This window comes from Trichocoleus sp. FACHB-591 (assembly GCF_014695845.1).
In the GTDB taxonomy this organism is placed as follows: Bacteria; Cyanobacteriota; Cyanobacteriia; order FACHB-46; family FACHB-46; genus Trichocoleus.
Genome location: NZ_JACJPA010000119.1, coordinates 1 through 57,671, shown reverse-complemented (window position 1 = coordinate 57,671; position 57,671 = coordinate 1). Strand labels below are relative to the sequence as shown.

The following is a 57,671-nucleotide window of genomic DNA, read 5'->3' as shown; positions in this document are numbered from 1 at the left end:
GAGAATGTCTTGATCTCAGCCGCTTGTATGTTGATGTCGGGACCCATGCTGACGGGCTACACCCAAACCATCAACGATTTTTATGATCGAGATCTGGATGCGATCAACGAACCCTACCGCCCCATTCCTTCGGGAGCCATTTCTCTACCTCAAGTCAAGGTCCAAATTTGGGCCTTGCTGCTGGGTGGGATTGGTATTGCCTACGCCCTAGATCAATGGGCAGGGCATACATTTCCCACGCTGACGGCTTTGGCGGCAGGGGGTTCGTTGGTGTCTTATATCTACTCGGCTCCACCGCTGAAGCTGAAGCAGAATGGCTGGTTGGGTAACTACGCGCTTGGGGCTAGCTATATTGCTTTGCCTTGGTGGGCAGGACATGCGCTGTTTGGGGATCTCAATCCTACAATTGTCGTTTTAACGTTGTTCTATAGCTTTGCGGGCTTAGGCATTGCGATCGTGAACGACTTCAAGAGTGTGGAGGGCGATCGCCAGCTAGGTTTAAAGTCGCTACCAGTCATGTTTGGTGTCACCACTGCTGCTTGGATCTGCGTCCTGATGATTGATGTGTTTCAAACCGGGGTCGCGGCTTATCTGGTCAGTATTCACCAGAATTTGTATGCAGTCATTTTGTTACTGCTCGTAATTCCCCAAATCACCTTCCAGGATATGTACTTCCTGCGTGATCCTCTCAAGAATGACGTGAAGTACCAAGCGAGCGCCCAACCGTTTTTAGTGTTGGGCATGCTAGTCGCGGCTCTAGCGCTAGGCCATGCGGGTGTTTAAGCCGGTTTTAGCTAATTTTTTTGCCTAAAAAGGTTATGAACACTTGACTTTTAGACTGAGGTTACGATAGGACGATTTCGATCATTGGGGTGCATATTGGGATACCAAGCCCTAAAATTAAGAGCGAAGAGCAGCTTGGTGTGTGGTGGCGAGTGAGGAGCTACAGTGGCAAAGTTTATCTCAAGGCTCAGGGGTTTTTCGGCCAAGTTCAATAATGCTGAGTCAGCAGAACCTGGACCAATCGCCTCCAATGATCAATCGCAACCTAAGAAGCGGCGCAAGAAAGTGCCCAAATCACCAGGGAAGCGGCTAAAGTCGAACGTTAAGCAATTATCGACTCAAGCCGTTACTCGCGTTGAAAGATCACGACTCGCTCCCATTCTGCGACCATTCCGAGGCCCAAAACCGCTTCACCAGAATCGCTTATTTTGGTTGGGGCTTGGTTTGACTAGTGGTATCTGTGCCTTGGGAATTGGTTGGTGGTCTCTGGAGAGCACTCTACCGGATACCGGAAGTATTTTTACCTTTGTCCGAGACGGCACGCTCACGATTAAAGCCGCTGACGGAACTATCCTACAGCAGTCGGGGCCTGCTACAAGAGAAAAGTTAACCATCCGTCAATTTCCCAAAAACACGGTCGAAGCTTTTATTGCAGCGGAAGATCGTCGTTTCTATAAGCACAAGGGCGTAGATTACCAAGGGATTGTCCGTGCAGCCCTCTCCAATGTTGTCTCAGGGGATTTGGTGCAAGGCGGCAGCACGATCACGCAACAGGTAGCCCGCATTGTATTTCTGAACCAAGAGCGTAGCATTACGCGCAAATTGAAAGAAGCCATGCTAGCTCGAGAGCTAGAGCGGCAGATGCCGAAAGAGCAAATTCTAGAGCGCTACTTGAATTTGGTTTATTTGGGTTCTGGGGCTTATGGTGTCGCTGATGCGGCTTGGGTTTACTTCAGTAAGCCAGTGGACAAGCTGACTTTGCCAGAAACCGCAATGATTGCTGGGTTGCCTCCTGCTCCTAGTGTTTACTCACCTTTGGTCAATCCTGACTCTGCCGTCAAGCGGCGCAACGTTGTGTTGCAGCGGATGTTTGATACTGGCTACATCAGCAAGGCTGAGATGGAAACGGCGATCGCGGCTCCTCTGCAACTCAAACCCAGCACTCCAAAGCGCTTGGTGATCGAAGCGCCCTATTTTACCTCCTACGTCCAGCAGGAGCTACCCAAGTATGTTTCTCCCGAAGCGCTAGAACTGGGTGGCTTAACGGTTGAAACCACCTTAAATCGCCAGTGGCAGAAGACAGCAGAAAAAGCAATTAAAGATGCAGTAGAGCTAGATGGCTCGGCGGAAGGTTTTAGCCAAGCCGCTTTAGTGTCGCTCGACCCCCGCAACGGTGAGGTAAAGGCGTTGGTAGGAGGTAATGGTTATGGCAAGAGCCAGTTTAACCGAGCGACCCAAGCCCAGCGGCAACCGGGTTCTACCTTCAAAACCTTGGTTTACACGAGCGCGATCGCGGCTGGGTTCTCGCCCACCGATGGCTATCTAGATGCTCAGTACACGGTTGATGGTTACAAGCCCCAGAACTACGGTAAGACCTATCGGGGATGGGTCTCGATGCGAGACGCCTTAACCTATTCTGTTAACGTGGTTGCGGTTAAGGTCTTGATTGATGTCGGGTTCGATCCGGTGGTCAAGATGGCGAAAGACATGGGCATTCGGTCTAAGTTAATGCCGACTTATTCCCTAGCCTTAGGCGCGTCGGAAGTTAACTTGTTAGAGCTGACTAGTGCTTATGGGACATTAGCCGCTCAAGGGAATGCAGTTACACCTCACGGCATTACTCGGATTCTCAATCGACAGGGACAAGTTCTTTACAGCGCCGACTTTAAACCCAAACGAGTGGTTGATAAAGGTACTGCCTCCATCCTCACTTGGATGCTAGAGGGTGTGGTGCAGTCTGGCACAGGTCGGCCAGCGCAGGTAGGGCGGCCTGTTGCTGGAAAAACAGGCACTTCTGAGGAAGCTCGTGACTTGTGGTTTATCGGCTATATTCCTCAGGTTGTGACTGGGGTGTGGTTGGGCAACGACAACAACGACCCTACTTGGGGGACGAGTGGTACGGCTGCTCACACTTGGCGTGAATTCATGACTAAAGTTGTGCAAGGCATGCCAGTCCAGAAGTTTCCTGAGCTACCAAGTTTTGAGGGGCGCAAAGGCAGCATCAAAGCTAAGCCTGTCACGCCTAAACGTGAGCTTTCAGGCAGTACTGCGCCTGAAACTGGGGCTGCGAATAGCGAGAGCTCTGGTGGTGGATACGATTCTGGAAGTAGCTACGATTCCGGTGGTGGCTATGATTCTGGCGGCGGCTATGACTCCGGCGGCTATGAAGATGCCGCTCCCAGTGAACCTGCACCTGAACCTGCAGCAGAAGAAGCGCCACCCAGCGACTATGCACCCGTAGAGGAAGCGCCTGCGGAAGAAGCTCCCGTAGAGGAAGCGCCTGCGGAAGAAGCTCCCGTAGAGGAAGCCCCTGCGGAACCTGAACCACCTGCTGATTCTGAGCCTGCGCCACCCGCATTCTGAAGAACTGTCTTAGGAAGGGGGATCGAATCCAACTCTGGGGAGAGCCAGCCTCTGAGCAAGCTCTGCTACTGTTGTTGTACTGTAAATTAGTATTTCAAGTCGTAGAGAGGTTATTAAGATGTCTTTATTAATTGCGGCAGCGGCAACAGCAGAAGTTGCTACAAATACTCCTCATTTCCCTATCTCTGCCACCCTGGTTTATATCGTTGGGTTTATTGCAGCTGCATCAATTGGTTCGGTCGCTTGGTACAACTCTAAGCGTCCTGTAGGTTGGGAAGATAAGGATCGCCCTGACATTGTGCCTGAAGTTGAGAAAGAAGAAACTCCTGGCATTGGTCAGCCTCGCTAAGCTTTTTATAAAATTGATTGAAGTGGTCTCTGTGTGGGAACTCCAGTGCGTTAGCTGGAGTTATTTTTTGTCGTCTAACCACTGAGCATAAAGCTTGCGAATTGCTCTCTTCACTCGCAACATTGCCATCCTTAAAGATGAGAGCCGCGATCGCTTGAGCTAACTGGTGGCAGCCTGGCGAACTGCACGCTTAAGGCGAACCATGAAGAAGCCATCCATCTGTTGACGATGGGGCCAAACTTTCACCCAGCCTTGAGGGGTGGCAAAGGCCGCAGCCGGGGAGTTGGGTGCGGGTGGCTCGATCTGCCAATCGGGATGCTGAGCGAGAAAAGCCTCAATGACTTGCTCATTTTCTTGAGGATGCAGCGTACAGGTAGCGTAAACCAGCACGCCATCGTGTTTGAGCCAAGTGGCGGCTGCGACTAAGAGTTCCTGTTGCAGCGTTGCCAACTCTTGCACACGATCGGGAGTTTGTCGCCAGCGAGCATCGGCGTGACGGTTGAGTGTACCAAGGCCAGAACAAGGCGCATCGAGGAGAACGCGATCGCCCTTGCCGACAAATTGCGGTTGGTTGCGGCTGTCTCCAATGCTAGTCTTGGTGGAGTCGATGCCCAATCGTTCGGCGTTTTCCTTGAGTTTTTTCAGGCGAGATGCAGTGCGATCGCAAGCCCAAATCGTCCCTTGATCTTGCATGAGTTCTGCGAGATGCAAAGCTTTACCACCCGGAGCCGCACAAGCATCAATCACAAAGTCACCAGGTTGCGGATCAACCAGATAGCTGACCAACTGAGCGCTAGCATCTTGCACCATCCACCAGCCTGCCTGAAACCCTGGCAATTTCTGAATTGCACCCGCAGGCTCCAGTAACCGCAAGGCTTGGGGCAAATGGGGCAAACGTTGCACTGCTACTCCTGCGGCTTGCATCGCTGTCTCCACTTCGTCGAGGGAAGTGCGGAGAGGATTGATTCGCAGGTCAATGTGCGGTGGGCGATTCATCCACTCGCACAATTGCTTGGTTTCGGCTAAATCTAATTGGTCGAGCCAAACTCGAATGATCCAGTCAGGATAACTGTGCAGCGTTCCTAATCGTTGCACTGGATCGGACGGAAGTTGCAAGGGATCGCCAGCCGTCTCCACCAAGCGGATGTATTGGCGCATGAAGCCGTTGACAAACCCAGTCAACCCTGAAAAGCCATTTTGTTTGGCTAGCTCAACGGTGGTATTGACGGCGGCTGAAGCAGGGATTTGATTCAAGTAGCGCAGTTGGTACAAGCCCAAGTGCAGAATAGTTCGCAGATCAGGGGGTTGTTGATGAGCTTTCTTTTTGCCCAACTGATCGATCAGCGCATCTAAAGTGCGTTGCCGTCTGACGCTGCCATACACTAGCTCAGTCACCAGCCGTCGATCTTGGCTACTGAGTTCAGCATCTTGCAGGACGCGATCGAGCGCCACATCCGCAAAGGCATCTCGTTGGATCGATCGTAGGGCGAGAAAGGCAAGTTGGCGAGGGTTGGGCACGGGCAAAATTAGGCAGCAATGCGCTTGTCGTATTCCAGCTTGCCATAATCCAGCTTCACAATGCGGTCAGCAAGGTGGAAATAGTGGTCGTCGTGGCTAATCACTAAGACAGCTTTGCCTCTCTGCTTCAGCTCTGGCAAAAGTTGCGTGTAGAAAATCTCTTTGAAGATCGGGTCTTGGTCGGAAGCCCATTCATCGAATAGATAAATGGGGCGATCTTCTAAGTAGGCCGTGAGCAGCGCCAATCGTTTGCGTTGCCCCTGAGAAAGCGTGGTGGTCGATAGGGTGCCGCCTTCAACTCGCACCTTGTGGTCGAGGTGGAGCTGAATTAGGTACTCTTTGGCTTGCGGATCGAGATCAGCGCGATCGCCCAAACCCAACAAGCGATCGAACAGGTAAAAGTCAGCAAAAACCACCGAGAAGTGCTGCCGATACCATTCCCGATTCGCATCGGTGATCGGTTGACCATCGAGTTTTAACTCACCCGCTTCGGGGCTGTAGAGTCCTGTAATCAGCTTGGCGAGGGTTGATTTGCCGCTACCGTTACCCCCTACCAGAAACACCACCTCTCCCAGTTGAAAGCTTAAAGTTAGCGGTCCTAGTGAGAACCCGTCTTCTTCCCGTTCGCCTCGGTAAGCATGAGTCACCTCTACCAGATCAAGCCGTTGCCAAGCTGGATTGGGTGGAGGAGGGGCGATCGCTGTTGCTTCAGTAGCGTGTTCTGCCAAAGCTAACCCCAAGGCTTGAATCGCGTCTAGGGCTACGGTGGCTCGACTCAAAACGGGAATCACCCCCAAGATTCCTTGGAAGGGCAGCATTAAATAGAGTGCAACGAGGGCATAACCAGACAGAATTTCGGGGCTGGTGCTGATAAAGCGAGGCAAGGCGAATAGCAACAAACCGATGATCAAGAAGGTGGCGAGAAGTCCATAGCCTCCAGCGATCGCAAAGGTGGTCATGCCTGCGATGTTGTGGTCACGAGCAGCTGTGGCAGTCACATAAAGATCTTCGGTCAGGAAGCTTTGTCGCCGCTGATAATGCAGCTTTAGCTCCTTAATGCCTGCGATGATTGCCTGGAAGTGATGTAATAGGTTGTCTTGTTCTTTTCGAGCCAGAGATAGAGCTTTTCTAGCCCTACTAATAATTACTTGCAGGCTAGCAATCACGATTGCCAGCACTAGCATCATTAACCCAAATACAGACAGTGAAAGCCACGCGAGGTAGGTGAGGCAACTGACCAGAATGGCAATATCAATGCAGAGCACTGGAAACGAGAAGAGGGCATTGGCAACCGATTGAATGTCATCTGTGAGGGTAGCCAGAAGCCGAGATGCGCCTAGTGCTTCTAGTTGACGCAGGGGGGAAGCCAGTATTTGACGACTTAACAACAGCCGCAACTCAAAAATTGAGCCTTGGGCCAGTCGAGCTAACAAAATCTGCGAGGCGATCGTGGTGAGCAACAGCACTATGCCCAGACCTGCAAAATTGCGCATCAAGGCAGCAGTGGGCGGATTCTGGCTGGTTAAGCTGGTGTTGGTCAGGGCAATGAGTCCGGTACTACTCGCACCGCCCAGCAGCCCAGTTAGCATCGCCAGTAGAACACTCACCCAAGAGGTTTTGAGTAGCAGATAAACCAAGTTCACAGGAGTTTAGCCTCGCAACTGGATGGTTAAGCAATCTCTCAAAACCAGAACTTCACCTTCTAAGTTAGTATTTCCGCCTATTAGTTTCTAGAAGTAGACTGGAAAAAACTGCGGAGTACCGGAAATTGCCGCTTCAGTTCGAAGAAGTGTACTGAATGCTATATATTCTCTAGTCGCTGCTACTCATCCGTGACAGGAATGCCTTGGCTGTAAAGCAGTAGCACAAAATTGCCCCCGACAGAATTAGTAACAAAGCTTGCATGCTAGTCAATCGGATCGTCATCGGTTCAGCCGCTTTCGGCCTTAGCTTTGGCTTGAGTTTTCTCGCTGAGCGCAACTTGCAGCGATCGCTCCTCACCGGGTTAATTGCGCCGGGTGCCTATGCAGGTGCCGTTGCTATTGACGATCGCCAGAAGCAGCAAGCCCGATTAAAGGGACAGGCGATCGCGGGACAGTTGCAGGCTTACGAGCAACGGCAAGCCGAAATCCAGCAAGCCCTTCTGAGTGCAACCGCAGAAAGGCAACAAGCCGAAACCAGTTTGAGCTTTTTGCAAGCTGACCTTGAAAAGCTTCAAACTCGAATTGCTGAACAACAACAGCAAGATTGGGAATTAGGTCAAGCAATCGCTACTTTGGAAGGTCGCAAGCAGCAACTGGAAGCTAGTTTTCAGCAGTGGCAGGAACGGCTACAGGATTTGGCAACGCAGGAAGGCGAAATCCAGCAAGCGATCGCCACTACGAACGAGGCGCGGCAAACTTTAGCGGTTGATGTGGGCCAGCTCCAGCAAGAACTGACGCAACTCAAGGCTCAAGCTGCTGAGTTTACGACTCAGAAACTCCAACTCCACGGCGAAGTTGCTGCACTGCAAACGAGCAAGCAGTTATTAGCCGCAGAAACCCAAGATTTGCAAGCGCAAATTCAAACGCTAGAGCGATCGCGGCAAACCCTAAACGAGTCTCTGGCAGAACTAGCAGCGATCGATGTGCACCCCCTAAAGTCAGAGATTCAAGCCATCATTTCTGCCGTTGATGTACAACCACTGAAGTCAGAAATCCAAGGATTAGTTGCAACGATCGACATTGAGCCACTAAGAGCCGAGATTCAAGAGCTAGCGGCAGCTATCAATGTGCCGTTGTTGAAAGCGGAGATTCAAGAATTAGTCACTGCGATCGATCTGCAACCGCTGAAGTCGGAGATTCAAGAATTAGTCACTGCGATCGATGTTCAAAAGTTGAGATCAAAGATTGAAGCATTAATTTCAACCATTGATGCACAGTCATTGAAGTCGGAAATCCAAACCATCATTTCCGCGATCGATGTGGAACCACTGAAATCGGAAATCCAGAAGATTGATTTACAACCTCTGAAGTCAGAAATTGCAGAACTAGTTGCCGCGATCGATCTGCAACCGCTGAAATCAGAAATTCAAGACCTAGTTACGGCGATCGATACACAGCCGTTAAGAGCGGAAGTTCCAAGCATTGATTTGCAACTGCTGAAATCGGAAATTGCAGAATTAGTTACAACGATCGATCTACAACCGCTGAAATCGGAAATTGCGGGGTTAGTTGCAGGGATTGATCTCCAACCCTTGAAGTCAGAAATTCAATCGTTATTTGCGGCGATCGCCACTCAAAGGCGCGAGCTAGAGACATCTCTGGAAACTCTGCTAGCACAGGTTTCGAGTCGAGAATCTCTTCCTGGCAGACTTATAACAGTTGAATCCGTACTTCCAGCGATCGCGCCGCCGTCTGAACTGCCTGTTCCTACATCTAATCCAGATGCAGATCAAAGACCTTTTTTACCTCCTGAGTGGCACGAGCTGATTAATCAACTTTCCGACTCTGAATATTGGGCATTAGAAGCGATTCTGCGACAAGATGCTGAAGAACTGCGACAGATTGCTGATGCGGTGCCCACCATGCCGCAAATGCTGGTGGATGCAATTAACGAGAAAGCGGATGCCATCATTGATGACCTGATTTTTGAGCCTGGAACCTCCTCGCTGATTCCACAAATTTATGAGGACTATGAGGAGTATTTGCAGCGAGCGATTGCGGTTGTGGGTCGGGAAAGTTTCCCGGTCACGACCATTGATGTTGAGGTGGCGGATGTGCCAGCTGCGATCGCGGCGCTACCCTCCAAACTGGGCACCTGGAAATGTCGGGTGATCTTTGAGAGTGGAGCCAATGCTTTAGTAGTCACCCCGGATAGCCAAACCTTAATTAGTGGTGGTAGTGACAACAAGCTGCAAGTTTGGGCCTTAGAAGGTAAATGGGTGCAAACCCTCCCTCACCCAGAAAACTCTGGCTCGATTTATGCCCTAGCTCTACATCCCGGCGGCAAGCTGTTGTTTAGCAGTGGCAGCAGCAACACGATTAAAGTTTGGAACCTCAAGGCAGGGAAGTTATTACGAACCCTCACCGGACATACAACCGCCGTAAATGCGATCGCAGTTAGCCCAGATGGACAATTGCTCGCCAGTGGCAGTGCCGATCGTAGCATTAAGGTATGGGACATCAGAAGTGGGAAGTTAATTCAAACCATCAACGGTTATGGCTTCATCACCTCAGTGGTTTTCAGCCCTCGTCCTGACAGAGACATTCTGGCCAGTGGTGATCAAAATGGCACCATTCACCTCTGGAATTTGGACACCAAAACAAGTTTCAACTCGCTGCCTGCTCATGGCAGTAAAGTTTGCTCAATGGCATTTAGCCCCGATGGCAAAACCTTGGTCAGTGGTGGTGCAGATGGCACCATCAAGCTTTGGGATTTAGGCCCAGACGTTAGTTCTAGCCTCGCGTTGCATAAAGGTCAAGTATCGGCAGTTGCCATTAGCCCCAATGGTCAGTTCTTAGCCAGTGGCGGTGAAGATGGCACACTGAAAGTTTGGAATTTAGAGTCGAAAGAATTACTAACCACTTTGAGCGACCATACGGCTAAGATTTGTGCGATCGCCTTTGCGCCAGATAGCAATACATTGGTTAGCAGTAGCGCCGACCAGACCATCAGAGTTTGGCGGTACAGTTAACAGACACTCGTACCAATCCACATCAGCCACTACAAGACCGAGCAAAGACACATGGCAAAGCAGAAACTTTCTAAGCGCGTATCCACAGCCTTGATCAATGCCTTGGGTGCGGGGGTTGTGCCCAGAATTGGTCTAGAGCAAATTGCCGTGGGTCGTGAAACGGAAGCCAAAGCCCTGGTGCAAGACCTGGAAAATACGGCTGAGGGTGGTGCAGCCTTCCGGTTTGTCGTCGGTCGCTACGGATCTGGTAAGAGCTTCATTCTGCAACTGATCCGCAATCAGGCGATGGAGCAAGGTTTTGTGGTCGCTGATGCTGATTTATCTCCCGAACGCCGCTTAGCAGGAGCCAGTGGACAAAGTATCGCCACGTATCGAGAGTTGATGCAAAACATCGCCACAAAAACGAATCCAGATGGTGGTGCGATCGCCCTAGTTCTGGAACGTTGGATTAGCAGCGTCTTAACTCAAGTGGCTCAAGAAAGCGGCAAACGGCCTAAAGATGAAGGCTTTGATGATTTGGTAGAAGTCAAAATCCGGGAAGTGGCCCAAACCCTAGAAGGATTAGTTCACGGCTTCGACTTTGCCAGTGTGATCATCGCTTACTGGCGGGGCTACCGCACCGACGACGACACGCTAAAAGATTCCGCTCTACGTTGGCTACGGGGAGAATTCTCGACCAAATCTGATGCCAAAGCTGCCTTGGGTGTAAAGGTGATCATTGATGATGAAACTTGGTACGACTACATCAAACTGTTTGCCAAATTTGTCTCTGGAATTGGCTACAAAGGCTTGCTGGTGCTGCTAGATGAGGCGGTGCATCTCTACAAAATCACCCATGCAGGTTCCCGCCAGAACAATTACGACAAGTTGCTGGCAATGTTTAATGACACCGTGCAAGGTCGAGTCGGACATCTCGACATCATCATCGGTGGCACGCCACAATTTCTCGAAGATTCCCGCCGAGGACTCTACAGCGACCCCGCTTGGCAACGCCGCACCGCTCAAAGCCGCTTTGCTCAACCAGGTCTGCAAGATACCTCTGGCCCCGTAATTCGCCTAGAACCCCTCACTCAAGCCGAAATTCTCCAATTGCTGCAACGCTTGGCAGAAGTTCATGCCGCTCACTACGCTTACCAAGCTTCACTGAATAATCGTGACCTACAAGCCTTCCTCAAAGAAATCACCAACCGCTTAGGAGCCGAAGCGCTGCTCACCCCCGGCGAGATTGTCCGCGACTTTATCAGCGCCCTCAACCTGCTCCACCAAAACCCCAAACTCTCCATCACCCAACTTCTCGGCGGCCCCAATTTCCAACCTTCCCGCTCAGGCAAAGACGCCAAAGTAGACGAAACGGGAGAATTCGCAGAATTTACACTCTAAACGCAGACAGATTGATGAGCGATCGCTTTCACTATTGATTAAATTGCAGAGAGCGATCGCTCTATGACACTACAAGGAGTTGTGAATATTGCGTTACACAGATCCTCCCCTGTGGTAAAGATGTTTGTACTTGTAAACGGTAGTTGTATGGCAATTTACCTGGCTCCGGCCACACGTCAGAATATAGAGGTTTCAATAGAAAAAAATGTACCTCTTCAAATCTTAGAAAAATATTTAGACAACCATTTAATAAAAGAAATATCCGAAAGAGGGAAGGGTATTTATCACTGCTGGGCTATGACACGAGCTAAGAAAAGAGATTTTATGAGTATGGCTCTTGGTGATACTGTTCTTTTATCAGAAAGCGGAACCAAGAAGTTTAACTATGGTGCTCATGTAATTTGCAAAATTCAAAGCCCTGCTTTAGGCAATAGCTTATGGCCTTTTGTTGGCAAAAATCCATGGGAGTTTATTTACTTTTTAACCGACGTAATTTCCCTGAATATTCTCAAAAGAGATTTACTTAATAAGCTGAACTACAGCACAAGTTTTGATTTACCTGGTCCGCTCAGAGTGTCTGATGACCGTATGAAGTATTTTCAATTAGAAAATGGAGATTTATTTACTTGGTTAAACATGCCAAAGCCTCAGGGTTTGCTGTTACAAGAGCCAAGCAGTGATACAAAATCTAAAAAGCATGATTTTCTCGAAGAGGTCTCTCCTCCTCAACCAAAAGCATTTAGAGAAAAATTTCTTGCAAGCACCAGTTCAAACAGAACTACTTATTTTTGGGATGACAAAAACAACGAAAAAAGAGAAATTGGTCTTGCTGGCGAGAAACTTGTTCTGATGTATGAAAAACAATCCCTGATTAATAACGGAAGAGGGGACTTGGCTGAAAAGGTCTGTCATTCATCTGTTGTTGATGGAGATGGTTTAGGCTACGACATTAGGTCTTATACGCTTAAAGGAGAAGTCAAATATATCGAAGTGAAAACAACATCAGGTTCTATAAGAAATCCATTTTTCATAACAGCAAATGAGGTTGATTTCGCTCGGAATCATAGCGAAGAATATTATTTATTCAGAGTGTTTGAATTTAAAAAGGAGAGAAATTTAGGCAAGCTGTATATCATTGAAAATGATATTGATAACTGGCTAACTCTGGAGCCTACAGAGTACAAGGCTTTTATTTAGCATAAAGTAAAAGCTTTATTGGAAAACTACGCTGCTTGAATAAGGTCTTGAGCCAAGATCCCTCTGATTATTGATCCTTCATATTAAATAGGTAATTCTGTAATTACTTAAGTTGTCAAGTCTTATCGCATTCCATCCAATTTTCTAATAATTATTGAATTAAGACGGTAAGGATTCACAAAAGATTTTATTGCAGAGAGTTTTAGGAATTGGGCGATCGCTTTCACTATTGCTTAACTTAGAGAGAGCGATAACCTATCTTTTTTGACTTCCTGCTAATGGCTGAGTTGAGACAATGAGAGTTGCAAAAATTCTATTGCAGAGGTTTAGGAATTAGGCGATCGCAGAGTGAAGCTCACTCTTAGCAATCACACAATACTTGCCCAAAGACATGTTCAATTTACGTAACTCTCTCTTCTCTTGTTTAGCGATCGCCACCCTCGCTGGAGTTAGCCTCTACGACAACGGCCCTACAAATGCCCAATCTGCTGGAAATGCCGCAACAACAACCGTTGCTGCTACAACCAGCACCAAGCCAGTCAAAGTGTTTTTCCCCACCAGCCGCAGCCAACAAGATTTCTCTTACGTGGCTCCCGTAGTACGACGCACCCAAACTCAAGGGGTGGCTCAGTTTGCCATTGAGCAATTAATCGCAGGCCCAACCAGTCAAGAAAGACAACAAGGTTTTAGAGCCCCGATCAATTTTCAAGGTAGCTCTAACTGTGGTCGAGACTTTAAGCTTGCTGTGTCTACAGGCGTTGCCAAGTTACAGTTCTGCAAGCAAGTAGTATCCGGCGGCATTGGTGATGATGCGCGGATTAAAAGCTCTATCAGTGCCACATTAAAGCAATTCCCTAGCATTAGTTCAGTGGTACTTCTCGATCGCAATGGCAACTGCTTAAACGACCAAAGCGGCGAAAATCGCTGCTTACGATAGAGCTACAGAATGTCATCGCTTCAAGTTGAGTGATGAGTAAAGCGGTCGCTTTTAACTTAATTGATAAAGGGCGATCGCTTTGACAAAACAGAAATAGAAAACCAGATTCTTATTATTCTAAAAATACTCTGAAATTTTCTATTTGTTTGCCCGACTTGAAATACTATACGGCAAACTTCTGCTTATACATTAATTTGGGGTGAGTATAGAAGTCACTTATCTATTTACTTCGCCTCAAAATAATATGAACTGAGTTTGCTAAATCTACCTCTCTGTTCTCTGCAAGGATCACCTATGAATATAACTTTTTCACGTCTAGAACTTCAGGAAGTTGCTAAGTACCATAGGTTACTTTTATGGTCTATTCTGGCCGCTATAGCTGTTAACCTATCTCGTGTTTCTTTAGAAGAGCCATCCATAGGTTTGTTTGTATATGTGGCTGCATCAGTACTTCAGATATTTGCGTTGTACAAGCTTGGCAAGTCTCTCAAACTTTCCGTCACATCGATGGTATTGCTTATGATTGGTCTACTCGTACCAATTTTGGGCCTATTAATACTACTTTTTATGCACGATAAAGCAATGAAAGTGATGAAATCTGCTGGTGTAAAGGTAGGCTTTATGGGTGCCGCTCCAAATTCTATCTAACAAGGCTAATAAGAGCGATCGCCCTACTCACTCCTAACTCGCTATTAACCGCTGAACTGAAACGGGGAATAGCAAGAAAACAATTTCAACGACAATAGCCAGATCGTGTAGGGTGGGGTACTAGCCCAGCAACACGAATCCGTATGAGCGATCGCGCCTATCACCGCTTAGCCCCGTTTATTCAAGAATATATTTATAGCCACGGCTGGACTGATTTGCGGCAAGTGCAGGCGGAAGCTTGTCGGGTGATTTTTGAGACCGATGCTCATCTGTTGATTGCAGCGGGGACGGCGGCGGGCAAAACTGAGGCGGCGTTTCTGCCAGTGTTGACCTTACTCCACGAGGCACCCGCCAAAACGATTGGCGCGATGTATATCGGCCCGATTAAAGCGCTGATTAATGACCAGTTCGATCGCCTGAACGACTTATTAAAAGAAGCAGATATTCCCGTGTGGGCTTGGCATGGGGATGTGGCGCAGAGCCAGAAACAAAAGCTGCTAAAACATCCCAGAGGTGTATTGCAAATTACACCCGAATCATTGGAAAGCTTGTTGATTAACCAGAGCAAAAACCTCGATCGCTTGTTCGGCGAGCTGCGGTTTGTCGTGATTGATGAGATTCATGCGTTTATTGGTTCGGAACGGGGTTGTCAAATTCTCTGCCAACTAGCGCGACTGGCAAAGCTGACACAAAATCATCCTCGTCGCATTGGTTTATCCGCCACGCTAGGAGATTACGGGTTAGCCGAAGATTGGTTGCGATCAGGCACGCAGCAATCGGTGATCACGCCAGAAGTGAAAATTGGGCAACGTACCCTGCATTTATCTCTAGAGCATTTCTACCGCTCAGAGCCAATCCGCGCCAAAGGAGACAATCGGGATGCAGCGTTTAGCCCATACCAGAATTACTTGTTCAGCCAAACTCAGTCGCGCAAGTGCCTGATTTTTGCCAACAATCGCACCGCTGCTGAAGAAGCGATCGCTACTCTGCGCCAATTCGCCACCGCTAAAGGCTTGCCCGATATTTACCATGTGCATCATGGCAGTATCTCCGCCACTTTACGAGCAGCAGCGGAAGATGCGATGCGGGCTCCCACTCCTGCCGTGACCGCAGCAACCGTTACCTTTGAAATGGGGATTGATATTGGGCAACTGGAGCGAGTGATTCAGCTAGAGTCGCCTCCTTCAGTCGCCAGTTTTCTGCAAAGGCTAGGGCGATCGGGCCGACGGGGAACGCCTGCGGATATGCGCTTTGTCTGTGTGGAAGATCCGATCGTAGACCCAGAATTTTTGCCCGATCACGTTCCCTGGCAACTCCTACAAACGATCGCCATCCTTCAGCTTTATCTAGAAGAACGCTGGATCGAGCCGATTCAACCGTTGCAGTATCCCTTGAGCCTGCTCTATCACCAGACGATGAGTACGCTGGTCGCTTTGGGAGAGTTGTCCCCTGCTGCCTTGGCTCAGCAAGTGCTAACACTGCCAACTTTTCGAGCGATCGCTCCAGAAGAATTTCGCCAACTTCTGCGCCACCTGATTGAGATTGACCATATCCAGAAAACAGCAGAAGGCACGCTAATCGTTGGGCTGGCAGGTGAGCGGATTGTGCGGAGCTTTAAGTTCTACGCCACTTTCCCAGACAGTGAAGAATACACAGTGCAAGAAGGCACAACAGCGATTGGCAGTATTGCGCTGCCTCCGGATGTGGGCGATCGCGTCGCTCTAGCAGGGCGAGCGTGGCAGGTGCTAGAAATTGACGACAAAACCAAAACAGTATTTGTGCAACCCAGCGCTGGGGCCGCCAGTAGCGCTTGGCAAGGGGGCAGTGGCACGCTGCATACCAAAGTGCTACAACGCATGCGCCGAGTGCTATTTGAGGATACCGAGTATCGCTACTTGCAAACAGGAGCGAAGGAACGACTGCAAACAGTGCGGCAGTGGGCCAGACGGGTAGAACTCGATCGCCACCATTTACTGCAACTAGATGACCGAAGCTGTTGCATTTTTCCCTGGCTGGGCACCACCGCTTATCGCACCTTAGAGCGATACCTGAAGCTCTGCTGCCGAGACTCCCTAAAAATCAAGGGAATTGGGGGGCGATCACCTTACTTCTTTACAGTACAGTTAGGCAAAGCCAAGCTCGAAAACTTGCTGTGCGAAATTGTGGCGATCGCGGATGGCAAGCTGGCGGCTGAAGAACTACTGGGTCCGGATGAGGTACCGAGACTACAGAAATATGACGAATATGTCCCCCCAGAACTTTTGCGGAAAGCCTTTATCCTGGATCATCTAAATACCCTAGAACTAGGGAGTGTGGTGCGGCAATGGTCTTAAGACATTTGTCTTGATCCACGGAGGCTGAAAGTTACAGAGAGTATCGCTCAAGCGTCTCACCGACGGGGTTACCCGGAAAACCGTAAGCTGGCGTTGTGGTTTATGTTCTCAGTACTAAAACAAATAACCTATATCAGTGATGGGGCGATCGCGATCGTCTCGCTACACTGACTTTATCCTGAGTGACTTTGATCACGCCTGCCCGTATGATTCGTCACACTGATTACCTCAGTAAAGTCACTAGTATCCTGTGCGCGTCATCAGCCAAAAATATGAGCAGCTTCACCGCATCTACCAGGGTTGAATCACGAGGTTGCCTCCGGGCAAACCATAAGATTTGGAGCAACAGCCGCATCCGGGAGTCAGTTACTAGCTTGGATGCAGGTTGGCTGGCAAAAGTTCCCCAGTTGGTCTGTGCGACCTACTCCAAACTCTCCTTCCCTGTTGACTCCTTATGTTAATTCAAGAACCTGCGGTCGAGCGTTATCACCCTGAGCCTCATTTTCAGCACTTCACGAAGGGAATTGAACACGCTCAGGAAACAATCTATGAGTTCTTGATTCATACAGTCAAGCAATGCTCCCCAGAGGTTGCTTTAACCGAGTTTGAAAGCTTGTTTGTTCACTCAGTGAACATGACCAGCTCGGAGGTAAACCAAGCACTGTATCAAATCATTGTTGCCAATGATGAGCAAGAGTTTCGTAATACTCTTAAACGCTCTTGCTACATTTTAATTAACAACTGGAATACCAGTAAAAAATATCAGATAATCCAACAGCTAGTTGGCTTATTTCCTAAGATTAAGTTCAATCGCAAAACAGCTTCTCTTATTCTAACCCGTCTCAATAGTTGGCTAGAGAAGTTTGTCGGCAGCAGCGATTATCAAGAGCTAGAGTTATTTGTTTCTGCTTGCACATTTCAACCAGAAAGACCTTGGAGCCATCGCTATACGTCTTATTTGTTAGTTTCTCAGTTTGTGAATACCACAAATTCGGTAGAGCAGCGGGAAACAGCTAGAGTTCTATCAAAACAGTTAAAGGAGCAGTACAAACGAGATCTAGCTTTATATGTAGCTCGATCTCAGTCTAATGTTGTGCAGACTGTGCCTCTGAAGAACCCAACTCTGTTAGGAGATGAAGTACTGCTCTTAATTAAGAGATTAGTCGCTAAGAAATGTGTATTTAGCTATACTAACTTGGCTAACATTTTCTTGAAGCAAACCCATGAGTTAACTTATTGCCAGTTTAAGGACAGTCTCAAAAAGTACTTGATTTACTCTATGAGTAATCAAGATTTAGCAGAATCAGTGAAAAAATCATTGTTTGGTAGTTTGGAATCCCTGTACGAAATTCATGATGAGCGGGATTTAGATGATGCTTTGTTACTTAGAACTTGTAATCGAGTCATTGAATGTTTAACCACTGAGAATCGTAAAGAACCAAGTTCTTTATTCGCATTATTTGTCATGCAGAAGAGTCCAATTACATTGGTGATTCTGCTACTCAAATTAATTTTAATTTCTAAAAACTCTCGGACTCATCTAGAGTCTTGTATTGCAGATTTGATTCGGCACTATGAGAATTTGCAAGAAGCGGACTGTCAGTGGGTGATTCACTTTTTGGAGATCTTCAGTGTCATCTTCACCGTTTATGCAGAAGATGTAGAGTACAACTTGGTTAAAGTAGACCCAGAAAACGTCAACGGTTATCAGAAGCAGAATTTAGCGGCTTACCAGGTCTTCTCACAGTTTCGTGGCAATGTGGAAATACCTGCTCAGCTCTAAGGCTGAGGTTGCGATCGCCTTGACTGAATAGCCTAAGTTAAAAATCAACACCGCGCTTCAAATCCACTCCCTTCTCGGCATAGTGTTTGTGGCAAATCATTTCAGAATGCACACTAGCGAGATCAAAATAGGCTGGAGGATTATTGCAACGCCCGGTGATGATAATTTCCGTGTCGCGCGGTTTCCGCAGCAGCGCTTGCACAATTGGTTCTTCGGGGAGCAACTCTAGATCCACCGTCGGATTCAGTTCATCTAAAATAATGGTTTTGTATAGTCCAGAAGCGATCGCGGCTCTGGCGAGTTCCCAGCCTCGTTCAGCTTCCACATAGTCGAGTTCCTGTTGCTGGCCCCGCCACACAATCGCATCTCGGCCACAGCGTTGGTGATCGACTAAGTTAGGGTAGCTTTGCTGCAAGGCGGCAATCGCAGCATCTTCGGTATAGCCAGAGCCACCCTTCAACCATTGAATAATCAAAACACGGTGAGATTTATCTTGGCTAATGCCTTTGCCGATCGCTTGCAACGCTTTTCCTAGCGCGCTGGTGGATTTGCCTTTGCCAGCCCCGGTGTAAATCTCAATGCCATCAATCCCTTGCTCTGCGGCAGTGGGATGGTGGTGGGGTTTCATTTCTGAGTGTAGGTTGGCAATGTCAATCAAAGCTGGAGGAGCTGCCCGCCCGGTGGCAATAATCTCCATGTGCTCTGGCTTGTGCTTCAGTGTTTTGACCACTTCATCGACTGGCAACAAACCTAAGTCGAGCACTGGGTTGAGTTCATCCAATACCACGACCGAGTACAGACCAGAGGCGATCGCACCTTTAGCTACATCCCAGCCTCGTTGGGCTTCTAAGCGATCGAAGCGAGTGATGTCATCTAAACCAAAATGTTCGGCTCGCCCGGTACGTACTTGGTCAATCAGGTGGGGAAAGCCTCGCTGTAGAGCTTCGATCGCTGCATCTTCCTCATACATGCGACCTGGCCCCTTGAGAAAACGTAGGAGCAAGACGCGAGTTTGGACAGAACTGTTGATGCCTAAACCAATCGAGCGCAGCACCACACCCAGTGCTGCTTGGGACTTGCCTTTGCCCGCTCCATCGTAGACATGAATTTGCCCCTCTAGCCGCTCAGAACGTGCTTGAGCGGTTCGAATGCCAACGCCAGTTCTTACCATAGCTCTCAGTTTTCTCGTGCAGTTTCATCTTAGCGGAGGTGCTGTCAGCTTTACTTGAAATAAAATTCAGAGATTATGGGCTGGAAAAGTGGCTGAAAAAGCTAGCTTATGAAAACGCCTGTTGAGGAGGTAGACCCGTGTTTTCGTTTGTTTTGCCATTGCGGGCTATCTTATTTCAGCTACTCTTTTTGTTCATCGCGATCGCGATCGAGTCAGTAGTATTACAAGAGCGATTAAAGTTGAGCCGTAGAATTAGCCTGGAATATTCTGCTTCGATCAATCTCTTATCTACTGCTATTGGTTGGCTATTTTTCTTTACGCTGGAACCTGCTTTGCCGCTGGATTGGAAAGGCCCATTAATGAGCTATATCCTTTTTAATGCTCGTTCCACAAATACAAATACTCTGTTGATTATGGTTGGTTTATTTACCTTTTTTGGTACTTTTATTGTTGAGTTGCAAGGATTAGAACTGTTAGAAATATTGCTGCAAAGAAACAAGAAAGAAGAAGTAAGCACTCAAAAAATCCTTCGTTCTCGTGATAAGCTGCAACGTCGGGAGCTGAGCCTGGCTGCTACTAACCGAGCGACTACAATTTTATTAGCGAATGCTTGTAGCTACAGTGTTATTTTGTTGATCTTATTAGCGCGTGCATTCGACCTGAGCTTTAAAGCGAATGGACAAAGTTAAAGAAATTTTTGAGACGCTACAAAAGTTACTACTGCCGCCAAAAGCTTTTTCTTGGCAAACTTTGATTTTGCTAAGCATTTTTTCTTGTCTGATGGCAGCCTTGGCGGGTGATTTAGTTCGAGATTTGCTAGCCACTTGCGGCTGGATTTTTTTAATTTTTGGGGTAGGTTGGTTCACCACTGAGAACCCGATCCAGATCGGAGGTCTGTCCTTAGGGCCTTGGATTACAGGCATCTTAGTGAGTATTTTTTTGTTTGGTGAATGGCTAGATGAACGTCCTTCGCTATTGTTTATTAGTTGGCCCTTGATTTCAGCCGCGATCGCCTCTTTGGGGGAGTTTATCCAATCAGGCCCTCGGTTTAGGGCTCCCACACCAGCAGGACGTCAAAGACTCGTCATTCTTTTTCTAAGCAATTTAATTATTAGCTGTTGGTTTCAACTTTACTTTGTGATTCAAGGTTGGTTAGAAATCTACCCCAGCTTGTTAGCGAATGATTTTAATCAAAGTAATTTTGTCGTGCGTCTGGGGGTGCAAACAACCCAAGCTCCAACAGGTGTGATCATCCTAAATCAGGCAGAGGCTACGCTAAAAGCAGAACTGGAACCGCGTTCTTGGTCAGAGGTAGAGCGGTGGCTCTTAACGCTCAAGCAACAGCCAACCGAGTTTGAAAATGCTGTAATGCAACAACTGCCTGCCTCGGAAGAAAATGCTTTATGGCAATTGCAAGCGCAAATCTTGCCCGATCAACCAGATTACACCTTGCAGTTGCTCGCTCTCTGGCAAGGACCGAGTTCTGATCTCGCCAGTCACTATCTCACCAAAACCTGCCGCATCACTCAAGGAGAGAACCCACCTGCCACTGCTTCGCCCGCTCCTGAAACTGCTGTCTCTGCCTCGCCTAGCCCTGAAGCTGGTGTCTCTGCCCAGCCTGCCCCTTCAGCTTCAACGCCGGACAACGGTTCCCTAGCGCCCAGCAATGAGCAAAATTCTGTCAGTCCAGTTGCACCTATCTCTCCTACACCTGTGGCTCCTGAAGCGATACCGCAAACGACAAGCACTAGTAAGATTGAATGCGGATCTATTAGTCGGCCTACTTTAGTTCAACCAGGCCCAACTTTGCAATCCTAGGGTCTGCTTTGCAGGAATTGCTGAAGGAGTGAGAAGGTGAATCTCGGCAGAATCTTTACGATCGCCACCAATGTCTTTTGGGAAGTCATCCGCGATCGCATCCTATATTTGATCGGCTTCTTTGCCTTGCTGCTGATTATGGCGCTGCGATTGCTGCCAGAAGTTGCGGCAGGCACAGAAAACAAAATCTTGCTAGATGTTGGGTTGGCGGGGATTACAGCCCTGAGTTTGATCATTGCTGTGTTTGTGGGCACTGGCTTGGTTAACAAAGAAATTGAAAAACGCACTGTCTTGGTGCTAATTGCCAAGCCGATGAGTCGCGCTGAATTCATCATTGGCAAACACTTAGGCTTGTCCGCAGTTTTGGCTGTACTCCTGTCGCTCATGACTGCAATTTATCTGGGGGTGCTAACTTGGGCGCAGATTCAGTATCCGCTGGTCAGCATCTTGGTGGCGGTGCTTTATTTGTTTCTAGAGTTGTCTCTAATCACGGCAGCGGCAATTTTGTTCGGGGTGTTTACCAGTTCGCTGTTAGCCACCTTACTCACCTTCGCCGTTTACTTAGTAGGACATTTCAGCCGCGACTTGGTGACGCTAGGCAACTTAGCTTCTAGTCCCGATTTGCGCCGTCTCACCAAAGGCATCTACTTATTTCTACCTGATCTAGCTCGGCTCGACCTCAAGAACGAAGCAGTTTATGGAGTCTTGGCTGCTCCCAGAGAATTGTTGCTGAATGCAGGATACGGGCTGGTTTACACAGTGCTGCTGCTAGCGATCGCGATTTTGATTTTTACTCGACGGCAATTCTAACGCTCAGTCTAGAAACTGGAGTTACGACTACAGGAACGCAACCGAGTCAGGGTGAGCACAATCTCATCAATGGTTTGCCGTAGGGTTGAGGCAGGTTGATTCGAGTGATTGACAATAATGCTAAACACGAGTGGCGGATAATGAGGCGGATTGAGGTAGCCAGACAAAGCCGCAATGCCCGACAGTGTGCCCGTTTTCGCTTGGAGTCGTCCTTGGGCTGGGGTGTCTCGAAAGCGGCTTTGTAAGGTGCCACTCACGCCTGCCACTGGTAGTGAGGCGCGATAAATATTCGCTTCTGGTAACTGGGCGATCGCTTGTAAGGTTTGCACTAAAGCAGCGGGACTGGCTAAGTTATGGCGAGACAATCCTGAGCCATCCGCCAAAACATAGCTATCCGGTTCCACTCCAAGTTTAGTTAAAGTTTGCTGGACGACTGCTAAACCTTGCTCCGCCGTTGATAAATTAGCTGCTTGCTTTAAAGAAGCTCCAGCATGTGCTCCTAAGGACCGTAGAATTGCCTCGGCGTAGAGATTGTTGCTCTCTCGATTGGTTTCAATCAGCAGGGTTGATAACGGGGGAGAGGCGGTCGCCGCAATTTCTGTGCCTGTTGTGGTAGCAGGTGTGTGGGTGACTAAAGTTTGCCCAACGCGAATTTGTTGAGCTGCTAAAGTCCGCTGGAATCGGCGCAAAAAATTCTGACTGGGGTCTGCGATCGCTACTGCTACAGGTTCCGGTGGTCCACCTACCCGCAGTTGTCCTTGTACTTGTAGCAATGGCTGGCTCAAATCCCGCCCTACCTCTACAAACTCATCTTCTGTGTCTCCGACGGTTACTGATTGGTTGTCGATGCGCCAACGTCTCGCCTCTGCTGGATCATCCCACCGCACTCGCAACGGCTGACCCACTGCTTGCGGCCACAACTGGAGCCCGACTGCGTTTTGATTTAGGATTAAGCTGTTGACGGGTGCGCCGTACCCCGCTTGGATGTCGCCCCATTCCCATTCCGGGTTAGGCACGGGACCACGAAAATAGGATTCGTCCCCAAGCAACTGATCAACCGCTTGAATGCCTTGACGACGTAATTGCTGCGCCAGAATACTGAGTTCCTGGTCTGTCAAACTAGGATCGCCGCGTCCAACAATGCGTAGATTTACCTTCCCTTGGCTCTTAACCTGGTATACCAAGGTGCGAATGCGGAACTGTGGCCTTAATTGATGCAGAGCAGCCGCAGTGGTCAACAACTTGGCATTAGAAGCAGGCAAAAAGTAGCGATCGCTGTCCTGGGCATACAAAGTTTTCCCTGGAGCGCTCGCCGAGGCCAAGGTTTGAACCAGGATGCCCCAGCGGGCGCGCGCAAAGGCGGAACGATTTGTAGAGGAAACGCTTTGGAGGATTTGGGCGATCGCGGAGTCTAATTGAGTAGGGCAAATTGGCGCAGGTGTAGCATTACCTGGAGTTGCTAATCCAGCTTTTGGTTGTACTCCCACCCCCACCGTTCCTAGTGCAAAAAAACATAGCAATGAGGCGATCGACTTACGGAGAGTGATAGGCATATTGCCAGCTTGACTAGGAGAAGTAAGTTTTAAGTGGAGATGAAGAGAGTATAAAAGGATTGACAAGATTCGGAGGGACCGCAAGAGGAGATCACGGAATGAATAGCTTTCCCTTACAATAGCCTCATCTTGATCCGAACTCAGTACACGCAAATCTCATTGTAATACAAGGCTATCTCAGTAATGCTACTTATGAAAACCCGTGGCCGAGAAAGTGAAAAACCACTTGTGCGCTCAGATGCTCAGCGGCAAAGCTCCACCGGCAGTTCGTCATCCAAGTTGGCGCTCCTCTTCTCTTTACTAGCATTAGCATTGAGCGGTTTTGCTGCCTATCAAGTGTGGCAACTCCAGCAAGCAGCTAAGCCTGCCGATACCACTCAGACCCAGACAAAGCCTGAAGCTGCAAAGGATAAGTCACCAACTGCAACTGCTAGTTCACCCAGCGCTGTGCCAACCGAGGCAGGCAAATTGGTTCAGCCAGGACTCGACAACAAAGCCGAAGTGACTTTGCTATCAGCGGAACGCATTCAAGATCCAGATACTGGCAATTCTGATGTTGTCAATGTCAAATTACGGATTCGTCGTCTTGCTGAGAACGTCAGCGCCTACGACTTCATCAATGTAGGAGGTGCTACTGCTCAAGATTCAGGTAGTGATATCGCCACCTATGAACCTGTGGATGCCATCAGAAAGTCAACAGGGCCAATTTCTTTAGAGGGGATTCGCAAAGGCGCATCGGTGGATGCTTATGTCTGGCTGCGCGTACCAGAAGCAGTTAAGACCTTAAATATCCGCGTACCGGAAACTGAACTGTTTCAAGCAGTCAAAGTTGCGAAATAACGCCTTCGGTAGATGACCCGCAGTAGAAGGGTGCAGCAGTAATAGGTTGTGTACTCAATTGAGTACAGCCAACCTCTCAAATAGTTCCGATGCAAATCAGTCTACGAATCAAGACGCTCTATCAAGTAATTCGGTGCCTGGGCCAGGAAATGCAGCATCTACAACCCTTGCCTCTGGAACTGCCGCTCCCGCTAATTCAGTCGCATTTTCCACGTCTAGTCCCAATCCTCAAATCCAACCGGGACAATTTGTCCAACCTGCCTTAGATACCAAGGCCAAGGTAGAGTTGTTGACAGTTAAGTGCATTAAAGATCCAGAAACAGGCAATCGAGATGTCGTGAATGTGCAGATGCGCGTTCGGAGAGCGACATCAGGGGATGTTAAGGGCAGTGATGTCATCTCTGTAAATGGCCCGAATGCCCGGAATCCAGATACCAGTGAGACTTATGAAGCGGTGAGTCTCGATCGCTCGACTGGCAGTATTTCGTTATTTCAATTGCGTCCCTCTGCGTCAGTCGATGCTTATGTTTGGCTCCGCATTCCTGAAGGAGGCAACGCGATCGATGTTTTCATTCCTGAAACGGCAGCTTTTGAAGATGTGCCGATCGCGAATTAACCATTGAATATAAAGGGACAGGCACAGAAAAAGGGCAGGTATTGTGCCTGCCCCTTACCAGTTATAATTGTTCTGCTGAGTTACAGCTTGGTGCCACACTCTGGGCAGAAGTTGTTGGTAGAGATGTTTTTCGCACCGCAGCTATTACAGTAAATCAGCTCTGCTGCCTTTTCTAGCTTGTCACGCTCTGGCAAACCAATCATCTGGGCATTGCTCTTGCCAGGAGCCACCATTGGGTAGCAGTTCTCATCTCGCTTCACCCGAGCTTCTACGAGTACGGGACCGTCATGGGCTAGCATTTCGGCGATCGCATCTTGCAGCTCCTCGCGGGAATGGATCACCATGCCTTTAATACCAAAGGCATCTGCTAGCTTCACAAAATCAGGCATGCCAACTTCCATGTTGGAGGAAGAGTAGCGTTCGCCGTAGAAAGCTTCCTGCCATTGCCGCACCATGCCCTGCCAACCATTGTTGAGGATGACAGTTTTGACGTTGATGCCGTATTGAGCCAAGGTGGCTAGCTCTTGGAGATTCATTTGGAAGCTAGCGTCACCGCTGATACAAATCACCTGTTCATCTGGTAAAGCAACTTTAGCCCCCATTGCCGCAGGCAAGCCAAAGCCCATAGTTCCTAGGCCAGCGCTGGAAATCCAACGACGGGGGCCGTTCTTGAGAAACTGGGCTGACCACATTTGGTGTTGGCCTACATCAGTGGTGTAGTAAGCAGCAGGCGCTTGACGGCTGAGTTCTACAATGACTTCCTGTGGAGCTAAGCTGCCCGGATACTGAGGCACTACGAGTGGATAATCTTCTCGCCAGCGGTTAATCCGCTCTAGCCAAGCTTGGGTTTGAGTGGAGTAGCGGCTATCTCCGTCTTCGGTGCTGCGTTGTAATAAGTCCGTCAACACTTGTCGAACATCACCCACAATGGGAACTTGAGGCGCTCGGTTCTTGCCGACTTCAGCAGGGTCGATGTCAATGTGAATGACTTTAGCGTGGGAGGCAAATTCGTCTAGTTTGCCAGTCACACGGTCATCAAATCTAGCCCCAACTGCAATCAGCAAATCACACTCGGTGACAGAAAAGTTGGCGTAGGCTGTCCCATGCATACCCAACATGCCGAGGGCCAAGGGGTGAGTCTCTTCAAATGAGCCCTTGCCCATTAAGGTTGTGGTGACGGGAATTTGGAAGCGCTCTGCTAGCTCACGAACTTCCCTATGCGCTCCAGCCGCGATCGCGCCGCCTCCGATGTAAAGCAGGGGTTGCCGAGATTCTCGAATTAGCTTGAGTGCTTGTACAACCTGGCGCGGGTTGCCTCTAACTGTGGGGCGATAGCCCGCTAGCTTAACGCTGCTAGGGTCAACGGGTACATAGTCAAATTCTTCTAAGGCTACATCCTTAGGTACGTCAATCAAGACAGGACCAGGACGACCAGAACTGGCAATGTAAAACGCTTCAGCCGTAATCCGAGCCATGTCTCTAGGATCGCGCACTACATAGGAGTGCTTGACGATGGGTAGCGTAATGCCCCAAATATCGGTTTCTTGGAAAGCATCACTGCCGATCGCAGCTCGTGCGACTTGCCCAGTCACCACAACTAAGGGAATGGAATCCATGTGAGCCGTGGCAATGCCAGTCACTAGATTGGTGGCACCGGGGCCAGATGTGGCGAAGCAAACGCCAACTTCACCTGTAGCCCGCGCATAACCGTCAGCCGCATGAGCTGCTCCCTGTTCATGCCTGACCAGAATGTGGTGAATGCCGCCAGCCGCCTCAGCGCGGTACAGCTCATCATAAATTGGCAGAATCGCGCCACCGGGATAACCAAAAATGTGTTTAACGCCGTGACGTTTCAAACTATCAATTAATGCGAAAGCACCAGACGCACGCTTGACCGCTACACTCTGCAACTGCACAGGAAGACCTCTCGACCGCTATAGGTTAAGGTGGATGACTTTTGTATCTAATGATGCATTCAAGACTAAGACTTCAGTTTAGATCCCAATCCTGATCCCTGTCGATAGATAAGTCTCAACAGTTTCTAGATTGGCTGAACATAGATCAAACCTACACCTGATAAAGGGTAGAGGTGTAGCTGCTGTCAGGAACTGATGACAGTCCTAGTCCGATGCGATTAGATCACATCTTGCAGAACTCGGCGGGTGTTTTGCCAAGCCCAAATTCCTACCATACTAACTAAAATGCTCATGCCTAGGAGCACCGCTCGCAAACCAATTGCATCGGTGAGCGGCCCCGCGATCGCGAGTGGTAGGCTCAACGCGATGTTAACGACATTATTTTGAAAGCCAAACACTTTGCCCCGCATGGACTCTGGCGTTTGTTGATGAATTAGAGTTTGCATGGGTACGCCAATCATCGAAGCACCCACGCCCAAGAAGGCACTTAAACTCAAACCGATCCATAGGTTAGTGGTAAAGGTAAACATACTCAGGGCAAAAGCCATACACAAGAACCCAATCAGGGGTAGGGGTTTGTGATGGAAGCGATCGCCCCAATGACCTAGCACTCCTGCCCCAAAGACCATACCAATCCCTGCTGCGGCTAGCAGAAAACCAAATTGATTGGGTTTGAGGCCAATATCTTCTACCAAGTTAATGGCGAGAACCGTTAGGGCAGCAAAGACAGAATACAAAATAGTGAGTTGGAGCAAAGCATTACTCACCAGTCGCTCTTTCTTGAGGTAACGCAGCCCTGCTTTGAAGTCATGCCAAGGATGAACCGCTACCAAGTGATCGCTGACATGCTTTTCTCGAATTGGGATGAGCCACAAGACGGCTCCCGCAATCAGATAAAGCCCCCCCACCAAAATCTCCTGGCCGAAGTCACCCCCAACTCTCGCCAAGCTCAACAACGGTTCACCCACGGCAAATCCAATAATTAATGACCCCAGCATCGTCGTTGTAAACAATGCATTGGCGGTCATTAATCCTTCTTTTTCCACCAAGAGCGGAATGGCTGCCTGTTCTGCGGGCGCAAAAAACTGAGTCAGCACTGATTCGGCGAAGGTGATGATCAGGAGAATCAGAAACGCCTTGGGCAAGAGCGGGATAAGCAAGGTGAGCAGGCCACGGCTGACATTGCAGATAGTAAGAATGTGCTTTTTAGGAAAGCGATCGACAAAGATGCCAGCCGCAGAACCAAACAGAATGGCAGGCAACGTGAAGGCGACCATCAGCACTGATCGCATCGAGTTTTCTAGCCCTGGTATGGGTTTGTAATCTACCAGTAAGGTAATCAGCAGCACGAAAAAAACTTTATCCGCGACTTGCGAGAGTAATTGCCCCATCCACAACGCCAAAAATGCTCGATTTTTGATCAAGCTGCGAAATCCACTCTCAAGAGGGGGCGGGCTGACTGGAAGCATAAAGCGAAGTTGTAAAGTCCAGGGATTCTACCTCCACTAGTGTGCGCTTTGCTAGCTCTAAGTGACCAGTTGCTGAGCAACTTTTTCGCTTGAGGCTATTGGGCGAGTGCTAGAGGAAAAAACAAAGAAAAAGAATTAGCAAGCTAATGACTGAGAGCCTAACTTAACGGCGGTTTTCAGGAGCAAGGTTTTTAGCTGGTTATGTTTAGCTTACAAAGAGACCTGATTCTCCATAGCGCTGTAGTAGGACAGTTAGAAAAATGGCTGCGGTAGTTGCAGTTGGTGATTGCTGAGTTGCATTTTCTACAGGCACCCACCATCCCTGAACGGTTTGCGGCGATCGCCAAAGCTCTAAATGATCAATGGCTGGCTCGGCATAAAAACTATCTGCTCCAGCACCCAACAAAGCAGAACTCCAATGGGTAAAGTAATCGTGACTGACTCGGTGAATGGGAAAGTCTCCGTATAAGGGTACACCCCAACCATCCAAGGCGATCAAGGCTTTTACTTGACCCCCCAACTGTTGCCAAGCCCAAGCTGCACCCATAGCCCCTGCCACACCTGCACTAAAACTCAGAAACACCAAGCCCGTTTGAGCAGAGCTTAGCTGATGCTGACGAAATGTTTCTTGGAGAAACTGCACGATATGAAATGCAGAATAGGCTGGATAACATTGTGCCGGAAAAATGAATAAATTTTCCGATTGATTTGTGTAATCAGCGGCCAATAAGTTTGGTGTAGAACGCAATGGCAACCCCTGGAGAAAACTTTGAGTCAGCTCTAAGTTGTGTACACCAGGACAAATAAGAATGCTCATAAATTTAGACTCACTAACAGCTAACTCTGCTATTTCAAGGTTGTCTCAGCGCATTTTGGTTGCCACCTCAAGCTGTGCGATCGCCCGTTAATTCCCGGCCCTAATCGCCTCCTCATCAGTCTCTGATGACCTAGTGACTCTCAGGGGAATATTAGAGGCAAATGTAGATCAGGCATAGATTCAGGCCAGCGAAGGCAAAGCTGGGCCAGAGCACCAGTCTGCTAACTAACCACTAGGGCAAAGAAATGGCTTTGATTCTTATCGTCGAAGATGCGTGGTTTACCCGCAGACTCATTAGTAAAACTTTGCAGGCCGCAGGTCACACCACAGTAGAAGCTAGCTGTGGTCGAGAAGGACTGGAGAAAGCTCTCACTCATGCTCCTGACTGTATTTTGCTAGATCTGTTGATGCCTGACCTAGATGGTCGTGAAGTGCTGCAAAAGCTGCGAGACCAGGAAAGCCGGATGCCTGCGATTGTCCTGACTGCGGATATTCAGTCGAGTTCTCGGCAGCAATGCTTAGATTTAGGAGCGATCGCTGTCCTGGGCAAGCCCCCCAACCCCCAAGAGTTAGCCGCCGCCATTGACCAAGCGATCGCCGCCAAGGTAGGAGGAATCACTCCATGATGCCAACGGTCTATGAGCTAGACGCTTTGCAAGAGCTAGTCAATATTGGTGTCGGACGCGCCGCTAGCATTCTGAATGAAATGGTTGGCTCCCATGTCCATCTGCAAATCCCCTATACAAAGTTAATCTCATCTACCGAAGTCCAACGAGATTTGGAACAACAGCTAGGCGTAGCACCGATCTCAGCGGTACGGTTAGGCTTCAATGGTTCCTTTGCAGGTGTGGCTCAGCTCGTGTTTCCAACCGATAGTGCCTCCAAACTAGTTGCAGTTTTAACTCGCGAGGAATTTGACTTATACGACTTGGATGCTGTCAAGATTGGCACTTTAAGCGAAGTCGGCAACATTGTAATCAATGGAGTGATGGGGTCGATTAGCAATGTCCTCCAGCAACATCTCAACTACTCGCTACCCATTTATTTAGAAGATACAGTTGGCAATCTCTTAACTTCCCACGACTTCGAGATTGCCAGCGCTACCGTTCTGATTGCCAAAGCTCGCTTCACTATCGAACAACTCCTAATTGCTGGAGACATCATCTTAATTTTCAAGTTGGGCGCTCTCGACACACTGCTCACAGCTCTAAATCTTGGCTTGGAAGAATCAGCATGAATGAAGCCCAACTGATTGCAGAAAAGTTTGGTTTACTAGACCAGATTCCGATGGGGGTCTGTGTGTTGCAGCAAGACTTCAGCGTAGTCTTCTGGAACAGCTGCTTAGAAAACTGGACCAAATTATCTAGAAATCAGTTACGAGGTCAAAACCTAACTGAGGTGTTTCCGCACCTACAGGCGTCGCAGTATGTGAGCCGTTTGCAACAAGTTTTTGAGAATGGCACTCCTACCGTCTTTTCGGCCCAGCTTCATCAATTTTTAATTCCATCTTGCTTACCCAGTGGCCAATGTCGAGTGCAGCATACTGTTGTGACGGCGATTCCTGCGGTTGATGGCAATGGCTTTTATGCCCTGCTCTCAATTCAAGACGTCACAGACCTTAATTCCCAAATTCAAAATTATAGGCAAGCGCAACAACTAGCGCAGCAAGAGATTCAGGAACGTCAACGAGCAGAGGCCGCCTTGCAAGAAGCGCATGACGTTCTAGAGCAGCGGGTACAGCAGCGTACGGCGTCCCTCTTACAGGCAAACATGCAACTGCAGCGCGAAATTCAGGAGCGGCACCGAGCGGAAGCGGACCTGAGGCGCAGTGAGGAGCGCTATCGTTCCTTGGTAGTTGCCACGGCTCAGGTCGTGTGGACCACAGACGCCGCTGGCCAAGCCACGGCAGATTCTCCTCTGTGGCGGGCTCTTACCGGACAAAATGAGACAGAATTCAAAGGATTAGGATGGCTGGAAGTCGTGCATCCTGAAGACCAAGAGCGCATCAAACGAATTTGGCTGGAGGCAGTTCGGACGAATTCACCTTATGCCGCTGAATATCGGGTCCGCGACAGAGAGGGTTGCTACCGTCACTTTGCGCTGCGGGGAGTTCCCGTCCTAAAGAGAAATGGCACGGTCCGAGAATGGATTGGCACTTGTACAGATATCGACGAACGTGTGCGGGCTGAAAACGATCGCAGCCAAGCAGAAGCTGCTTTGCAACAGGCCCACGACGAGTTGGAGCAGCGAGTAGCCGCACGGACGGCTGAACTAGCTCAAGCCAATACAGAACTGCTCATTGAGATTGTTGAGCGCAAGCAAGTAGAAGCCGCTCTACAAAAAGAGCAAACGTTTCTCAAGATTCTGCTGGACAACGTGGAATCAGGGATTGTGGCTTGTGATGCAGCGGGAAGCTTAACCCTGTTTAACCGGGCGGTGCAAAGCTTTCATTGTTTAGACGTGCAGTTAATGCCGCTAGAGGACTGGGCGGCTTACTACGGGTTACATCGGCCTGACGGAAAAACTTTGATGCCGATCGAGGAAGTCCCCCTCTTCCGAGCTTTGCAAAACGAAAAGGTCCGCAATGTAGAAATGGTGATTGTGCCTCCAGGAGGGCAACGCCGCACCGTGTTAGCGAGCGGACAGGCGATCGCCGATCCTCAGGGCAAAAAGCTGGGGGCTGTGGTCGTTTTACACGACATTACCGAGCAAAAGCAAGCCGAGCAAGAACTAGCGCGATCGCTCTCTCTGCTGCAAGCCACCTTGGAATCTACCGCAGATGGCATTTTGGTCGTAGACCGAGACGAGAATATGGTGATTTGGAATGGCAAGTTTGCCGAAATGTGGCACGCTCCTGACCCCATTCTGTCTGCCCGGAGCGATCGCCAGTTTGTCGCCTACGCTCAGACTCGCGTTAAAGATCCAACCAACTTCCTAGCTCAGGTGTACAACTCTTACGAGTATCCAGATACAGCTAGCTGCCATGTGATTGAGCTAAACGATGGCAGAAGCTTTGAGCGTTATGCACAGCCGCAAAAGATTGCTGGTGAAACGGTCGGTACAGTTATTAACTACCGAGACATCACTCAACGCCAGCAAGCAGAATCAGCATTGCAACAGCAAATCTATCGAGCTGATCTGCTCAAACAAATTACTCAAGAAATTCGCCAAAGCTTAAACTCACAAGATATTTTTCGGACCACAGCCACTCAGGTAGGCCAAGCTTTTGGGGCAAATCGCTGTGTGATTCGTGCTTACTTAGCAGGGGCAACTCCCCAACTGCCTTGCGTCGCTGAATATTTAGAACCAGGCTATGCCTCGACCCAAATCGTCAAAGTGCCTCTGGTCAGCCAAGCTTATGCGGAAAAGCTGCTAGCTCAAGACCAAGCGATCGCTGTACCGAATGTTTATGTCAGCCATCTCTTTCAAGCGGCTGTTGCTAACTGTGCTCAGGTCAATCTCCAGTCGATTTTAGCTATTCGCACTTCTTATCAAGGAGCCCCCAACGGCACCATTGCGCTCCATCAATGTGATCAGTTTCGCCAGTGGGCACCCGATGAAATTGAACTCCTAGAAGCCGTAGCCACCCAAGTCGGGATTGCCTTAGCGCAAGCTGCCTTACTGGAGCAAGAAACTCTGCAACGAGAACGGCTAACTCAACAAAACTTGGCTCTAGAACAAGCGCGGCGGGCTGCCGAAGCTGCCAACCAAGCTAAGAGTGAGTTTTTGGCCACCATGAGCCACGAAATTCGCACGCCCATGAATGCTGTGATTGGCATGACTGAGTTGTTGTTAGACACACCGCTAAATTCTCAGCAGCGGGACTTTGCGACCACGATTTGTAGCAGTAGTGAAACCTTGCTCACGCTGATCAACGACATCTTAGACTTTTCCAAAATTGAGTCAGGCAAGCTGGAACTAGAGCAACACCCGTTTGAGTTGCAAGCTTGCGTAGAGGAATCGTTGGATCTTTTGGCATCTCAGGCTGTGGAGAAGGGCTTGGAGTTGACTTATCTGATTCAGCCAGAAACACCAAGCCAAATTATGGGAGATGTGACTCGCGTGCGTCAGATTTTGGTGAATCTGCTGAGCAACGCCATCAAATTTACTCAAACGGGGACGATCGAGTTATTAGTCACGGCTCGAAAGATGCAGAGGCAGGCAGGCAATAAATTTCTGATCTCTGGCGATCGCTTAGAGGCAAGAAGAGAGAGCAGAAATTTATTGCCTGAACTCGCCTCCAACTCATTTTACGAAGTGCAATTCTCGGTCAAGGATACAGGCATCGGCATTCCAGCGCAGCGGATGCACCGTTTGTTTCAGGCTTTTAGTCAAATCGATTCCTCCACTACCCGCCAATATGGTGGCACTGGTTTAGGTCTAGCCATTAGCGATCGCCTCAGCCAAATGATGGGAGGCTGCATGTGGGTGGAGAGCCAAGGCCAGGTGGCAGGTAATCCCTCTCCTTCTTGGCTGTCTGTTCACGCATCTAAGGCGGGTTCAGGCTCTACCTTTTACTTCACCATCCTGGCGCAAGTCGTTGCTTTCACAGCAGCGCTGAACGAGCCTGATTCTACATCTCCATTAGCGAGCCGATTCGCTGGGAAACGGCTGTTAATTGTGGATGATCACGTGGTTAACTGCGCTTTGGTCGTGGGGCAAGCTCAAGCTTGGGGGATGACAGTACGAACTGCAGCATCAGGGGACGCAGCGCTCACACGGCTACATCAAGGTGAGCAGTTTGATCTGGTGCTACTAGATGTTCAGTTGCCAGAGATGCAAAATTTAGCCTTGTTTAAGGCAATTCGGCAGCAGCCCGGATGTCGGCAGTTGCCGATCGCCTTCCTCGCACCAATGGGATGGTCCATAGCTAGCCCGGAAGTAAATGCTGCACCTTCGACCGTGTTGCTGTCCAAACCAATCAAACAAGCCCAGCTGTATGAAGTAGTCACCAAACTTCTAAGCGAACCAGTGCTGCCTCAAACCGTTGCTTCCATGAATCTAGCTACTTCGGATATCTCACCAGAATTACCTCAATTGCGGATTTTGCTCGCGGAGGACCACACCGTGAATCAGAAGGTGGCCTTGCTGCTGCTGAAGCGCTTAGGCTACACAGCCGACATCGCCGCAAATGGTTTGGAGGTGCTAGAGGCATTGCGTCGTCAGGCTTATGATGTGATCCTAATGGATATCCAAATGCCTCAGATGGATGGGTTGGAGACAACTCGTTGCATTTGTCAGGAATGGTTGCCTCATCAACGTCCTCGGATCATTGCAGTGACTGCCAATGCGATACAGGGCGATCGCGAGATGTGCTTAGAGGTAGGAATGGACGACTACATCAGCAAGCCAATCAAAGTTGAGGAATTGTCTACTGCTTTGCTGAGATGTGAGCTGAAGATGAGTCCCAGCGATCGCCCGCCCCAGATAAACCAAGTAGAACATAATTCTGCGGCTGTTGATGCTCAAGTCATGCAGTCTTTCCGCAAGATGGTAGGTGAGGATGCAGGGGGCATCTTGGTGGAACTTATTGGTAGCTATCTCCAAGAAACTCCCAAGCTGATCCAAAGCATGCAGCTAGCAAGCGTCCAGGGTGATCTAGCGTTGTTGCGTTTACTGACTCACACTCTAAAATCAAGTAGCGCTACCCTAGGAGCTATCAGGCTTGCTGCCTTGTGTAAAGAGCTGGAAAGCAACTGTCAGGAGATGGCATCGATGAATTGGGTCGCCCAGGTCGCTTTAGTAGAGAAGGAGTTCACCGAGGTTAAAGCAGCCCTAGAACTGGAGCGGCAACGGTGTCTGATATAAGCACGATCTTGGATCAGCGAGACTCTCCATTGGTGCTAGTCGTGGATGACGATGTCTTCATGCGGCTACAGTTACGTCGAGCGATGGAGCAAGAAGGCTACCAGGTCGTAGAAGCCCCAAACGGAGAGCAAGGGCTAGAAGACTACAAACATCTGCATCCTGATATCGTCCTCTTGGATGCACTCATGCCGATCATGGACGGTTTTACCTTTTGCGCCAAGCTGCAAGCTCTTCCTAGCGGCGATCGCACTCCGATTTTGATGATTACCGGATTAGAAGATGAAGAATCAGTCGCCCAAGCTTTTGCCGCCGGAGCTACTGACTACGTCACCAAGCCGATCCATTGGGCCGTGTTGCGTCAAAGGGTGAAGCGCTTAATTCAACAAAGCCAACTGCATCGCCAGCTAGAATCAGCCAATCAGGTACTACAGCGTCTGGCCTTAGTAGATGGGCTAACTCAACTAGCGAACCGTCGCTGCTTCGATCAGCACCTCTATCAATCCTGGCAACGTCTGGCTAGAGAGCGGGTGGCCCTCACCTTGATTTTGTGTGACATTGACTGCTTCAAAGCCTACAACGATACCTATGGCCATCAAGCGGGAGATGACTGCTTGCAGCAAATTGCTAAAACCATTAGTAGTTGTGCCAGGCGTCCTGCTGACCTCGCAGCTCGCTATGGCGGCGAAGAATTTGCTTTGATTTTGCCTTCTACGGAATCTAGGGGCGGGGTTAAAGTCGCCCAGGATATTCAATACAAAGTCAAAGTGCTCCAACTTCCCCACAATAGTTCTCAAGCCAGTCATTGCGTGACGCTCAGCTTAGGCATTGCAACAGTTGTGCCCCAATTTGATTCAAATCCCTCAGCCTTAGTTACCCTGGCCGATAAAGCGCTGTATCAAGCGAAGGCCGCAGGACGAAATCAATACTGCACTTTCCAAACAAGCCTCTACTAAGCTTGAGGTGACTACTATTGGTGATGAACCATTTGTGATCAACCCGTTTGGTCAGCGATCGCCCAGAAAAAATATTTCTTCGGAAAGAAGATTTGATAGCTAGGATTCGCTATTAATAGCGGTGTTGTCTGCAAGATACACAGCGTGGGTAGTGTCCCTCATCGGAGCGATCGCCGTTATAAAACATTTTTTAATTCCATCCCCCCGGAGGGGATGTTAGCCTAGGGAGACTAGGACGTGCTTGAAGTAGAGCTTTTAAGCCGCTGCTGATGCGTCAGTGATCAACTAAAGTGCAAGGTCGAGGAACAAATAGTGGTTGCAACTCCCGAAAAACAGCAACAGCAAACTCCAACTTCATCTGTCCCGCAAGATCGAGTTGCTGTCTTGTTGATGGGTTATGGCGAAGTCGAAAGCTACGAAGATTTTGCGAACTACAACGAGCAAGCTCTTAACTTACTCACCGCTAAGTTCGCCCCAGTTCCCACTTGGATTTATCCTCCCCTGGCCAAACTACTTGCAGTTTTTGATCTGCACGAGTGGGGACACCAGCACGACAACTTTATTTCGCCGCACAATGCCATTTTTGAGCAGCAGCGAGCTGGGATTGAAAAAAACTTACAAGCAAGATGGGGCGATCGCGTCCAAGTTTTCAAAGCCTTTAACTTCTGTGCGCCATTTTTGCCAGAACAGGTGTTAGCCGAGATTAAAACTCAAGGCTTCGACAAAATTCTGATTTACCCGCTGCTCGTTGTCGATTCCATCTTCACCAGCGGCATTGCTGTGGAGCAAGTGAATAACGCCCTCACCAAGTTAGTAGATAGCACTGAGCATTGGGTCAAGGGTCAGCGCTATATTCCCTCCTTCTACAGCGAACCGGAATATATTGATCTGCTGGCTAATTTGGTCGAGGACAAAATCAAAGCGGATTTGGCTGTAGCTCATCTCCCCTCCCAAACGGGCATCATTTTGATGAACCACGGCTGCCCGCACAAAGCCAAGGGCTTCACCTCTGGGATTGAAGAAAGCGAAGCACTTTACAACCGAGTTCGTGAGAAGTTGATTTATCGTTACCCCCTCATTTCTCCGGGGTGGTTAAATCATCAAACTCCTTTGATTGAGTGGACGCAGCCTAATGCCGAACTAGCTGCCAAAAACTTGATGGATTTAGGGGCAACCGCTTTAGTCTTTATGCCGATTGGCTTTGCGACTGAAAACCATGAAACTCTTTTGGACGTAGACCACATCATTCACGGTCTCCGTCGCCGCCGACCTGACGTGACCTATGTGCAGATGGAATGTGTCAATGCCCAGCCTGAGTTTTTGCAGATGGCAGCAGATTGGGCTAATCCCCAAATCGAAGCGTTGTTGGCAGAGCAGGCTCTGGTAGTAAACCCAAGTCTAGCCAAGGCTCAGGCGCAACATACCCATGATCACCATCATCATGGCCATCACGATCACTCTCATGGCAACGAGCATCATCACGATCACGGACACCATCACTAGAAAACAAGTGCGGCAAGATCTCTAGCGATCGCTGCCAAAAAGTCTATTGATAACAAGAAAGGGGGTACGAACCCCCTTTCTGCTGTGATCTTAGTTGGAAAGATTTGCCAAAGCTAATGAGGCAACTTTTAAGAACGGGTGCTAGTTGCGGTACCTTCTTTGTTGCCATTATTCGTGCTGTCAGTATTAGTGCTGCCAGTAGTTAAAACACCTGCTTGAGCTACGAGCACGTCCTGAGCAGAAGCCACAGAGACGCCGCGCAGCTTACAAGTGTTCTCGACTAAGCTGCGAGCGAATTGGTCGAAACGTTCAGATAGTTTTTCGTCTCGTAGTTGACCGTTTGGGTCAAAGGCACTCCAAGCTTGTCCGATCGCAACTTGTTCTGGAATTACCCAAGCGTGGACCCAACGCATGATGACGCGCAAGTCATTTAGGGCGTTGCTGTTAGACTGGCCGCCGAGCACACTAATTAATCCAGTCACTTTGTCAGAGAGCTGCTCAAAGCTCAGCAAGTCCAAAGCATTTTTGAGCACACCGCTGAGGCTGCCGTGATACTCCGGTGTGGACAAGATCATGCCATCTGCTTGCTTAACGGTTTGGCGCAACCGAGCTACGTCTGGGTAGTCCAAATACTCGTCTTGTCCCCCACGGCAAAAAGGCAGGTTCAAGCTGCGGAGGTCGATGACTTCTACTTCGGCACCGAGCGATCGCAATCGCTCTGCTGCCACATGCAGTGCTTGGTAGCTATGAGCATCAGCGCGTAGACTACCACCAATCCCAACAAATCTAACCATAGGTCTAGCCCTCCTAAAGAAATTCCGTGCAAGCTTGAAATAACTGCTAAAGCTTCAGCCGGAAACCAAGTCTGAATGAAACGCACAGATTTGGTGAGCTGAGAATTGGCTCGAAAAGTAACCTAAAAATGTCTTATTGAAAAACGGAGTCATTACGACTACAATTAGCTTAACTAAGAAAGTTACATTTTGTCAAATTTATATGTTTTCCTTAGGGGAAATTAGAGATCAGCTTTCTTGAGGATGGTTGCGACAGATAGCTATCAACTAGATCAAGACCTGAATCAACAGAGTTATTACTCAAAGTCCTGAAGTCCAGGATTAGGAAAGTTAAACTAGATAAGAGATTTCCTAACTTCTACTGTCAAGCTGAGTTTTGCAGCTACTCAGAGGAGTTAGGTTCAGGCGGGAGGCAAAAGGCAATCCAGTATGAAAAGTTTCCGCAAGGCACTGACAAATAATCGCTTGATGAGGAGTTCTGCCGTTACTGGGGCAATCACAGCCAGTTGGTTTTTACTCCAAACTGCGTTGTTAACGACCCCAGGGCTAGCTCAAGCAGGCCGCAACTCCCTCACTTATGGTGAGCTCTTGCGGAAAATTGATGCAGGTCAAGTATCACGGGTTGAGGTTGATCCAACCCAAAATGTTGCGAGAGTCCGGTTGGCAGGAGAGAAAAAGACGGACGCGATGCAGGAAGTACCTCTGCTGGAGCAGAATCCTGAGTTGATTGAGCGCATCCGGGCCAATGATGTAGATTTTGAGGTTCAACCATCTCCTGATAACAGTACAGCCGTTGGCTTGCTAGCAAATCTGCTGTTGATTTTTCTCTTGATTGCGGGTTTGTTGATTATTCTGCGGCGATCGACTAACGCCCCAGGTCAGGCGATGAACTTTGGCAAGTCGCGGGCTCGGTTTCAAATGGAAGCCAAAACAGGCGTCATGTTCGATGACGTGGCTGGGATTGAGGAAGCTAAAGAAGAACTGCAAGAAGTTGTGACTTTCCTCAAGAAGCCAGAACGCTTTACCGCTATTGGAGCGCGCATCCCTAAAGGGGTGTTGCTAGTGGGTCCTCCAGGCACGGGTAAAACTCTGTTGGCTAAGGCGATCGCAGGGGAAGCGGGTGTACCTTTCTTCAGCATCTCTGGCTCTGAGTTTGTCGAGATGTTTGTGGGTGTCGGCGCTTCTCGCGTCCGTGACCTGTTCAAGAAAGCGAAAGAAAGTGCGCCTTGCATCATCTTCATTGATGAGATTGATGCGGTGGGTCGGCAACGAGGGGCAGGCATTGGTGGTGGGAATGATGAGCGGGAGCAAACCCTCAACCAGTTACTCACCGAGATGGATGGCTTCGAAGGCAACAATGGCATCATCATTATTGCGGCAACTAACCGTCCTGATGTCTTGGATTCTGCGCTGTTGCGTCCCGGTCGCTTCGACCGCCAAATTACAGTAGACTTGCCTAGCTACAAAGGTCGCTTGGGGATTCTAGAAGTTCATGCTCGCAATAAGAAGCTAGCGCCAGACATCTCTTTGGATGCGATCGCCCAAAGAACGCCTGGTTTTTCAGGCGCTGATCTAGCCAACTTATTGAACGAAGCCGCTATCTTGACCGCCCGACGGCGCAAAGACGCAGTTACACCTCTAGAAGTCGATGATGCGATCGATCGCGTCACCATTGGCTTAACTCTCACCCCGTTACTTGACAGCAAGAAGAAGCGCCTGATTGCCTATCACGAAGTGGGTCACGCCCTCCTGATGACGCTGCTAGAGAAAACTGACCCTCTAGACAAAGTGACGATTATCCCTCGCTCTGGTGGGATTGGTGGATTCGCCAAACCTCTACCCAACGAGGAAACCATTGATGATGGTTTGTACAGCCGCGCTTGGTTGCTCGATCGGATCACCGTTTTCTTGGGTGGCCGTGCAGCGGAAGAAGAAGTGTTTGGCTATCACGAGGTGACAAAAGGTGCTTCGGGAGATATCCGAGCCGTGGCTGACTACGCACGAGAAATGGTGACTCGCTACGGTATGTCTGACTTAGGGCCATTTGCGCTTGAAAGCCAAAGCAGCGAAGTGTTCCTGGGGCGAGATCTGATGAATCGTTCAACTGAATACTCTGAGGAAGTTGCTACTAAAATCGATCACCAAGTCCGAGCGATTGTCTTCCAGTGCCATGAGAGAGCCCGTACCTTGCTGAGGGAAAATCGGGCTTTGATGGATCGACTGGTGGATACGTTACTAGATCAAGAAACGGTTGAAGGCGATCAATTCCGCCAGATTGTGGCTGAATACACCCAAGTGCCTAGCAAGCATCAGCCAGCGGCTCCTAGCGAAGTCAGCAGCATCTAGCTGGTAATACTTGTTACGCGAGCATCTTGCTCGTGCAAACAGGCTACCACCTGTTTTCGCCCCAAAATTGAGCCATAAAAAAGAGAGAACAGATTTTAAGGCTGTTCTCTCTTTAGTTTTGTCTGCCTTAATTCAGAACCTTTAGTTGGGGCGGCTAGAAACTGAGTGACCAGCTCTTTGCTGAGCATACATGGCTCGTAACACTAAAGCTGGATCAACCCACTGCCCAGAATACTTCATCCCCCAGTGGAGATGGGGGCCAGTGGTACGGCCTGTCATACCTACTCGACCGATGCGGGTTCCGGCAACTAGCTGTTGGCCTTCGCGCATCTGAATGCCACCTTCGCGATCGACTAAGTAACGACCTCCATTAGCCGTTTCTACATGACCTTGCATATGGCAATAAATGTGCTCCCACTCGCCCGACTGAACGACCACTGAAGTACCGCAAGCGCTGTCATCAGACACTTCCACCACGGTACCGTTCCACCAACTCCGAATGTAGCTACCTTCGGGGGCAGCCAAATCTAGGCCGTGGTGAAATTCCTGGCTATAACCGCTAGGAGATTGGCGATAGCCAAAGGCAGAGGTATAAGCTTGAAAATTTTCAACTGGGAAAGAAGCGCCTTGCCAAGTGCTTCCTGTCGCTACTTGATTGGTTGCAACTTCTTGCGCTCTAGCTGTTTCTTGGGGCCAATCAGAGGCAACGAAGCCTGCTAAACCCAAACCTGCAATCAGTAGGGCTTGTCCAATTCGAATCATAGTTTTGGGTTTTAGGAGCGATGTGGATGCTTGCTGCTTACTCCTCAACTGCTCAGCGGACTTACAATTGCGTTTCTCCATACAGCGTCCTTTACGGATGACGAAATATTTCTAAGGTCTCAATCAGGGGGGCAGGATTGAGTCTGCTGTAGCTCAAGCACTCAGATTATGTACGTCGATACACCCGTTTAAGTTCCTCAAGCGATCGCTGCCAGATCATCCTAGATCAGGAGTTGCTAGCTCAGAACCATTTTGTAGCCAGAAGCACGAATGGCTATCAATGCCACTAGCGCTTCCGGAGTATATTACCCTAGGCTGCTGGCAAATCTATCAGGTATTTATGTCAATTCGTCACAGAGCTGCCGAATCAGTGTGATTTCAGCTTTATATCTGTTACAACTTTTTACAGTCCATTAAATTTTACAAACTGCTGCCGTAGCCATGCAGATTAATATTTTTCCTATACCGCTAGTACTCGATACGACGGCGATCGCAGGGGCGAGTTTGTGGTCCCTAGGCTTATATTTAGGATTCTCATCCGTGAGCCAATGGGTGACGGAGCAAATCAATCGCTGGTTTAACTTTGCCGAGCGATCGCTCTACACGTCAGAAGCCGAGTTTGAGCGGACTCGCAAAGCCCGAGAAGCCCAAAATGCTTTCTATGCCTCGGTCTTTAGCATCGTGCCGTTCCTAGGAGCAGGAGCGCTGTGCAACTACGGAGTGGAAATTAGTCTAGGTAAAAGCTGGGCTATCAGTTTAGGAATTTTGACTTGTATAGGCTGTGCTGTGTACGAACTAGGCCGCCGAGATGGGCAGGCAGCAGGGAAGTGAGAGAGGTGAGGAGTTAGGAGTAAGGGGAGAGGAGTTAGGAGTTAGGAGACGAGTTGAGACCTAGTTCCTCAACGACAATTTGACTGAGTTTTGTGGCGGCTCCGGGTTGGCCTCGGACGCTACGGAGGCGATCGCGGATTTGTTGTAATTGCTCAGGATGCTCTAACCAATCTAGAGCTAAGTCTGCAATTTCTTGCGGCTGCACAATTCCCACTTTTTCTGGCACGATTTGTTCCTGCGCCCAGATGTTGGGCCAAGCTAACAGCCGAGGTTTGCGGAGAAACCACCAATTGATCAGTTTGGCGAAACTGCTGCCAACCCCAGGCAAGTTAACCAGTAAGCCAGGGATACCACCCCAAGCCCGCATGGCATCTGCTTGCTGCATGGGAATTAGCACAATCATGGGAACGGCCAAAGAACCCAACTCGGCAGTGTTCGCACCGACTGTAGTCAGGCAAAGCTGGCATTGGGAGAGTAGGTCGTAGGCAGGGAAATCAGTCCGCAGTTCTACTTGAACTCCTGCTGTGGTTTTCAAATAAGACTGTTGGCCTGCTTCCGGCACCACTAAGTGCGCCGCTACACCACCAAATAATTGGGAAATCGGATTTTTCTCAGGATCAGCGAATCGGGCTAGGGTTTGCAGACTGAGGGTAGGGGCCACTGGAATAACGAAGCGAGTTTGGGGCCGAATCGTGTGAATGCGCTCTGCGATCGCCAACGTTAATGGGACGCCTTGAGCTAACTTAGCTGGCTTCGACCCTGGTAATAAGCCGATCAGTTCTGTGCTTTTCCCTGTGCTTGCATCTGTTAGATGGCTCTTGGGTCGCTCAAAGGTGCCTGCCTCTGCCATTAAGTCACCCACGACGGTAAATTTGTGGGCTTGAGCGGGGGGAGCTTGAGCAGCAATTTCCGGTTTCATGACTCCAAAGCGATCGATCCAGCGCAGCCAACGAGCATCCCACTCGGCGTAGACCACGGTTCGGTACCCCAACCGCTTACCGATTACCACGGGAAAAAACTGGTCGCCACCCAGAAACAACACCACACCGCGATCGCGCCATTCCCAAGCGTCTACAGTTTTACCAGACAGCAAAAACGCAGCGAAATGCTCAGCCGCCTGGACTCGGTCAACTTCTGGGTAGCTCTGCGCGATCGCCGCTTCTTGACCGCTAGCATTGGGGCAAGGAGATAAAACAACCGAAATTCGCACTTGGGCGCGATCGTCTCCTAGTTGCGCTCTTAATGCCTTGACGACAGGTTTTACCCAGGTAGCTAGCTCTCCGGGGCCATTGGAGAGAATCAAAATATCAACAGCAGACACTAATTTGCTTCTCCTGCCCTTAATGCTTGGTCAGCTTGCGTCAAAATTGCTCCTCCTAGGATAAATTTTTCCTAGAGCGACTTTGATCACTCTATTGAATTCACCTACGGCTGTGGATGCGATCGCTCAGCTTCAGGTCAATTTCAATTTAATCCATTCCGTTCGTACTTCTTTGTGCATGTCTAGATAGGGAGCGTAAGCCATGACAGACCTAATCACTGCATCTAAACGGGGAGACATTGCCCAAGTAGAAACCTTACTGGCTCAAAAAGCAGACGTGAATGCTCAGGATGAGGAAAGCTCAACAGCTTTAATCGCAGCGGCAGAAGCAGGGCATTCAGATGTCGTTGCCGCTCTGCTGAACCAAGGCGCAGCAGTCAACGCTCTAGACCGAGATGGCTGGTCTGCCTTAATGGGTGCGGCTGCGGCTGGGCACCTCTTGATTGTTCAATTGCTGCTCAATAAAGGTGCAGAAGTCAACGCTAAAACCAGTTTTGGTTTGACGGCGTTAATGAGCGCTGCTGCTAAAGGCCATCTGGAAGTTGTGAAAACTTTGTTGGCCAGTGGTGCTGATATTGATGCCAGAGATAACCATAATTGGACTGCTTTTGTTTGGGCAGCGGAGGAAAAGCAGACTGAGGTGATGGAGCTGCTAAAGCAAGCCCGTCAAGGTTCCTAGCACTGCCATAAACTAAATAACTATTTAAATAAGCGGTAGTTCGACTAAATTTTAGTCAAACTGTGCAAATCAGTTTTTTCCTTCCTGCATCCGGTTAATCAACACAGAAATCAAGAGCTTTAAGAGCCAAGTAATTAATGAATTAAATGGAGATCTCCTAGTTCATTAATTACTTAAAGCCGTGCCAAAAATAAATCATTCAAGCAAATTCAACAATTAAAAAATTACGAAGCTATTATTTATTTCGAGAAACAGTTATTGCTAACCTAGGCAACTTGAGCAACGCATTCCCCTCCTGTAGAGGTTTTGCTACTTTGGTGCGATCGCTCAATAAAACTTTGTAGGATAAAAATTAAGAAATATTAAAAATACGTGAGTGCTTGCACTTGCCTACTGTAAATAAATGTAAAGAAAGTTCTCAGTTTTTTTATCAAATTGTGTCAGTTAGTCGTCAAACTGCTCACTTGGTAAGGATTTTCTGGTAAAAACACTCATGGGCCACTAATTTGTCTCACCGTGCAAAACTTTGCCTCTATACCTAGCGCTGGTTTTGGCAAGGCATGTCTAAGATGAGGCACCTTTGGTGAAACAAGCCCAAGTTGTCCTGTGAGTGGCTGAAAGGCGAATGGGTAGAAAGCTGGAGTTATATCCTTCCCCAGCCGATCCCTAGTGATGCCAATAAGAGAACACGTATAACAAGGAGCCCAACCGCATGTTCACCCACGTCAAGCCCACCGTTCGACACATTGCGCCTGACAACATCCAAGGACGCTCTCTGATTAAGGTGGTCTATGTCGTGCTAGAGCCGCAGTACCAGAGTTCTCTCTCGGCAGCGGTTCGCTCTATTAACCAGAACAATCCCAATGTGGCAATCGAGATCAGCGGCTATTTGTTGGAAGAACTCCGCAGCCCTGAGAATCTTGAGGCGCTTGAGCAAGATGTCGCCAACGCCAATATTTTCATTGCGTCACTGATTTTTATTGAAGAGTTGGCAGAAAAAGTGGTTGCGGCAGTAGAACCGCACCGCGCTCGCCTGGATGTGGCCGTGGTATTCCCTTCCATGCCAGAGGTCATGCGCCTGAACAAAATGGGCACCTTCTCAATGGCGCAGTTGGGCCAGTCGAAGAGTGCGATCGCCCAGTTCATGCGAAAGCGCAAAGAAAAAGCTGGTTCTGGTTTCCAAGACGGCATGCTGAAGCTGCTGCAAACCCTGCCCAAGGTGCTGAAGTACCTGCCAATGGACAAGGCGCAAGATGCCCGCAACTTCATGCTCAGCTTCCAATACTGGCTCGGCGGCTCTCAGGAAAACCTAGAAAACTTCCTGCTGATGCTGAGCGATAAATACGTCGCCAAGCGAGTGGGTCAGCAGAGCTTCGCGCCTTTGCAATACCGCGATCCCGTCACCTACCCTGATATGGGCATCTGGCATCCCCTCGCCCCTGCCATGTACGAGGATGTCAAAGAATACTTCAATTGGTACAACAGCCGCACCGACATTTCTGCCGACCTCAAAGATCCATTGGCTCCTTGTGTAGGTTTGGTGCTGCAACGGACACACCTAGTGACAGGCGACGATGCTCACTATGTGGCAATGGTGCAAGAACTGGAGTGCATGGGCGCACGAGTAATCCCTGTGTTCGCAGGCGGTCTGGATTTCTCCAAGCCCATCGATGCTTACTTCCAAGACCCGATCGCCAAAACTACGATCGTTGATACTGTCGTTTCTTTAACTGGATTTGCTCTAGTCGGCGGCCCTGCCCGACAAGACCATCCTAAAGCGATCGAGTCTCTGAAGCGCTTGAACCGCCCCTACATGGTGGCGCTACCGTTAGTGTTTCAAACCACCGAAGAATGGCAAGACAGCGACCTCGGTCTGCACCCAATTCAAGTGGCGCTACAAATTGCCATCCCAGAACTCGATGGCGCGATCGAGCCGATTATTCTCTCGGGTCGCGATGGTGCGACAGGTAAGGCGATCGCGCTGCAAGACCGAATTGAAGCGGTAGCTCAGCGGGCTATGAAGTGGGCTAGCCTCCGCCGCAAACCCAAAGTAGACAAAAAACTAGCAATTACCGTTTTCAGCTTCCCACCCGATAAAGGTAACGTCGGTACTGCCGCTTACCTAGATGTCTTCGGCTCCATCTACAAAGTGCTGGAAGCCATGAAGCAAAACGGTTACGACGTACCAGAACTACCTGAGTCGCCAGAAGCCCTGATGCTAGAGGTGATTCATGATGCTCAAGCTCAGTACAACAGCCCCGAACTCAACATCGCCTACAAGATGTCGGTGCCTGAGTACGAGGAGCTAACTCCTTACCACGAGCGCTTACATGAGTCTTGGGGACCTGCACCCGGACACCTCAACACCGATGGTCAAAACTTGCTGATCTACGGCAAGCACTTTGGCAATGTGTTTATTGGGGTACAACCAACCTTTGGCTACGAAGGTGACCCGATGCGGTTGCTGTTCTCCCGCTCTGCTAGCCCTCACCATGGCTTTGCGGCTTACTACACCTACCTAGAGCAGATCTGGAAAGCCGATGCAGTCCTGCACTTCGGTACCCACGGTTCCCTGGAGTTTATGCCAGGTAAACAGATGGGGATGTCGGGTGAGTGCTACCCCGATAACTTAATCGGCACCATCCCTAACCTCTACTACTACGCGGCTAACAACCCTTCGGAAGCCACGATCGCTAAGCGCCGATCCTACGCCGAAACGATCTCTTACCTCACACCTCCTGCCGAAAATGCGGGCCTCTACAAAGGGTTGAAAGAGCTAAGCGAACTGATTGCTTCTTACCAAACCCTGAAAGATAGCGGTCGCGGCGTCCCTATCGTCAACACGATTATGGACAAGTGCCGGATCGTCAATCTGGACAAAGATATTGCCCTGCCCGATCAAGATGCCAAAGATATGACGGCAGACGAGCGGGATAACATTGTGGGCCTGGTCTACCGCAAGCTGATGGAGATCGAATCGCGCTTGCTGCCCTGTGGCCTGCATGTGATTGGTAAGCCTCCCACTGCGGAAGAAGCGACCGCCACTTTGGTCAATATCGCCGGACTCGATCGCCCTGAGGAAGAAGTCAAGAGCTTACTGCGGATCATTGCGGAAAGCATTGGTCGCGACATTGACGACATCTATAAGAACAGCGATCGCGGTCTGCTCGAAGATGTGCAACTACTCCAAGACATCACCCTGGCTTGCCGTGCTGCTGTCGCCGCCTTAGTGAAAGAGCAAACCGATGCTGATGGTCGAGTTTCCAAAGTTTCGGTGCTCAACTTCTTCAACATGGGCCGTAAAGAACCTTGGATTGAAGCCTTGCAGCAAGCAGGTTATCCCAAGGTCAACACTGACGATATTAAGCCCCTGTTCGAGTACCTAGAATTCTGCCTCAAGCAAATTGTGGCAGATAACGAACTCGGTGCTTTGCTCAAAGCTCTCGAAGGTGAATACGTCCTTCCTGGCCCCGGTGGTGATCCCATTCGTAACCCGGATGTACTACCCACAGGCAAGAATATTCACGCCCTTGATCCCCAATCCATTCCCACAACAGCAGCAGTACAAGCCGCTCAAATTGTGGTCGATCGTCTGTTGGATCGGCAACGAGCGGAAAACGGCGGACAGTGGCCCGAAACTGTATCCTTCGTGCTCTGGGGAACAGACAACATCAAGACTTACGGTGAATCCTTGGCGCAGGTCATGCTGTTGGTAGGGGTACGGCCTGTCGCTGATGCTCTGGGACGGGTCAACAAGCTAGAGATGATTCCTCTAGAAGAACTCGGTCGTCCTCGAGTAGATGTGGTCGTGAATTGTTCTGGGGTGTTCCGTGACTTGTTCATCAACCAAATGAACCTGCTCGATCGCGCCATTAAGATGGCTGCCGAAGCGGATGAACCTCTAGAGATGAACTTTGTTCGCAAGCACGCCATGAAGCAAGCCGAAGACATGGGCATCAACCTGCGTCAAGCAGCGACTCGTGTGTTCTCGAATGCTTCTGGCTCTTACGCAGCCAACGTCAACTTGGCTGTGGAGAACAGCACCTGGGAAGCTGAATCCGAACTTCAAGACATGTACTTGGCCCGCAAGTCCTTTGCCTTCAACTCCGATAATCCGGGGATGATGGAGCAAGACCGCAGCTTGTTTGAGTCAGCCTTGAAAACGGTGGATGTCACCTTCCAAAATCTGGACTCCTCTGAGATCTCTCTCACAGATGTGTCCCACTACTTTGACTCCGATCCCACCAAAGTTGTGGCGCGGCTCCGGGGCGATGGCACAGCACCTGCTTCCTTTATTGCAGATACCACCACTGCTAACGCTCAAGTGCGGACTCTCTCAGAAACCGTGCGCTTGGATGCTCGCACTAAGATGCTGAACCCCAAGTGGTACGAAGGGATGCTCAGCCACGGTTACGAAGGCGTGCGGGAACTCTCCAAGCGCTTGGTAAACACGATGGGTTGGTCGGCGACCGCTGGTGCAGTGGACAACTGGATCTACGAAGATACCAATGCCACGTTCATCCAAGACGAAGAAATGCGGAAGCGCTTGCTGAATCTCAACCCCCATTCGTTCCGCAAGATGGTTTCCACACTGCTGGAAGTCAACGGTCGCGGCTATTGGGAAACCAGCGAAGAAAACCTCGATATGCTCCGCGAACTGTATCAAGAAGTGGAAGACCGCATTGAAGGAGTTGAATAGCTAGCAAGCTGTTGAGTCTTTAAGTGCATCAAATAACTAGTAAAACTGAATGAGTTAATCAGGACGGGGGAGGCTTGCAAATAGTCTCCCCTTTTTCGTAGGGGGCTGTGAGCGATAGCATCATGCACCGCCTCTCAATTAATTCGCTATTTCTGGTGATTCGTGCGTTACAGCTGCGCCTAGCACACGCTACCGCGTTACTCTTGGGTTATGTAGGTCGTTTCTCCTCAGCGATCGCGCCATGACTAGCTTTACGGTTGACCTTGATTCTGTAATTGACCTGACTGATGAGCAGTTTTATCAGCTCTGTCAGAAAAATTGTGATTTGAAGTTTGAAAGATCTGCGTCTGGGGAATTGATCATCATGGCACCCACGGCAGGGGATACAGGAAGAAGCAACTTTGAAATTGCGGTTGAATTGGGCATCTGGAATCGACAAACAAAATTAGGAGTGGCTTTTGATTCTTCCACTGGCTTCAAGTTACCGAACGGCGCTTAATCGTTCTCCTGATGTGGCTTGGATTCAGCAAGCGCGATGGAATGCTCTGACTCCTGAGCAAAAAGCAGGGTTTATTCCCTTCTGTCCAGACTTTGTGATTGAGTTGGTATCGCCCAGCGATCGCTTGACCACAGTACAAGAAAAAATGCAGGAATATCGAGAGAATGGAGTGCAGTTGGGTTGGTTGATCGATCGTAAATCTCAGCAAGTGGAAATTTACCGCCCCAATTGTGATGTGGAGATTCTCAAATCGCCTGTATCACTTTCAGGAGAAGGGATATTGCCTGGGTTTGTACTCAGTCTTGATTCTGTTTGGCAAAAGAGCGATCGCCCTCAATGCCTCTGCTGGACCACTTCCTAGTTGACCTTGACTTGAGCAGGTAGACGCTGCCAACCTGTGTCCTCATAGCCAAAGTTAAATAGATGGGGATGTAAAATCTCCGCCAGGATTTCTAGGGAATCTACTAATCGAGGCCCAGGACGGTTGAAATATTGATTGCCATCTGTAATGTAAACATTGCCTGCTTGCACTGCTCGTAACGTCGGCCACTCTGGATGTTTAGCTAAGGCGATCGCATCTTGATGAGTGCGTTCCAAGTCATAACCGCAAGGCATCAAAATTATCACCTCAGGGTCGGCAGCTACCAAGGCATCCCATTGCAACCAAGGCGAGTGCTGACCGACCACACCAAATAGGGACTGACCTCCGGCTAACTCAACCAACTCAGGTATCCAATTGCCTGCGGCCATCAACGGTTCGGCCCATTCAATACAAGCAACCGTGGGGCGATCGCTGAGAGCTTGTGTTTTGGTAGCACAAGCCTCTACTCTGGCTTGTAGTTGAGTCAGGCTAGATTGGCTCTCAATCCCCAAGGCGATCGCTACTCGTCGGATATCGTCCCAAATATCCTTTAACGTATTCGGTTGTAGCGAAATAATTTGTGGTTGAGTCTGGGTTAGCGTCGCCACAGCTTGCTCAACATCGGCTAAATTGACAGCGCAGACTTCGCATTGAGCTTGGGTCAAAATATGAGTTGGCTTTAACTGCTCTAGAACCTCAGTTTTGACTCGATAAACACTGAGTGCGGATTGGAGCAAGTCAGTCACGCGCTCGTGAATTTCGGCGCTTGTACCTTCAGGGTTAAACTTAGGTTCTGTGCAAATGGGGCGGGTTCGAATTTCTGCCGGGTAGTCACACTCATGCGATCGCCCCACAATCTGGTGCGTCAAACCTAGCTGAGCCAAAATTTCTGTGGCACTCGGGATCAGAGAGACAATTCTTAGTTCCATATCAGCCATCAGGATTGACTCTAAACGCTGGTATCAACCATAACTCTAAATAGTTCATGCCGAAACGCGGTGAGTTTTGATCCTTAAATAACGCCAAACTTGTAAAAAGGCTGCTAGTTTCGAGAAGTAGGATGAGGATATTTTCACTAGTTTAAGGGATTGCTAGAAAGTTGCTCAGGACTTAATGTTGCAACATGGTTTCACCCAAAAGTTTGATTTTACTAACTTTCGATTGAATATGAGCGAGCGCAAACAATCTGAATGGCAGCAGACAGAGCGCGATTGTTTACTGAGTAATATAGCGTTGCGAATTCGGCGATCGCTGAGTTTAGATCAAATTTTGGCGACAACCGTTGTAGAAATTCGCCAATTCTTGCAAACTGATCGTCTTTTAATCTACCGCTTTGATTCGAATCAGAATGGAACTTTAGTGGCTGAGTCAGTATCTCCTGAATGGTCGTTGTACCCAGCAAGAAAAAGCCATTCGGTTTGGCAATCAAGCTCAGATTTAGATACAGAACTGAATCAAAACCAGATCATTAATGATACTGCTGAGAGCAATTATGCAGTTGAGTTTTTGCAATTGATGAACCAGTTGCAAGTTAAAGCAAAGCTAGTAGTGCCAATTTTTCAGGCTGATGCTGCCTTTGCCAATGAACCAGTAGAAGTAGATACTACCAGTACTGAACAATCATCTACTACTCAAACTGATGAACCAAATCAAGAGCAATCGTGGGGATTGTTAGTAGCCCAACAGTGTTCCGAAGCGCATTTTTGGCAACCTGATGAAGTGGAGTTTCTAGAGCAAGTAGCGACTCTAGTATCAATTGCAGTGCGACAGGCTGAATTGTTCAATCAACTGCAACAGCAAGCACAACGCGAACAACTGCTGAATCAGATTAACCGAGCCATTAATTCAACCCTTGATTCCGAGCAAATCTTAGATGAAATTACTCAGTGTATCGGTCGGTATTTTGCGGTCGATCGAGTGATTATCTTTCAGTTTCAGGCTAGTTTTATTCAAGTATTAAATGAGTGGCGAGTGAACCCTGAGATTGGATCAATGTTGAGCTTTCAGGCACCTGTATCTGTATGGCCTGATCTGCTAGATTTAGATTCCGAATTTCATCATCGACGTGTTTTTCATGCCCCTGATTACGCAGCAAGAAACGTCACTATACAGCGGGTTCAGCAGTATCACCTTTCTGTACTCAGTGCGCCTATTTTTATTCAGGATGCCTTGTTTGGTGGTATTGGTTTGCACACTACAAGTGATTACCGCCAATTCACCACAGATGAGATTTCGCTTCTAGAGAAAATTGCTGAACAAGCTGCGATCGCGCTTTGCAAAACCAAAAACTTAGTTCACTCTAAAACTCAAGAATTAGAAGTAGAGAAACAAATTTCTGAAGCAGTTAATCAAGCCAAGACTGAATTTTTAAGCACGATGAGTCATGAGCTTCGTACCCCTCTAAATGCAATTCTAGGATTATCTCAACTGCTACAAAAACAAATTTTTGGTTCCTTAAATGACAAACAGCAAGAATATATATCTTGCATTCATAGCAGTGGTGAACATCTCTTATCTCTGATTAATGACATCTTAGATTGCTCTAGGATTGAGGCAGGTTATGAAGAGTTAAGCCTAGCCCCTATTTCAATACCCGAACTTTGCCAGTATTGCCTAGGTACAGTTAAAGAGCAAGCGTTAGCGAAAGGGCTACAGCTAGTTAGCACAATTGACAGCCAAGCTAAGACCTGCGTTGCCGATGAACGGCGTTTAAAGCAAATGCTATTGAACCTGTTATCTAACGCTGTTAAGTTTACGTCTGTAGGTCAAGTTTCACTATCCGTCTGTAAGCAAACAGATGGTTTTATATTTACTATTGCTGATACAGGGATTGGTATTGACGAGGCAGAAATTCCTTTGTTGTTTCAACTCTTTTCTCAAGTAGATGGTGAGCTGAACCGACAATACGAAGGAACAGGTTTAGGTCTGGCTCTAACCCGTAAACTCGCCCGTCTTCACGGTGGCGATGTCACTGTTACTTCTACTTTAGGTTGCGGTAGCCAGTTCAGCCTCTATATACCAGACCTGTCGCTCACTAATCATGCAACTTCTTTTTCATCTTGACGTGCAGAATTCCTGCTTCTTCAAATACATCTCCAACCTGAGTAAAACCCAGTTTTTGATATAGATCTTTGACATAAAACTGAGCATGCAATTGTACTGTTTTAACTTTAGATTGGGTTAGAAATTTCAGTGCAGCCTCCATAATTCTGCGGCCAATCTTTTGTCCCCGGAATTTCGGTAAAACTGCTAGCCGTTCTATCTTGACTGTTTGCTCATCTAAATACCGTAGTCTGATAGTACCGATAGGCTGCCCATCTACAGAAGCCAAAATATGCTGGCTCTCTGGATCTAATCCATCAAAATCAAGTGCTGGATCAACTTTTTGTTCAACTTGAAAAACCAAGTATCGAATCGCTTGAATCGACACCTCTGCTTCGGTGTAAGTCACAATTGTCAGCTTCAGGTTTTCCATCAGTGATTAGCCAAAGCTTCGGATGATGGCTTAATCTACTCCTTCAAGGGGTGCAAATCCTTGACGTTGGATGTTTTCTGTAATTGCATAAGGTTCTAAGAATTGCAGTAGATAATCGGGGCCACCTGCTTTGGAGCCAACCCCAGAGAGCTTAAAACCGCCAAAGGGTTGACGAGCCACGATCGCGCCTGTAATGCCTCGGTTGATATACAAATTACCCACCTCAAACTCAGCCTGAGCTTGCTGAATGTGAGAAGGAGTGCGGGAGTAAAGACCGCCTGTGAGGGCAAATTGCGTGCCATTCGCGATCGCCAGAGCTTCCGCAAAATCCTTAGCCCGAATCACAGATAGCACAGGGCCAAAAATTTCTTCTTGAGCGATCGCGGCAGTGGGAGCGACTTCACTAAAAACGACAGGTCCGACAAAATACCCTGTGTCTGGAGTTGGCATTTCCAAAGCAACTTGGGCTTCAGATTTACCTTTTTCGATATAACTCTTGATGCGATCGCGAGCCGTGGCATCAATCACAGGACCGACTTGAGTACTCGGATGAGCTGCATCACCCACATTCAGCGATCGCGTTGCTTCTACTAGCCGAGCCACAAACCCTGTGTAGATTGGCTCCACTACAATGACTCGTGAGCAAGCAGAGCATTTTTGACCGCTATAGCCAAAGGCGGACTGCACAACCCCTTGCACAGCTTGGTCTAAATCAGCGCTCTCATCAATAATGATGGCATTTTTGCCACCCATCTCAGCGACCACGCGCTTGAGGTGTCTTTGTCCTGGTTGCAAAATGGCAGCATCCGCATAAATGCGGCAACCCACCTCCTGAGATCCAGTAAAGGTAATCATGTGGATATCGGGGTGTTTCACCATATAAGCGCCAACCGTTGATCCTTTGGCTGGCACATATTGAAAAACACCTTTAGGAATGCCCGCCTCCACCAAAATTTCGGTCAATTTGGCAATAATCACCGAGGAAACCTCAGCAGGCTTGAGCAGAGTGCAATTGCCTGCGACTAAAGCTGCTACAGCCATCCCGGTTGGAATTGCTAAGGGGAAATTCCAAGGAGAAATCACTAGCACAATACCTCTAGGTCGGTAGTGGTAGCGATTGGTTTCACCAGCTAAATCGTAACTATGCCCTGGTTCCAACCGCTCCATCTCATCCGCGTAGTAGCGGCAGAAATCGATCGCCTCGGAGACTTCACCATCTGCTTCCCGCAAGGGCTTGCCAACTTCCAGCACAATCCAAGCAGCTAGCTCGGCGCGGCGTTGGTTGAGCAAATCAGCAGCTTTGCGAAGAATATTAGCTCGTTGCTGAGCAGGAGTACGTTGCCAAGCTGGGAATGCTACCTTAGCTGCTGCGATCGCCTTATCTGCTTGAGCCTGACTCATTAAGCCAATGCGACCAATCACTTCTGTAGGGTTAGAAGGATTAACAGAATCTACCTGAGCTTCTGTCTGCTGATATTCGCCGTTAATTAGTGGCCAGTAGGTTTTGCCTAACTGCTGCTGCACCGTGGCGATCGCCTGCAAAGCAGGTTGCCGTTGAGCTAAATCAGCATAGTCGGTGTCAGGGACATTCTGAAAATGATCTTGACGAGTAGAAACCGGAAGTGAAGTGGTATCTGCTTGATCTGCTGCCGTCACTTGTGGAGGTGCCAAAAGTTCTGCGCTCGGTCGCTCTTCAAGATTTTGTCGCAGGAAGGAACTGTTGGCGGTATTTTCCAGCAGACGCCGAATTAGGTAAGACATCCCTGGAATCAGGTCACCATAAGGACAATAAACTCGTACTCGATATCCCTGCTCAACCAGAGCTTTGGCAAACTTATCCGCCATGCCGTAGAGCACCTGCAATTCAATGCGTCGCCGAGGAATCTTGAGAGTTTGGGCGATCGCGATTGCATAAGCCTGCGATCGAACATTGTGGCTCCCGATCGCTGCATAAAGATACTCGTGGTTTTCTAGCAGGATGCGCGTCAAGTTCTCAAAGTTAGCATCTGTAGAAGATTTGTCTTTGTAAACAGGTTCGGGCCAATCTTTTTGCGCGGCTTTGATAATCTCTTGGTCCCAATAAGCGCCTTTAACTAAGCGCACTGTGACTGGATACTTGCGTTCCTTGGCCCAAGCGACTAAATTCTGTAAATCTTGTTCACTATCTCTCAAATAAGCTTGCAGAGTTATACCAATATCTGTACGACTGCGAAACTCATCTTCCATTAAGATTTGCTTGAGAATCGCCAGAGTCAAATCTTTGTAGACATATTGCTCCATATCAAAGTGAACCGCAGCTCCCAGCTCTCTCGCTCGTCGTAAAAGAGTCCGGATGCGATCGCTCACTTTGGCTTCGCTACCTTGAGCATCCAGCGGATCAAATTGAGAATAAAACGCGGTCAGCTTAACTGAAACCTGAACTTTATCAAGTTCCTCTCCCTCTACTTGATCAATGGCCTCTACTCTCGGCCAAGTTTTGGCAGCATTACTTAACTGGGCGATCAAGTCTAAATAGCGATCTAAATAGGATTGTGCTTCTGCTTCTGTAATTACCGCTTCACCGAGCAAGTCAACGGTAAAGGCCATCTTGTCTTTACGCAGTCGTTCGATCGTTTTTAGGACTTGCTTGACGCTTTCTCCAGCTATGTATTTATGCGCCAGAGTTTCTACCGCAGTTGAAACGGTTGTGGCTGCGACTTGCCCTGGTAGTGAGTCTGGACTGGCAAAGTTGAGCAAGCCTTTAAGCGCCACTGGCAACTCTACGGTTGGATCACCCAAGTACTCTTGTAAATGTCGAGCAATCTCAGTTTTGCTACGCAGGGAGGGCAAGCAGTCAATGAAACGAAAGAGTTGTACCCGCAACCCAGGATTACTCATAGCCCAAGCTAGCAACTTGTCATCCCAACGCATTTGGTCGCGCATTTGGGCAAAAAAGGAGCGACTCTCTCGTGATGCTGTCAACAATTGTTGGGCGATCGCTTGGGTCAGTTGTTCTAGTGCTTGAACTTGAATTTCGTCGGCTCGACTGGAGATGTGGACAACCATAGATACAAGGCTCCCATTTGGCCAAAAGCTGCGGGTACGATCTCTCTACTTCCTATTGTGAGCGCTGAAATGCAAATGCGCTGGAAGCTTCGTTGTTACTCTAGGACTAGTTGGTTCACCAACCTGTGCTCTACTTAGCAAACCGCTGAAAGAGCAGTCACAAAGCTGCATCAGTTAAAAAGTGCTCTCGATTCGTGTCGTAACGTCGGAGAATTAAAAACTTTGCGATCGCCCGCCATCTCTGAAGATCTAAAGCAAAAAATTCTGTTAATTCACGATCGCCTTTGCTCAGAGTACGGTTGCCCCATTCCGTTCTTTCACGATCTAGACCCCCTGAGTGAGTTGGTTTCGGCGCTGCTGTCTCACCGGACTCGCAATGCTGATTCAGCCCGTGCCTTCAAACAGTTAACCTCTCGCTTTCCGGATTGGTCAGCTGTTCGCGATGCTTCAACTCAAGAGATTCAAACCGCGATCGCCCCTTGCACTTGGCCAGAACAAAAAGCCCCTCGCATTCAGCAAATCCTGCGCTTAATCAGCGAGCGTCATAATGGCGAGCTATCCCTAGACTTTCTAGCAGAGTTACCAGTCACCCAGGCAAGGGCATGGCTAGAGTCGCTACCTGGGGTAGGCCCTAAAACCAGCGCAGCCGTATTGTTATTTAGTCGGTTGCGTCGCCCTGCCTTACCCGTAGATAGTCACCATCATCGAGTAGCCGTGCGACTAGATTTGATCCCAACTAATACTGCCGTGGGACCAGCGCATGCTCTTCTAGAAGCTCAACTTCCTCTCGATTGGAACGCTCAACAAGTCTACGATAATCACGAAGTTCTGATGCTACACGGTCAGCGCTGCTGCTACTACCGAAATCCCGCTTGCGATCGCTGCCCAGTTTTAGACCTTTGTCCTTTTGGCCAAGCCAGAGCTCAGTGAACTGAGTTCCCTTTCAATGCTTGAGTGAAAATTTTTTGATTTTGAAAGGTAAGCGATCGTGCTCTCAAGGCCATGAAAATGGCTAAGGCCCTTTCAGGCAAGGGCATTTACAGTAATCCAAAAAATCTTCGATCTCCCCCTTGACAGTCTTATGTGGTTCTCGTTATATTGGCTAAGCGGTCGAGAGAGAAGGGGCGCGGAAGCGCACCGAATCAGTCGGCCCCCGCACCTAGAAAAGAGAATAGTTTGAAAGTCAAGATAGCACCCAATCCTCGTCAAAGTAAATGGGTCTTCTGAATTTCGGTTAATTCCGGTTCAGAGACAGAGGATAACAAGTGCTAATGACTGCTTAATTCGTTAAGGGTCAATAGTATTTTCGAGCCTAAGAACTCATCTAATAACATGGAGAGTTTGATCCTGGCTCAGGATGAACGCTGGCGGTATGCTTAACACATGCAAGTCGAACGGA

42 protein-coding genes and 1 rRNA gene (1 of these 43 running past the window's edge) are annotated in these 57,671 nt (G+C 48.9%); 30 read left to right on the top strand and 13 right to left on the bottom strand.

The features are described 5' to 3' along the window. The 3 genes from chlG to psb35 all read left to right on the top strand — a co-directional run. On the top strand, positions 1–783 hold the 3' portion of the coding sequence (gene chlG / locus H6F90_RS27210) for a chlorophyll synthase ChlG (RefSeq protein WP_190555145.1). The gene continues 309 nt to the left of window position 1, outside the view; the window shows 783 of its 1,092 coding nt (coding positions 310–1,092); its start codon lies beyond the left edge, outside the window; the stop codon is at positions 781–783. A gap of 165 nt (positions 784–948) precedes the next feature. After that, the gene (locus H6F90_RS27205; protein ID WP_190555144.1) at positions 949–3,366 is read left to right on the top strand and encodes a PBP1A family penicillin-binding protein; all 2,418 of its coding nucleotides are present in this window, start codon (positions 949–951) and stop codon (positions 3,364–3,366) included. A 118-nt stretch (positions 3,367–3,484) separates the two neighbouring features. Continuing rightward, a complete protein-coding gene (gene psb35 / locus H6F90_RS27200) occupies positions 3,485–3,715 on the top strand; it encodes a photosystem II assembly protein Psb35 (protein ID WP_190555143.1) in 231 nt (76 codons plus the stop codon). 159 nt (positions 3,716–3,874) lie between these two features. Here psb35 and H6F90_RS27195 read toward each other — a convergent pair whose 3' ends face one another. Together H6F90_RS27195 and H6F90_RS27190 are read right to left on the bottom strand one after the other, a co-directional pair. Beyond that, entirely contained in the window at positions 3,875–5,233 is a 1,359-nt protein-coding gene (locus H6F90_RS27195; RefSeq protein ID WP_190555142.1) for a 16S rRNA (cytosine(967)-C(5))-methyltransferase, read from the bottom strand. Between the two features lie 8 nt (positions 5,234–5,241). Then, on the bottom strand, positions 5,242–6,876 hold the full coding sequence (locus tag H6F90_RS27190; protein ID WP_190555141.1) for a cyclic peptide export ABC transporter: 1,635 nt from the start codon (positions 6,874–6,876) through the stop codon (positions 5,242–5,244). 260 nt (positions 6,877–7,136) lie between these two features. On the opposite strand from H6F90_RS27190, the gene H6F90_RS27185 reads away from it, so the two are divergent. The 7 genes from H6F90_RS27185 (at position 7,137) to H6F90_RS27155 (ending at position 18,186) form a co-directional block, all read left to right on the top strand. Continuing rightward, on the top strand, positions 7,137–9,908 hold the full coding sequence (locus H6F90_RS27185) for a tellurite resistance TerB C-terminal domain-containing protein (protein WP_190555140.1): 2,772 nt from the start codon (positions 7,137–7,139) through the stop codon (positions 9,906–9,908). Positions 9,909–9,959: 51 nt separating this feature from the next. Further along, the gene (locus H6F90_RS27180; RefSeq protein ID WP_190555139.1) at positions 9,960–11,288 is read left to right on the top strand and encodes an ATP-binding protein; all 1,329 of its coding nucleotides are present in this window, start codon (positions 9,960–9,962) and stop codon (positions 11,286–11,288) included. A gap of 63 nt (positions 11,289–11,351) precedes the next feature. Further along, on the top strand, positions 11,352–12,485 hold the full coding sequence (locus H6F90_RS27175; protein ID WP_206756207.1) for a DUF3883 domain-containing protein: 1,134 nt from the start codon (positions 11,352–11,354) through the stop codon (positions 12,483–12,485). A 391-nt stretch (positions 12,486–12,876) separates the two neighbouring features. Continuing rightward, positions 12,877–13,422 carry a GerMN domain-containing protein gene (locus H6F90_RS27170; protein ID WP_190555137.1) on the top strand — a complete coding sequence of 182 codons (546 nt, stop codon included), beginning with the start codon at positions 12,877–12,879 and terminating at the stop codon, positions 13,420–13,422. Positions 13,423–13,716: 294 nt separating this feature from the next. Further along, positions 13,717–14,070 carry a hypothetical protein gene (locus H6F90_RS27165; RefSeq protein ID WP_190555136.1) on the top strand — a complete coding sequence of 118 codons (354 nt, stop codon included), beginning with the start codon at positions 13,717–13,719 and terminating at the stop codon, positions 14,068–14,070. 143 nt (positions 14,071–14,213) lie between these two features. Continuing rightward, positions 14,214–16,403: a DEAD/DEAH box helicase gene (locus H6F90_RS27160; protein WP_190555135.1), complete on the top strand. Its 2,190-nt coding sequence runs from the start codon at positions 14,214–14,216 to the stop codon at positions 16,401–16,403. Between the two features lie 454 nt (positions 16,404–16,857). Continuing rightward, positions 16,858–18,186 carry a hypothetical protein gene (locus tag H6F90_RS27155; protein ID WP_190555134.1) on the top strand — a complete coding sequence of 443 codons (1,329 nt, stop codon included), beginning with the start codon at positions 16,858–16,860 and terminating at the stop codon, positions 18,184–18,186. Between the two features lie 37 nt (positions 18,187–18,223). Here the strand turns inward: H6F90_RS27155 and H6F90_RS27150 are convergent, their stop codons facing one another. Then, entirely contained in the window at positions 18,224–19,357 is a 1,134-nt protein-coding gene (locus H6F90_RS27150) for a cob(I)yrinic acid a,c-diamide adenosyltransferase (protein WP_190555133.1), read from the bottom strand. A gap of 137 nt (positions 19,358–19,494) precedes the next feature. On the opposite strand from H6F90_RS27150, the gene fraC reads away from it, so the two are divergent. Genes fraC through H6F90_RS27135 form a run of 3 tightly spaced genes read left to right on the top strand, consistent with a single transcriptional unit; the run spans position 19,495 to position 21,985 of the window. Further along, entirely contained in the window at positions 19,495–20,046 is a 552-nt protein-coding gene (gene fraC, locus H6F90_RS27145) for a filament integrity protein FraC (RefSeq protein ID WP_190434462.1), read from the top strand. Further along, positions 20,033–21,175, top strand: a complete 1,143-nt coding sequence (locus H6F90_RS27140) for a DUF5357 family protein (protein ID WP_190555132.1) — start codon at positions 20,033–20,035, stop codon at positions 21,173–21,175. Before fraC ends, H6F90_RS27140 begins: the two co-directional genes overlap by 14 nt. Positions 21,176–21,211: 36 nt before the next feature. After that, positions 21,212–21,985: an ABC transporter permease subunit gene (locus tag H6F90_RS27135; RefSeq protein WP_190434456.1), complete on the top strand. Its 774-nt coding sequence runs from the start codon at positions 21,212–21,214 to the stop codon at positions 21,983–21,985. A gap of 8 nt (positions 21,986–21,993) precedes the next feature. Here the strand turns inward: H6F90_RS27135 and dacB are convergent, their stop codons facing one another. Beyond that, the gene (dacB, locus tag H6F90_RS27130) at positions 21,994–23,538 is read right to left on the bottom strand and encodes a D-alanyl-D-alanine carboxypeptidase/D-alanyl-D-alanine-endopeptidase (RefSeq protein ID WP_199296215.1); all 1,545 of its coding nucleotides are present in this window, start codon (positions 23,536–23,538) and stop codon (positions 21,994–21,996) included. A 192-nt stretch (positions 23,539–23,730) separates the two neighbouring features. On the opposite strand from dacB, the gene H6F90_RS27125 reads away from it, so the two are divergent. Both H6F90_RS27125 and H6F90_RS27120 read left to right on the top strand, forming a co-directional pair. Then, complete coding sequence (locus H6F90_RS27125) at positions 23,731–24,378, top strand: hypothetical protein (protein WP_199296214.1); 648 nt, start codon at positions 23,731–23,733, stop codon at positions 24,376–24,378. Positions 24,379–24,424: 46 nt separating this feature from the next. Then, entirely contained in the window at positions 24,425–24,994 is a 570-nt protein-coding gene (locus tag H6F90_RS27120) for a hypothetical protein (RefSeq protein WP_190555131.1), read from the top strand. Positions 24,995–25,074: 80 nt separating this feature from the next. On the opposite strand, the gene ilvB is transcribed toward H6F90_RS27120, so the two are convergent. The 3 genes from ilvB to H6F90_RS27105 form a co-directional block, all read right to left on the bottom strand. Continuing rightward, entirely contained in the window at positions 25,075–26,910 is a 1,836-nt protein-coding gene (gene ilvB, locus H6F90_RS27115; RefSeq protein WP_190555130.1) for a biosynthetic-type acetolactate synthase large subunit, read from the bottom strand. 218 nt (positions 26,911–27,128) lie between these two features. Continuing rightward, positions 27,129–28,379 (bottom strand): MFS transporter, encoded by a 1,251-nt coding sequence (locus H6F90_RS27110; protein ID WP_190555129.1) that lies wholly within the window; start codon positions 28,377–28,379, stop codon positions 27,129–27,131. Positions 28,380–28,584: 205 nt separating this feature from the next. Beyond that, positions 28,585–29,196, bottom strand: a complete 612-nt coding sequence (locus H6F90_RS27105) for a hypothetical protein (RefSeq protein ID WP_190555128.1) — start codon at positions 29,194–29,196, stop codon at positions 28,585–28,587. 245 nt (positions 29,197–29,441) lie between these two features. On the opposite strand from H6F90_RS27105, the gene H6F90_RS27100 reads away from it, so the two are divergent. From H6F90_RS27100 to H6F90_RS27080, 5 genes are all read left to right on the top strand, one after another. Further along, positions 29,442–29,822 (top strand): response regulator transcription factor, encoded by a 381-nt coding sequence (locus tag H6F90_RS27100; protein ID WP_190555127.1) that lies wholly within the window; start codon positions 29,442–29,444, stop codon positions 29,820–29,822. Then, the gene (locus tag H6F90_RS27095) at positions 29,819–30,433 is read left to right on the top strand and encodes a chemotaxis protein CheC (RefSeq protein WP_190555126.1); all 615 of its coding nucleotides are present in this window, start codon (positions 29,819–29,821) and stop codon (positions 30,431–30,433) included. Before H6F90_RS27100 ends, H6F90_RS27095 begins: the two co-directional genes overlap by 4 nt. Beyond that, complete coding sequence (locus H6F90_RS27090) at positions 30,430–35,004, top strand: PAS domain S-box protein (protein ID WP_190555125.1); 4,575 nt, start codon at positions 30,430–30,432, stop codon at positions 35,002–35,004. Before H6F90_RS27095 ends, H6F90_RS27090 begins: the two co-directional genes overlap by 4 nt. Beyond that, the gene (locus H6F90_RS27085; RefSeq protein WP_370588108.1) at positions 34,992–35,957 is read left to right on the top strand and encodes a diguanylate cyclase domain-containing protein; all 966 of its coding nucleotides are present in this window, start codon (positions 34,992–34,994) and stop codon (positions 35,955–35,957) included. Before H6F90_RS27090 ends, H6F90_RS27085 begins: the two co-directional genes overlap by 13 nt. Before the next feature lie 312 nt (positions 35,958–36,269). Then, positions 36,270–37,460 (top strand): ferrochelatase, encoded by a 1,191-nt coding sequence (locus tag H6F90_RS27080; protein ID WP_190555124.1) that lies wholly within the window; start codon positions 36,270–36,272, stop codon positions 37,458–37,460. A gap of 128 nt (positions 37,461–37,588) precedes the next feature. Here the strand turns inward: H6F90_RS27080 and H6F90_RS27075 are convergent, their stop codons facing one another. Further along, positions 37,589–38,254, bottom strand: coding sequence for an NADPH-dependent FMN reductase (locus tag H6F90_RS27075; RefSeq protein WP_190555123.1), 666 nt, complete (start codon positions 38,252–38,254; stop codon positions 37,589–37,591). A 429-nt stretch (positions 38,255–38,683) separates the two neighbouring features. Between H6F90_RS27075 and ftsH the strand changes: the two genes are divergently transcribed. Then, entirely contained in the window at positions 38,684–40,600 is a 1,917-nt protein-coding gene (gene ftsH, locus H6F90_RS27070; protein ID WP_190555122.1) for an ATP-dependent zinc metalloprotease FtsH, read from the top strand. A 141-nt stretch (positions 40,601–40,741) separates the two neighbouring features. Here ftsH and H6F90_RS27065 read toward each other — a convergent pair whose 3' ends face one another. Further along, complete coding sequence (locus H6F90_RS27065) at positions 40,742–41,362, bottom strand: M23 family metallopeptidase (RefSeq protein WP_190555121.1); 621 nt, start codon at positions 41,360–41,362, stop codon at positions 40,742–40,744. 441 nt (positions 41,363–41,803) lie between these two features. Here H6F90_RS27065 and H6F90_RS27060 point away from each other — a divergent pair, with 441 nt between their 5' ends. Beyond that, a complete protein-coding gene (locus H6F90_RS27060; protein WP_190555120.1) occupies positions 41,804–42,193 on the top strand; it encodes a hypothetical protein in 390 nt (129 codons plus the stop codon). Between the two features lie 34 nt (positions 42,194–42,227). Here H6F90_RS27060 and H6F90_RS27055 read toward each other — a convergent pair whose 3' ends face one another. Then, positions 42,228–43,514, bottom strand: a complete 1,287-nt coding sequence (locus tag H6F90_RS27055) for a lipid-A-disaccharide synthase (RefSeq protein WP_190555119.1) — start codon at positions 43,512–43,514, stop codon at positions 42,228–42,230. Between the two features lie 202 nt (positions 43,515–43,716). On the opposite strand from H6F90_RS27055, the gene H6F90_RS27050 reads away from it, so the two are divergent. The 5 genes from H6F90_RS27050 (at position 43,717) to H6F90_RS31655 (ending at position 49,752) form a co-directional block, all read left to right on the top strand. Beyond that, positions 43,717–44,193, top strand: coding sequence for an ankyrin repeat domain-containing protein (locus H6F90_RS27050; RefSeq protein ID WP_190555118.1), 477 nt, complete (start codon positions 43,717–43,719; stop codon positions 44,191–44,193). A 712-nt stretch (positions 44,194–44,905) separates the two neighbouring features. Beyond that, a complete protein-coding gene (locus tag H6F90_RS27045) occupies positions 44,906–48,892 on the top strand; it encodes a magnesium chelatase subunit H (protein WP_190555117.1) in 3,987 nt (1,328 codons plus the stop codon). Between the two features lie 122 nt (positions 48,893–49,014). Further along, positions 49,015–49,137, top strand: coding sequence for a hypothetical protein (locus H6F90_RS31250; RefSeq protein ID WP_255525073.1), 123 nt, complete (start codon positions 49,015–49,017; stop codon positions 49,135–49,137). Then, complete coding sequence (locus H6F90_RS31660; RefSeq protein ID WP_370588107.1) at positions 49,134–49,391, top strand: Uma2 family endonuclease; 258 nt, start codon at positions 49,134–49,136, stop codon at positions 49,389–49,391. The genes H6F90_RS31250 and H6F90_RS31660 overlap by 4 nt, the downstream gene beginning before the upstream one ends. Beyond that, the gene (locus H6F90_RS31655; RefSeq protein ID WP_370588106.1) at positions 49,351–49,752 is read left to right on the top strand and encodes a Uma2 family endonuclease; all 402 of its coding nucleotides are present in this window, start codon (positions 49,351–49,353) and stop codon (positions 49,750–49,752) included. Before H6F90_RS31660 ends, H6F90_RS31655 begins: the two co-directional genes overlap by 41 nt. Here H6F90_RS31655 and H6F90_RS27030 read toward each other — a convergent pair. Further along, entirely contained in the window at positions 49,749–50,690 is a 942-nt protein-coding gene (locus H6F90_RS27030; RefSeq protein ID WP_190555115.1) for a cobalamin-binding protein, read from the bottom strand. The genes H6F90_RS31655 and H6F90_RS27030 overlap by 4 nt on opposite strands. Positions 50,691–50,919: 229 nt before the next feature. Here H6F90_RS27030 and H6F90_RS27025 point away from each other — a divergent pair, with 229 nt between their 5' ends. Next, positions 50,920–52,815 (top strand): GAF domain-containing protein, encoded by a 1,896-nt coding sequence (locus H6F90_RS27025; RefSeq protein WP_190555114.1) that lies wholly within the window; start codon positions 50,920–50,922, stop codon positions 52,813–52,815. Here the strand turns inward: H6F90_RS27025 and H6F90_RS27020 are convergent. Both H6F90_RS27020 and pruA read right to left on the bottom strand, forming a co-directional pair. Further along, complete coding sequence (locus tag H6F90_RS27020) at positions 52,787–53,227, bottom strand: GNAT family N-acetyltransferase (RefSeq protein WP_190555113.1); 441 nt, start codon at positions 53,225–53,227, stop codon at positions 52,787–52,789. The genes H6F90_RS27025 and H6F90_RS27020 overlap by 29 nt on opposite strands. Positions 53,228–53,257: 30 nt before the next feature. Beyond that, on the bottom strand, positions 53,258–56,272 hold the full coding sequence (pruA, locus tag H6F90_RS27015) for an L-glutamate gamma-semialdehyde dehydrogenase (protein ID WP_190555112.1): 3,015 nt from the start codon (positions 56,270–56,272) through the stop codon (positions 53,258–53,260). A gap of 222 nt (positions 56,273–56,494) precedes the next feature. Between pruA and nth the strand changes: the two genes are divergently transcribed. Further along, complete coding sequence (gene nth, locus H6F90_RS27010; protein ID WP_199296213.1) at positions 56,495–57,202, top strand: endonuclease III; 708 nt, start codon at positions 56,495–56,497, stop codon at positions 57,200–57,202. Between the two features lie 399 nt (positions 57,203–57,601). Beyond that, positions 57,602–57,671: ribosomal RNA gene (locus H6F90_RS27005) — 16S ribosomal RNA — on the top strand; the annotation flags it as partial.

What these genes read in the sequence shown, in the direction of transcription:
- psb35 (WP_190555143.1), top strand. Translation starts at nt 3,485, where the DNA reads ATGTCTTTATTAATTGCGGCAGCGGCAACAGCAGAAGTTGCTACAAAT.
- H6F90_RS27185 (WP_190555140.1), top strand. Translation starts at nt 7,137, where the DNA reads ATGCTAGTCAATCGGATCGTCATCGGTTCAGCCGCTTTCGGCCTTAGC.
- H6F90_RS27180 (WP_190555139.1), top strand. Translation starts at nt 9,960, where the DNA reads ATGGCAAAGCAGAAACTTTCTAAGCGCGTATCCACAGCCTTGATCAAT.
- H6F90_RS27175 (WP_206756207.1), top strand. Translation starts at nt 11,352, where the DNA reads ATGACACTACAAGGAGTTGTGAATATTGCGTTACACAGATCCTCCCCT.
- H6F90_RS27170 (WP_190555137.1), top strand. Translation starts at nt 12,877, where the DNA reads ATGTTCAATTTACGTAACTCTCTCTTCTCTTGTTTAGCGATCGCCACC.
- H6F90_RS27165 (WP_190555136.1), top strand. Translation starts at nt 13,717, where the DNA reads ATGAATATAACTTTTTCACGTCTAGAACTTCAGGAAGTTGCTAAGTAC.
- H6F90_RS27160 (WP_190555135.1), top strand. Translation starts at nt 14,214, where the DNA reads ATGAGCGATCGCGCCTATCACCGCTTAGCCCCGTTTATTCAAGAATAT.
- H6F90_RS27155 (WP_190555134.1), top strand. Translation starts at nt 16,858, where the DNA reads ATGTTAATTCAAGAACCTGCGGTCGAGCGTTATCACCCTGAGCCTCAT.
- H6F90_RS27150 (WP_190555133.1), bottom strand. Translation starts at nt 19,357, where the DNA reads ATGGTAAGAACTGGCGTTGGCATTCGAACCGCTCAAGCACGTTCTGAG.
- H6F90_RS27140 (WP_190555132.1), top strand. Translation starts at nt 20,033, where the DNA reads ATGGACAAAGTTAAAGAAATTTTTGAGACGCTACAAAAGTTACTACTG.
- dacB (WP_199296215.1), bottom strand. Translation starts at nt 23,538, where the DNA reads ATGCCTATCACTCTCCGTAAGTCGATCGCCTCATTGCTATGTTTTTTT.
- H6F90_RS27125 (WP_199296214.1), top strand. Translation starts at nt 23,731, where the DNA reads ATGAAAACCCGTGGCCGAGAAAGTGAAAAACCACTTGTGCGCTCAGAT.
- H6F90_RS27110 (WP_190555129.1), bottom strand. Translation starts at nt 28,379, where the DNA reads ATGCTTCCAGTCAGCCCGCCCCCTCTTGAGAGTGGATTTCGCAGCTTG.
- H6F90_RS27105 (WP_190555128.1), bottom strand. Translation starts at nt 29,196, where the DNA reads ATGAGCATTCTTATTTGTCCTGGTGTACACAACTTAGAGCTGACTCAA.
- H6F90_RS27100 (WP_190555127.1), top strand. Translation starts at nt 29,442, where the DNA reads ATGGCTTTGATTCTTATCGTCGAAGATGCGTGGTTTACCCGCAGACTC.
- H6F90_RS27095 (WP_190555126.1), top strand. Translation starts at nt 29,819, where the DNA reads ATGATGCCAACGGTCTATGAGCTAGACGCTTTGCAAGAGCTAGTCAAT.
- H6F90_RS27090 (WP_190555125.1), top strand. Translation starts at nt 30,430, where the DNA reads ATGAATGAAGCCCAACTGATTGCAGAAAAGTTTGGTTTACTAGACCAG.
- H6F90_RS27075 (WP_190555123.1), bottom strand. Translation starts at nt 38,254, where the DNA reads ATGGTTAGATTTGTTGGGATTGGTGGTAGTCTACGCGCTGATGCTCAT.
- ftsH (WP_190555122.1), top strand. Translation starts at nt 38,684, where the DNA reads ATGAAAAGTTTCCGCAAGGCACTGACAAATAATCGCTTGATGAGGAGT.
- H6F90_RS27065 (WP_190555121.1), bottom strand. Translation starts at nt 41,362, where the DNA reads ATGATTCGAATTGGACAAGCCCTACTGATTGCAGGTTTGGGTTTAGCA.
- H6F90_RS27060 (WP_190555120.1), top strand. Translation starts at nt 41,804, where the DNA reads ATGCAGATTAATATTTTTCCTATACCGCTAGTACTCGATACGACGGCG.
- H6F90_RS27050 (WP_190555118.1), top strand. Translation starts at nt 43,717, where the DNA reads ATGACAGACCTAATCACTGCATCTAAACGGGGAGACATTGCCCAAGTA.
- H6F90_RS27045 (WP_190555117.1), top strand. Translation starts at nt 44,906, where the DNA reads ATGTTCACCCACGTCAAGCCCACCGTTCGACACATTGCGCCTGACAAC.
- H6F90_RS31250 (WP_255525073.1), top strand. Translation starts at nt 49,015, where the DNA reads ATGCACCGCCTCTCAATTAATTCGCTATTTCTGGTGATTCGTGCGTTA.
- H6F90_RS31660 (WP_370588107.1), top strand. Translation starts at nt 49,134, where the DNA reads ATGACTAGCTTTACGGTTGACCTTGATTCTGTAATTGACCTGACTGAT.
- H6F90_RS27030 (WP_190555115.1), bottom strand. Translation starts at nt 50,690, where the DNA reads ATGGCTGATATGGAACTAAGAATTGTCTCTCTGATCCCGAGTGCCACA.
- H6F90_RS27025 (WP_190555114.1), top strand. Translation starts at nt 50,920, where the DNA reads ATGAGCGAGCGCAAACAATCTGAATGGCAGCAGACAGAGCGCGATTGT.
- H6F90_RS27020 (WP_190555113.1), bottom strand. Translation starts at nt 53,227, where the DNA reads ATGGAAAACCTGAAGCTGACAATTGTGACTTACACCGAAGCAGAGGTG.
- pruA (WP_190555112.1), bottom strand. Translation starts at nt 56,272, where the DNA reads ATGGTTGTCCACATCTCCAGTCGAGCCGACGAAATTCAAGTTCAAGCA.